Source organism: Phocaeicola oris (genome assembly GCF_021295095.1).
Lineage (GTDB): Bacteria > Bacteroidota > Bacteroidia > Bacteroidales > Bacteroidaceae > Phocaeicola > Phocaeicola oris.
In genome coordinates this window covers 1-57,671 of record NZ_JAJLQX010000010.1, presented here as the reverse complement: position 1 = coordinate 57,671, position 57,671 = coordinate 1, and the positions used below count along the sequence as shown (strand labels likewise).

General features: G+C 40.4%; 48 protein-coding genes, 2 tRNA genes and 4 pseudogenes (1 of these 54 running past the window's edge). 34 read left to right on the top strand and 20 right to left on the bottom strand.

The window, feature by feature from the left end:
* Window positions 1-1,146, bottom strand: partial view of a TonB-dependent receptor plug domain-containing protein gene (locus LO761_RS06705; RefSeq protein ID WP_272817513.1) — the beginning only. The gene continues 2,160 nt to the left of window position 1, outside the view; only the first 1,146 of its 3,306 coding nucleotides appear in the window; the start codon lies at window positions 1,144-1,146; the stop codon falls past the left edge of the window.
* Between the two features lie 247 nt (window positions 1,147-1,393).
* Between LO761_RS06705 and LO761_RS06700 the strand changes: the two genes are divergently transcribed.
* Window positions 1,394-1,465: transfer RNA gene (locus LO761_RS06700), tRNA-Arg, on the top strand.
* Window positions 1,466-1,496: 31 nt separating this feature from the next.
* Here LO761_RS06700 and LO761_RS06695 read toward each other — a convergent pair.
* Window positions 1,497-2,681 (bottom strand): esterase, encoded by a 1,185-nt coding sequence (locus LO761_RS06695; protein WP_272817512.1) that lies wholly within the window; start codon window positions 2,679-2,681, stop codon window positions 1,497-1,499.
* Between the two features lie 13 nt (window positions 2,682-2,694).
* Window positions 2,695-3,528 (bottom strand): glycerophosphodiester phosphodiesterase, encoded by an 834-nt coding sequence (locus tag LO761_RS06690; protein ID WP_272817511.1) that lies wholly within the window; start codon window positions 3,526-3,528, stop codon window positions 2,695-2,697.
* A 168-nt stretch (window positions 3,529-3,696) separates the two neighbouring features.
* Here LO761_RS06690 and LO761_RS06685 point away from each other — a divergent pair, with 168 nt between their 5' ends.
* The 8 genes from LO761_RS06685 to LO761_RS06650 all read left to right on the top strand — a co-directional run bounded on the left by LO761_RS06685 (window position 3,697) and on the right by LO761_RS06650 (window position 11,618).
* The gene (locus tag LO761_RS06685) at window positions 3,697-4,785 is read left to right on the top strand and encodes an acyltransferase family protein (RefSeq protein WP_272817510.1); all 1,089 of its coding nucleotides are present in this window, start codon (window positions 3,697-3,699) and stop codon (window positions 4,783-4,785) included.
* A gap of 25 nt (window positions 4,786-4,810) precedes the next feature.
* A complete protein-coding gene (locus LO761_RS06680; RefSeq protein ID WP_272817509.1) occupies window positions 4,811-5,950 on the top strand; it encodes an acyltransferase family protein in 1,140 nt (379 codons plus the stop codon).
* A 582-nt stretch (window positions 5,951-6,532) separates the two neighbouring features.
* Complete coding sequence (locus tag LO761_RS06675; protein ID WP_272817508.1) at window positions 6,533-7,021, top strand: Lrp/AsnC family transcriptional regulator; 489 nt, start codon at window positions 6,533-6,535, stop codon at window positions 7,019-7,021.
* Complete coding sequence (locus tag LO761_RS06670) at window positions 7,005-7,319, top strand: DUF4491 family protein (protein ID WP_272817507.1); 315 nt, start codon at window positions 7,005-7,007, stop codon at window positions 7,317-7,319. The genes LO761_RS06675 and LO761_RS06670 overlap by 17 nt, the downstream gene beginning before the upstream one ends.
* Window positions 7,320-7,366: 47 nt before the next feature.
* Window positions 7,367-9,124 (top strand): gamma-glutamyl-gamma-aminobutyrate hydrolase family protein, encoded by a 1,758-nt coding sequence (locus tag LO761_RS06665; RefSeq protein ID WP_272817506.1) that lies wholly within the window; start codon window positions 7,367-7,369, stop codon window positions 9,122-9,124.
* 26 nt (window positions 9,125-9,150) lie between these two features.
* Window positions 9,151-10,164 carry a M20 family metallopeptidase gene (locus LO761_RS06660; protein ID WP_272817505.1) on the top strand — a complete coding sequence of 338 codons (1,014 nt, stop codon included), beginning with the start codon at window positions 9,151-9,153 and terminating at the stop codon, window positions 10,162-10,164.
* Between the two features lie 2 nt (window positions 10,165-10,166).
* Window positions 10,167-10,601 carry a SufE family protein gene (locus tag LO761_RS06655; RefSeq protein WP_272817504.1) on the top strand — a complete coding sequence of 145 codons (435 nt, stop codon included), beginning with the start codon at window positions 10,167-10,169 and terminating at the stop codon, window positions 10,599-10,601.
* Between the two features lie 3 nt (window positions 10,602-10,604).
* Complete coding sequence (locus LO761_RS06650) at window positions 10,605-11,618, top strand: aldo/keto reductase (protein ID WP_272817503.1); 1,014 nt, start codon at window positions 10,605-10,607, stop codon at window positions 11,616-11,618.
* Here the strand turns inward: LO761_RS06650 and LO761_RS06645 are convergent.
* The 5 genes from LO761_RS06645 to LO761_RS06625 form a co-directional block, all read right to left on the bottom strand.
* The gene (locus LO761_RS06645; protein WP_272817502.1) at window positions 11,605-12,852 is read right to left on the bottom strand and encodes a GntP family permease; all 1,248 of its coding nucleotides are present in this window, start codon (window positions 12,850-12,852) and stop codon (window positions 11,605-11,607) included. The genes LO761_RS06650 and LO761_RS06645 overlap by 14 nt on opposite strands.
* A 393-nt stretch (window positions 12,853-13,245) precedes the next feature.
* Window positions 13,246-15,057: a translational GTPase TypA gene (gene typA / locus LO761_RS06640; RefSeq protein WP_272817501.1), complete on the bottom strand. Its 1,812-nt coding sequence runs from the start codon at window positions 15,055-15,057 to the stop codon at window positions 13,246-13,248.
* A 98-nt stretch (window positions 15,058-15,155) separates the two neighbouring features.
* Window positions 15,156-16,079, bottom strand: a complete 924-nt coding sequence (locus LO761_RS06635) for a bifunctional riboflavin kinase/FAD synthetase (protein ID WP_272817500.1) — start codon at window positions 16,077-16,079, stop codon at window positions 15,156-15,158.
* The gene (locus tag LO761_RS06630; RefSeq protein ID WP_272817499.1) at window positions 16,079-16,693 is read right to left on the bottom strand and encodes an HAD family hydrolase; all 615 of its coding nucleotides are present in this window, start codon (window positions 16,691-16,693) and stop codon (window positions 16,079-16,081) included. The genes LO761_RS06635 and LO761_RS06630 overlap by 1 nt, the downstream gene beginning before the upstream one ends.
* Window positions 16,678-19,314, bottom strand: coding sequence for a calcium-translocating P-type ATPase, PMCA-type (locus LO761_RS06625; RefSeq protein ID WP_272817498.1), 2,637 nt, complete (start codon window positions 19,312-19,314; stop codon window positions 16,678-16,680). The genes LO761_RS06630 and LO761_RS06625 overlap by 16 nt, the downstream gene beginning before the upstream one ends.
* A gap of 372 nt (window positions 19,315-19,686) precedes the next feature.
* Here LO761_RS06625 and LO761_RS06620 point away from each other — a divergent pair.
* From LO761_RS06620 to LO761_RS06550, 15 genes and pseudogenes are all read left to right on the top strand, one after another.
* Window positions 19,687-20,639, top strand: a pseudogene (locus tag LO761_RS06620) (IS30 family transposase).
* Window positions 20,640-20,806: 167 nt separating this feature from the next.
* A tRNA-Ile gene (locus LO761_RS06615) sits at window positions 20,807-20,880 on the top strand.
* A gap of 306 nt (window positions 20,881-21,186) precedes the next feature.
* The gene (locus tag LO761_RS06610; protein ID WP_272817497.1) at window positions 21,187-22,287 is read left to right on the top strand and encodes an AAA family ATPase; all 1,101 of its coding nucleotides are present in this window, start codon (window positions 21,187-21,189) and stop codon (window positions 22,285-22,287) included.
* Entirely contained in the window at window positions 22,284-23,099 is an 816-nt protein-coding gene (locus LO761_RS06605; protein ID WP_272817496.1) for a hypothetical protein, read from the top strand. The genes LO761_RS06610 and LO761_RS06605 overlap by 4 nt, the downstream gene beginning before the upstream one ends.
* A 7-nt stretch (window positions 23,100-23,106) precedes the next feature.
* Complete coding sequence (locus LO761_RS06600) at window positions 23,107-24,642, top strand: type I restriction-modification system subunit M (protein ID WP_272817495.1); 1,536 nt, start codon at window positions 23,107-23,109, stop codon at window positions 24,640-24,642.
* Window positions 24,643-24,646: 4 nt separating this feature from the next.
* Window positions 24,647-26,188, top strand: coding sequence for a type I restriction-modification system subunit M (locus tag LO761_RS06595; protein ID WP_272817494.1), 1,542 nt, complete (start codon window positions 24,647-24,649; stop codon window positions 26,186-26,188).
* Window positions 26,181-27,344 (top strand): restriction endonuclease subunit S, encoded by a 1,164-nt coding sequence (locus LO761_RS06590; RefSeq protein ID WP_272817493.1) that lies wholly within the window; start codon window positions 26,181-26,183, stop codon window positions 27,342-27,344. Before LO761_RS06595 ends, LO761_RS06590 begins: the two co-directional genes overlap by 8 nt.
* Before the next feature lie 22 nt (window positions 27,345-27,366).
* Complete coding sequence (locus LO761_RS06585) at window positions 27,367-28,452, top strand: hypothetical protein (RefSeq protein ID WP_272817492.1); 1,086 nt, start codon at window positions 27,367-27,369, stop codon at window positions 28,450-28,452.
* 46 nt (window positions 28,453-28,498) lie between these two features.
* Window positions 28,499-29,485, top strand: coding sequence for a site-specific tyrosine recombinase/integron integrase (xerA, locus tag LO761_RS06580; RefSeq protein ID WP_272817491.1), 987 nt, complete (start codon window positions 28,499-28,501; stop codon window positions 29,483-29,485).
* A gap of 1 nt (window position 29,486) precedes the next feature.
* The gene (locus LO761_RS06575; protein ID WP_272817490.1) at window positions 29,487-30,578 is read left to right on the top strand and encodes a restriction endonuclease subunit S; all 1,092 of its coding nucleotides are present in this window, start codon (window positions 29,487-29,489) and stop codon (window positions 30,576-30,578) included.
* Window positions 30,578-30,904, top strand: coding sequence for a hypothetical protein (locus LO761_RS06570; RefSeq protein ID WP_272817489.1), 327 nt, complete (start codon window positions 30,578-30,580; stop codon window positions 30,902-30,904). The genes LO761_RS06575 and LO761_RS06570 overlap by 1 nt, the downstream gene beginning before the upstream one ends.
* 3 nt (window positions 30,905-30,907) lie before the next feature.
* Entirely contained in the window at window positions 30,908-33,835 is a 2,928-nt protein-coding gene (locus tag LO761_RS06565) for a type I restriction endonuclease subunit R (protein ID WP_272817488.1), read from the top strand.
* Window positions 33,836-33,850: 15 nt separating this feature from the next.
* Window positions 33,851-34,678 carry a hypothetical protein gene (locus LO761_RS06560; RefSeq protein WP_272817487.1) on the top strand — a complete coding sequence of 276 codons (828 nt, stop codon included), beginning with the start codon at window positions 33,851-33,853 and terminating at the stop codon, window positions 34,676-34,678.
* A gap of 138 nt (window positions 34,679-34,816) precedes the next feature.
* A complete protein-coding gene (locus LO761_RS06555; protein WP_272817486.1) occupies window positions 34,817-35,365 on the top strand; it encodes a hypothetical protein in 549 nt (182 codons plus the stop codon).
* Complete coding sequence (locus LO761_RS06550; RefSeq protein ID WP_272817485.1) at window positions 35,352-37,736, top strand: phospholipase D-like domain-containing protein; 2,385 nt, start codon at window positions 35,352-35,354, stop codon at window positions 37,734-37,736. Before LO761_RS06555 ends, LO761_RS06550 begins: the two co-directional genes overlap by 14 nt.
* 292 nt (window positions 37,737-38,028) lie before the next feature.
* Here LO761_RS06550 and LO761_RS06545 read toward each other — a convergent pair whose 3' ends face one another.
* The 8 genes from LO761_RS06545 to LO761_RS06510 all read right to left on the bottom strand — a co-directional run bounded on the left by LO761_RS06545 (window position 38,029) and on the right by LO761_RS06510 (window position 45,002).
* A complete protein-coding gene (locus LO761_RS06545) occupies window positions 38,029-38,736 on the bottom strand; it encodes a hypothetical protein (protein ID WP_272817484.1) in 708 nt (235 codons plus the stop codon).
* 2 nt (window positions 38,737-38,738) lie between these two features.
* Window positions 38,739-39,155, bottom strand: coding sequence for a hypothetical protein (locus LO761_RS06540; protein ID WP_272817483.1), 417 nt, complete (start codon window positions 39,153-39,155; stop codon window positions 38,739-38,741).
* Window positions 39,156-39,260: 105 nt separating this feature from the next.
* Window positions 39,261-39,815, bottom strand: coding sequence for a relaxase/mobilization nuclease domain-containing protein (locus tag LO761_RS06535; RefSeq protein WP_272817482.1), 555 nt, complete (start codon window positions 39,813-39,815; stop codon window positions 39,261-39,263).
* A gap of 3 nt (window positions 39,816-39,818) precedes the next feature.
* The gene (locus LO761_RS06530; RefSeq protein WP_272817481.1) at window positions 39,819-40,187 is read right to left on the bottom strand and encodes a MobC family plasmid mobilization relaxosome protein; all 369 of its coding nucleotides are present in this window, start codon (window positions 40,185-40,187) and stop codon (window positions 39,819-39,821) included.
* 343 nt (window positions 40,188-40,530) lie between these two features.
* A complete protein-coding gene (locus tag LO761_RS06525; protein WP_272817480.1) occupies window positions 40,531-41,733 on the bottom strand; it encodes a primase-helicase family protein in 1,203 nt (400 codons plus the stop codon).
* A gap of 3 nt (window positions 41,734-41,736) precedes the next feature.
* On the bottom strand, window positions 41,737-42,057 hold the full coding sequence (locus LO761_RS06520) for a DUF3853 family protein (protein WP_272817479.1): 321 nt from the start codon (window positions 42,055-42,057) through the stop codon (window positions 41,737-41,739).
* Between the two features lie 174 nt (window positions 42,058-42,231).
* Complete coding sequence (locus LO761_RS06515; protein WP_272817478.1) at window positions 42,232-43,491, bottom strand: DUF6043 family protein; 1,260 nt, start codon at window positions 43,489-43,491, stop codon at window positions 42,232-42,234.
* Window positions 43,492-43,502: 11 nt separating this feature from the next.
* Complete coding sequence (locus tag LO761_RS06510) at window positions 43,503-45,002, bottom strand: tyrosine-type recombinase/integrase (RefSeq protein ID WP_272817477.1); 1,500 nt, start codon at window positions 45,000-45,002, stop codon at window positions 43,503-43,505.
* Window positions 45,003-46,141: 1,139 nt separating this feature from the next.
* Between LO761_RS06510 and LO761_RS06505 the strand changes: the two genes are divergently transcribed.
* The 8 genes from LO761_RS06505 (at window position 46,142) to LO761_RS06470 (ending at window position 52,898) form a co-directional block, all read left to right on the top strand.
* Window positions 46,142-46,459 carry a hypothetical protein gene (locus LO761_RS06505; protein WP_272817476.1) on the top strand — a complete coding sequence of 106 codons (318 nt, stop codon included), beginning with the start codon at window positions 46,142-46,144 and terminating at the stop codon, window positions 46,457-46,459.
* An 8-nt stretch (window positions 46,460-46,467) separates the two neighbouring features.
* Window positions 46,468-47,334, top strand: coding sequence for a hypothetical protein (locus tag LO761_RS06500; RefSeq protein ID WP_272817475.1), 867 nt, complete (start codon window positions 46,468-46,470; stop codon window positions 47,332-47,334).
* Between the two features lie 20 nt (window positions 47,335-47,354).
* A complete protein-coding gene (locus LO761_RS06495) occupies window positions 47,355-48,932 on the top strand; it encodes a hypothetical protein (RefSeq protein WP_272817474.1) in 1,578 nt (525 codons plus the stop codon).
* Between the two features lie 76 nt (window positions 48,933-49,008).
* Entirely contained in the window at window positions 49,009-49,512 is a 504-nt protein-coding gene (locus LO761_RS06490; protein ID WP_272817473.1) for a hypothetical protein, read from the top strand.
* A gap of 20 nt (window positions 49,513-49,532) precedes the next feature.
* On the top strand, window positions 49,533-50,300 hold the full coding sequence (locus LO761_RS06485) for a metallophosphoesterase (RefSeq protein ID WP_272817472.1): 768 nt from the start codon (window positions 49,533-49,535) through the stop codon (window positions 50,298-50,300).
* Between the two features lie 12 nt (window positions 50,301-50,312).
* Entirely contained in the window at window positions 50,313-51,059 is a 747-nt protein-coding gene (locus tag LO761_RS06480; protein WP_272817471.1) for a metallophosphoesterase, read from the top strand.
* Window positions 51,060-51,279: 220 nt separating this feature from the next.
* Entirely contained in the window at window positions 51,280-51,630 is a 351-nt protein-coding gene (locus tag LO761_RS06475) for a helix-turn-helix domain-containing protein (RefSeq protein WP_272817470.1), read from the top strand.
* Complete coding sequence (locus LO761_RS06470; protein WP_272817469.1) at window positions 51,624-52,898, top strand: type II toxin-antitoxin system HipA family toxin; 1,275 nt, start codon at window positions 51,624-51,626, stop codon at window positions 52,896-52,898. Before LO761_RS06475 ends, LO761_RS06470 begins: the two co-directional genes overlap by 7 nt.
* Window positions 52,899-53,352: 454 nt before the next feature.
* Here the strand turns inward: LO761_RS06470 and LO761_RS12600 are convergent.
* Both LO761_RS12600 and LO761_RS06455 read right to left on the bottom strand, forming a co-directional pair.
* A pseudogene (locus LO761_RS12600) lies at window positions 53,353-54,329 on the bottom strand (transposase).
* Between the two features lie 300 nt (window positions 54,330-54,629).
* Window positions 54,630-55,763, bottom strand: a complete 1,134-nt coding sequence (locus LO761_RS06455) for a 6-bladed beta-propeller (RefSeq protein WP_272817466.1) — start codon at window positions 55,761-55,763, stop codon at window positions 54,630-54,632.
* A gap of 169 nt (window positions 55,764-55,932) precedes the next feature.
* Between LO761_RS06455 and LO761_RS12545 the strand changes: the two are divergent.
* A pseudogene (locus LO761_RS12545) lies at window positions 55,933-56,255 on the top strand (IS982 family transposase); the annotation flags it as partial.
* Between the two features lie 635 nt (window positions 56,256-56,890).
* On the opposite strand, the gene LO761_RS06445 reads toward LO761_RS12545, so the two are convergent.
* Together LO761_RS06445 and LO761_RS06440 are read right to left on the bottom strand one after the other, a co-directional pair.
* Window positions 56,891-57,157, bottom strand: coding sequence for a hypothetical protein (locus tag LO761_RS06445; RefSeq protein ID WP_272817464.1), 267 nt, complete (start codon window positions 57,155-57,157; stop codon window positions 56,891-56,893).
* Entirely contained in the window at window positions 57,130-57,288 is a 159-nt protein-coding gene (locus LO761_RS06440) for a hypothetical protein (RefSeq protein ID WP_272817463.1), read from the bottom strand. The genes LO761_RS06445 and LO761_RS06440 overlap by 28 nt, the downstream gene beginning before the upstream one ends.
* Before the next feature lie 127 nt (window positions 57,289-57,415).
* On the opposite strand from LO761_RS06440, the pseudogene LO761_RS06435 reads away from it, so the two are divergent.
* A pseudogene (locus LO761_RS06435) lies at window positions 57,416-57,671 on the top strand (IS982 family transposase); the annotation flags it as partial.

Sequence of the window (57,671 nt, the reverse complement as noted above, 5' to 3'; positions counted from 1 at the left end):
GTTACCGTTCGGAGAATACCAAACTTCATTGATGGTTTTATTAAAACGAACAGCTAATTTATGTCTATCAGTGATATTCCAATCAATACGAGCCAAATACTTCGTGTTTGTATTACCTCCCGGATAGTTATCCCATGCACCTGGATCATAACCATAATCATTAATCAATTTATCTTTAACCTGCTGAAGAATAGCAACCTTGTCTGAAGAAGGACGATACTGAATTACATCTTGTGGCTCATCATTCTTCTCGAAGTTAGCAAAGAAGAATAACTTATTCTTAATAATAGGGCCACCTAAAGTGAAACCATAAGTCTTCTGAGACTCTTCTGTACGTTTACCATCATCTCCATTCAAGCTTATGCCATTAATCTTGTTACCACGAAGATTCTGATCATAATAATAGCCATAAACTGTACCTTTAAATGTATTCGTACCGGATTTAGTAACAGCATTGATACCACCACCTACGAAGTTAGATTGACGAACGTCATAAGGAGCAACAACAATCTGCATTTCCTCAATAGCATCAATAGAAATAGGAGTACCACCTCCAGGAAGGGCAGAACTCAAACCAAAGTTATTGTTAAAGTTAGCACCATCAACAGTGAAATTTGTAGAACGTCCGTCACCACCGGCAAAGCTCATTCCGTTCGAATAAGGAGAAAGCTTTGCCAAATCAGAAATACTACGATTAACAGTAGGCATATTAATAATGTCGTTGTTCGAGACATTGGTAGACGCACCTGTCTTCACATTATTGAACTTAGAAGTCGTACCAATAACCACAACCTCATCCAACACTTCTGAAGATTCTTTTAATGTAGTATTCAAATTGAAAATCTCACCAAGTGATAAGTTAACGTCAGGATAGTTTACCGTTTGATAACCAATAAAGGAAATCTCAACAGTGTAAGGGCCGCCCGTACGCATACCTTGGATAGTGTAGAGTCCATCCATATTGGTAACAGTTCCATAATGTGTACCAGAAGGCGTATGTGTAGCCTGAACCGTTGCGCCAATAATGGCTTCTCCATTTGCATCAACAACTTTACCGCTCAGTGTAGAGGTAGTAATCTGTGCGTTGACACTTGCAGCAATCATCATTAAAACGATTGCCAAGAAAGATCGCATTCTTTTTAACATAGGTCTCAATAATTAATTAAAATTTAGAATTTTCTATTCATAAGACATCACAAATGTAATAAAATCTAAAGAGATATTTGTTACTTTAATGTAAAAAAGAGTCGGAAAGAAGAAAATTCTTCTTGTCCGACTCATTGTTAGCACTTCTTCTATTGTAAAATTCTCAAATAAAAGAAAAGATTAATATTCTTGCGAACATATCCATAAAAAGAACTACCTTTGCGAAGTAAATATTTTATTCACTAACGGCCTCGTAGTTCAACGGATAGAATAGAAGTTTCCTAAACTTTAGATAGCAGTTCGATTCTGCTCGGGGCTACTACCACATCTCCGTAGTTTTCAATTTATACCTATTTAAATAATAGCGGTGTAAACATGGACAAATATATTCTCCAGTTTCTCCAAATATGTCCTCCATCCGATTCATAATAAGTATACTTATATCCGTTAGCATCAAGCAACTTACGATAATCGACATTATTTTGATATAAGAAGTCTTTATTGCCTATGCCAATCCAATATAACGCAGGTTTCTTAGCGAATTGTATTTTCAATTTGCCTTCCATATCCTCATAAACCGGAGAAGCTGCATCTTTACGCGGATTAATCGCTGCTGAGAACAAACCAACATAATTAAACATATCCGGATAATATTTAGAGATATGAAGCGAATGGAATCCACCCATAGAAAGTCCGGCAATTGCCCTGTTTGCTTTATTGTTAATAACACGATAATGCTTCTCTATATACTTGATAATATCTGGGAATGATTCCTCAAAAGAGCCTTGCATAAATACTTTACTTGACTCTGATTTATCAGCAGGAGCAAATCCCGGAGCACCTTCTTGGTCGGCATTGCCGTTCGGCATCACAACTATCATTGGTTTTACCTTCCCTTGAGCTATCAAGTTATCAAGTATCTGAGATGTACGTCCTAATGTCATCCATGCTTCCTCGTCTCCACCAGCGCCATGAAGCAAATAAAATACAGGATACTTCTTTCCGCTATCCTCATAACCGGCAGGAGTGTAAACAGTCATACGACGCTTCATTTTCAACGTTGGACTATCGTACCAAACTTTAGACACCGTCCCATGAGGCACTTCATTTACCTCGTATAAATCTCCTTTTCCTCCTCTGATAAAGAAGATATTACTCAGTGTTGCTACGTCTCGATTCACATTTATATTGGCAGGATCCAAAACTTTCAAATTGTCCACAATAAAAGCGTAACTATAAAGCTCTGAATTTAATGGCTGTGGAGTAGTATATTCCCAGATGCCATTTTCTTTTTCTGTCAAATCTGCAATACCAGAAGTTTCAGCTTCTCCCCTTGGAGTTTGAACAATACGCGGAGGAAGAAAATCTCCGGTAACCTGAACACGGATAGCTTTCGGTGCTTTTAAGCGAAAAGTAACTGTATTGTCTGCATGAATTTCCGGGGAAACAACCGGTGCTCTGTCCCATAATGCTTGCTGAGCAAAGGAGACCATACTCATAAACAATGTAACTACACAAAATAATGTTCTTTTCATAATTAGTAATATATTAGTATTTAACTTTTACCTCAGGCATTCTAACCTTCAGCATATTCTTTACTTGCTGTGGAATATCGGTACAAAGCAAATCTGCGCCTAACGCAATACCCAATATGGTGTCTTCAACTTTTGTCCCGGGCCATAGACTAACTGTTAAACCTTCCTTATGAGCTTTAACAACCGCATCGCGTGATGTTCCTCCTAAAGTAACACCCATACGCTTTATTCCTAACGTTTTACAAACCTCTATAGTCTGATCGCAACATGGATTACCCGATATATACAACAAAGCCATATCTGGGTGATGCTGACGCATATATCTTAACGGACGATAATCAAAAGAAGTCATAGAAAAATCAGCATCTTCCGGCATCTTTGCTTTAATGGCCTTATAAACTTTCTCGCAATACTCAGGGATCCTATCATCCGGATAGAGATTTGTTTCACTGGTTTTCATTTCAAACTCAACATATAAGTTGGGCTTATCTTTCAAAAAATCTAATAACTCATCAAGGAACAATAGTTTATGCCCCTTTTTAGTTACCACTTTTTTCAACTCTGCCGTTTCCATCTCCTCAATGATACCTTCGGAAGTTGTCATTCTCTGCAATGAATTATCATGAGAGATGATAAGATTTCCATCTTTGGTCATGCGAACATCTGTTTCAAATCCATTAATTCCGGCTGTATATGTTGCTTGAAACGCAGACAAGGTATTTTCGTCTTGTTCCGCACGACCGGCACGATGGGCAAAGACACGAGTAACATGCTCTTGAGCCAAAACTAATCCGGAAGAGCATAAAGCAAAAGCAAAAAAGATAAATCTAAGGTATGACTTTTTCATGTTATTTATTATACTGCTAGCCTTTCTTGATTCTTTTTCAAGGCTAAAAATATGAAAAATCATCTACATAAACTAATTTTTGTTCTTTTTCTTTTTAATTTATTTATATCAGAATATATACTTAATAAAAAAGATTGTATCTTTGAAAAAATATGTAAATCAAAACAAATGGAAAACACCGTCAGACAAATGCCTAAAGGTCGTTTAGCTTCCCTCGACATTCTCCGAGGATTTGATCTTTTCATGTTAGTTTGCTTTGAGCCAATTTTTTCTGCTTGGGCAAGGGCCTATGACAATCCAACATTAGAACCTATTTTATACCAGTTCAGTCATGAACCATGGGAAGGATTCCGCTGTTGGGATATGGTAATGCCACTCTTCCTCTTTATGGCCGGAGCATCCATGCCTTTCTCTCTGGCAAAATTTGCGAATAATCACAAAGCCCTTTGGAAAAAAGTCTTCCGTCGTTTCATTATATTATTTATATTAGGTATGATTTGTCAGGGAAATCTTCTGGGATTTGATCCAAACGATATACACATATATGTCAACACATTACAATCTATAGCTGCCGGCTATCTGATTACGGCATTTATTCTAGCCTATTGCAAAGGAATGAGAAAGCAGATTATTGCTACAGCTGCTCTTCTAATTATATATTGGATTCCGATGACATTCTGTGGAGATTGGACTCCTACGGGAAACTTTGCATATAAAGTTGATCAGGCTATGATGGGACGCTTCTGCGGCGATCCGAATTATACATGGATATGGAGTAGCTTAACATTCGGAGTGACAGTCATGCTGGGCGCGTTTGCCGGACAGATTATGAAAAAAGCAAAAGAAGAAAAATTAAGAGCAGCCCGTACTTTGTTTATAGTAGGAGTCGGGTTAATTGTAGCTGCCTTATTATGGAGCTTACAAATGCCTATCATCAAGCATATCTGGACTTGTAGTATGTGCCTGTTTGCAGGAGGAATCAGTTTTTTGTTAATGGCTTTATTCTATTTTGTCATTGACTATCTGGGTATTCGCAAAGGCTTAAATTGGTTAAAGTTTTATGGCATGAATTCCATTGTTGCCTATTTCGTAGGAGAGAAAATTAACTTCCGATCCGCATTCGAATCTCTCGGCTATGGCATGCGACAATACTTGGGTGACACTTATTATCCCGTCTGGATTACCTTTGGAAATTATATGATTATATTCCTAATTCTTTGGTTTATGTATCGCCAACGTATTTTCATTAAAATCTGAATTAATAATAAATGAATAATATAATATGAATTCTTCGAAAGAAAAAAAAATCGCCGCAGCTCAATTGCCAAAGCGATTGCAATCACTGGATGCCTTACGAGGCTTTGATATGTTTTTCATCATGGGAGGCGCCGCCCTCATCGCTTCATTAGCTAATATATGGCCAACCTCTTTCTTTCAGGCTTTAGCCGATCAGATGGAACATGTTGAATGGCATGGATTTCATCATCATGACACTATCTTCCCTCTGTTTCTCTTCATAGCCGGAATTTCATTTCCTTTTTCTTACGCCAAACAACAACTGCAAGGGAAAAGCAGAAAAGACATCTATAAAAAGATTATCAAAAGAGGCATCATATTAATCATTTTAGGTATTATATACAATGGCATACTAAGCACGTTTGATTTCGCTCATGCACGATATGCCAGCGTTTTAGCCCGAATCGGATTGGGTTGGATGTTCGCTGCCCTGATTTATATCAATTCGAAGACAAAAGCTCGCATTGGAATAGTTGCCATTATCCTGATAGGCTATTATTTAGTCAGCCTGATAGCTTCCCCCGATGCGCCGGCCGGAGCAGACAGCTTCTCACACGACGGTTGCTTGGAAGGCTACTTAGACAGGATGATTCTTCCCAGTTGCCCACTTGAAGGAGGCATGCTCGACCCCGAAGGAGTACTTAGTACTATTCCTGCTATTGCTACTGCTCTTTTAGGTATGTTGACCGGAGAATGGGTTCGTCGAAAAGATGTAACAGATAATAAGAAAGTACTTTATATGGTCGCTGCCGGAATCATCATGTTGATCGTCGGTCTTGCATGGAGCACAATATTCCCTATTAATAAAAAGTTATGGACCAGTACCTTTGTCCTTGTTGTCGGCGCGTATTCCATCCTAATGTTCGCCTTATTCTATTATATCATAGATGTACGCAATTTACGCAAATGGAGTTTTCCTTTCATCGTTATCGGAATGAATCCTATTACTATATATTTGGCGCAGCAATTCATCAACTTCCAATACACTTCGAATCAGCTAACCAACGGACTCGTCCGACAGTTCTCAGAGATACTCCAACCTACCTTGAAAGATATATGCTATATTACTGTATGTTGGCTCTTCTTATACTTTTTATATAGAAAACGCATCTTCTTAAAAGTATAACACTAACTATTAATGTAAAAAATCATATCGAGCCTAACGAGAAGGCAAAACATCCTTGCGGCATATTTAAACGATGTTTTCTTCTTTTCGTTAGGTTCTTTAAATTTATCATCAAGAGACTAAGAAAAGTGATTCATATAAGTTGTTCAATTCATACAGATGATTCTTATGTTTCACCTATGTGAAACAAGTGTATCACATCTGTGAAACAAGTGAATCACTTATGTGAAACAAGTGAATCACTTATGTGAAACGATTAAATCACTTATATAAAACAAATAATTTTTCTGATGAATATAGAAACTCAACCATATTCTCTTTCCCCATTTGTATGCACGGGAATAGTAACTGTCCATGATCGGTTTCTAAAAAGACTGTGTGCTCTTCTAAAAAGAAGTAATCTATACTTGTAGGAAATACCATTGAAGATATAAATCAATACATCTCATTTTAAGTTTCTTCCTCTCGAACTGGAGTATTTCGATATCCTTTTTTGAGCAGAAAAATACAATTTTTCTTCTTTTTGATAGAATAATTAAAAAAAAGGTCTATATTTGCTTACAAAATGAATTTTATCAAATTATGGAAAAGATTGACAACCTTGACCGAAAGATCTTGGAAATTATTACTTTAAACGCACGCATCCCTTTTAAGGACGTAGCTGCGGAATGTGGTGTATCACGAGCTGCCATCCATCAACGCGTTCAACGCTTGATTGATTTGGGTGTCATTGTTGGTTCCGGTTATATCGTTAATCCAAAGAGTTTAGGATATCGCACATGCACTTATGTAGGCATCAAACTTGAAAGAGGATCCATGTATAAAGAAGTCGTAAAACAATTAATGAAGATTCCAGAAATCGTTGAATGCCACTTCACAACAGGTCCCTATACAATGCTTACTAAATTATATTCTCACGATAATGAACACCTTATGGATCTTTTAAACTCTAAGATTCAAGAAATACCCGGTGTTACATCTACAGAGACTCTAATTTCTCTTGATCAGAGTATAAAGCGTGAGATTCCCATCTCGAATGAAGATGCCGACGTGAATGGAAACGCTAAATAATATTCATTTCGACGGTCTTATTATAGGGATTTGCACTTTTCTAATGATTGGGATTTTTCACCCTATCGTGGTAAAGAGCGAGTATTATTTTGGAGTAAAATGCTGGTGGGTCTTCCTGCTTTTGGGAATTGTTGGCATTATTTCATGCCTGCTTATTAAAGATATTTTGCTATCCACACTTATTGGCGTATTTTCTTTTTCCTGTTTTTGGAGTATACTCGAAGTATTTGAACAAAGGAAACGAGTTTTGAGAGGCTGGTTTCCAATGAATCCAAAACGTAAAGACGATTATAAGTAAAATACAAATTTTCTGCGTATCTTTGTTTTATCTATAAAAAAGAGCGTATGAAATCAAATCCTTTTGATATTTCCGCAGTATACGAAGAATTGCTTCAACACTTTCCCAACTACAAGCAAGCTCCGATAATCGGATTGACAGGGAACTTTCACGACAGTGAGTGTACACTTGCGGAAGCATACTACACGTCCATTATAAAAGCGGGAGGTATTCCGTTTATATTGCCGCCCACCGATGATACAAATGTAATTCTCAATGTCTTAAACACTATTGACGGTTTAATTCTGACCGGTGGAGGAGATATTAATCCACTCTGTTTGAATGAAGAGCCAATTCCGGAATTGCATAATATTAATGCTCGCAGGGATAAACAAGAACTTCTCCTCACAAAGCTGGCGTCCGATCGACAAATCCCGATTTTAGGAATCTGCCGTGGTATTCAAATCCTCAACTTTGCAATGGATGGGACACTTTATCAGGATATTTACTCTCAAAGAGAAAAACAGACCATCAAACATAACCAAGATTTAGACCGCCCCTACGCTTCCCATACGGTAACAATCAAAAAAGATACCTTATTATATAATATAATAGGTAAAGAAAATATTCCTGTTAATTCATTCCATCACCAGGCAGTAAGAAAAACAGCTGTCGGATTCAAGGTTTCTGCCATAGCATCGGATGGTGTTATTGAAGCAATCGAATCCGCTGAATGTAAGCCTATGCTTGGTGTACAGTGGCATCCGGAATGCTTTATTAGCAACGGAGACACCTCAATGATGCCTATCTTTGAGTGGCTCATTAAAGAAGCAAGTTTCTTTAAAAAGGCTAAAAGCCTGCATAACAAGTTCATTACATTAGACACCCATTGCGATACTCCCATGGCTTTCGACCGGCACATTGATTTTGGAAGTCGCGACAAACGAATATTGGTCGACCTTCATAAGATGACAGAAGGGATGTTGGATGCTACTATTATGGTAGCTTACTTAAAACAACTTGGACTATCTGATGAAGATTTAGAAGCTGCTACTGCAAAAGCCGACCGTATTTTAAGTGAAATTGAGGCCATGATAAAGAAGCATAATACGTCCGTCAGTATCGCTTATAAACCTGAAGACATTCAAAAGTTGAAGGACAAAGGCAAAAAAGCTATCTTCATAGGTATCGAAAACGGTTATGCCATAGGAAAAGATATGACTAATGTAGAACGATTTCGTCAACGCGGAGTGGTCTATATGACACTCTGTCACAACGGAAATAATCAGATTTGCGGATCGGCAATAGATAATGACTTGAATATGGGAGTTACTCCCTTTGGCGAACAAGTCATTAAAGAAATGAATCGTGTCGGTATGATGGTGGACATCTCACACACAGGACGTCACACTTTCTATAACGCATTAGATATCAGTAGCAAACCTATTGTTGCATCTCATTCTTCTGCTCGAGCCATCTGCAATCACCCTCGTAATTTGGATGATGAGCAATTGATTGCTTTAGCCAGAAAAGGTGGTGTCGCCCAAGTTACTTTATATAATAGATTCTTACGAACCAACGGACAAGCTACTGTTATGGATGCAATTCACCATTTAAATCACATGGTCAGCGTCATGGGCATCGAACATGTTGGAATTGGAACGGATTTTGACGGTGATGGTGGCGTAACTGGTTGTGCTAATGCGTCAGAACTAATCAACTTTACTAAAATGTTATTAAAAGAACAGTACTCCGATGTTGACATTCAACAGATTTGGGGAGGAAACTTCCTACGAGTAATGAACGAAGTACAAGGAAATAATTAACTTTGTACCGAAATAAATAAAAGAATATGAAAATAAAATTATACTTTTTTTTACCAATGCTGATTCTCTCTCTAATCGGCGCAGTCTCATGCGCTAACAGCAGGAACAATAAAATAGAAGAAACGGAAGAAACGACAAAGAAAGAGATTCCTGTTCCGGCTTTTAACGCAGACAGTGCTTATACATATATAAAGAAACAAACAGACTTCGGACCACGCGTGCCAAACACAGCGGCTCATAGAAACTGCAGTGAGTATCTTATCGGCCAAATGAACAAATTTGGAGCTAAGGTAATTACTCAGAATGCTGATTTAGTAGCCTGGGATGGAAAAGTCTTGAAATCAACCAATATCATTGGCAGTTACAATCCTGAAAATCAAAAGCGTATATTATTATGTGCTCATTGGGACAGTCGCCCTTATGCTGACAATGATCCGGATAAAAAAAACCATCGCACCCCCATTGATGGAGCAAACGATGGCGCAAGTGGTGTTGGTGTACTCATGGAAATCGCTCGTCAGATTCAATTAAAGCAACCGCCATTAGGTATTGACATCATATTTTTTGATTCGGAAGACTATGGAACACCTCAATTTGAAAAAACAAACGGAAATATAGAAGATACGTGGTGTCTGGGAGCTCAGTATTGGGGACGTCGTCCGCATGTAGACGGATATCATGCCCGTTTTGGTATTTTACTTGACATGGTAGGAGGTAAAAATTCCACATTCTACTACGAGGGATTCTCCAGAGAAACTGCTTCTTCACCTATGAAAAAGATATGGAAAGAAGCGCATAAAGCAGGCTTTGGAAATTATTTCATAAAACAAGACGGCGGATACGTTACCGATGATCATAATTATGTCTATCAATATGCACACATCCCATGTGTGGATATCATTAATTATGACCCAACTTGCCAACAATCTTCGTTTGGACCGACTTGGCATACGGTGAACGATACTTTTGAAAATATCGACATAAACACGCTAAAGGCGGTAGGACAAACTGTTATGAATGTTATTTATAAGGAGCAATAAGCATGAAAACGATTGATGAATTACAAGATGAAGTGATTGATGAATTCAGCGGATTGGATGATTGGATGGACAAATACCAATTGTTGATTGATATGGGCAGTGAACAAAAAGAGCTAAATCCAAAGTATAAAACTGAACAGAATCTGATTAATGGTTGCCAAAGTCGGGTTTGGCTGCAAGCTGATTATACGGATGGCAAAATTCTCTTTCAAGCAGAAAGTGACGCTCTGATAGTAAAAGGCATCATTGCGTTATTGATTCGAGTTCTTTCCAACCATACTCCAGATGAGATTTTGAATACTAATCTGTATTTCATTGATAAAATAGGACTGAGTCAACACTTATCTCCCACCCGCAGCAACGGATTGGCTGCCATGATTAAACAAATACGACTTTATGCTCTCGCTTTCAAAACAAAAGAAGAAACAAAAATATAAGATATGATTAATCCAAAATATACACCTGCTACCGACCGTTATAACAATGGTATGAAGTATCGCCGATGCGGAAAGAGTGGCATTATGCTGCCGGAAATCTCGTTGGGACTTTGGCACAACTTTGGCGATGTAAATCCGTTCTCTAATTCATTGGCAATGGCACATTATGCGTTCGATCATGGTATTACACACTTTGATTTAGCAAATAATTACGGTCCTTCATACGGATCTGCTGAGGAAACTTTCGGATTAATCATGAGAAAATCGTTCCGCCCTTATCGCGATGAGCTGTTCATTTCTACCAAAGCCGGATATGACATGTGGCCTGGACCTTACGGCGATTGGGGATCACGCAAATACCTGACAGCAAGTTTAGATCAGAGCCTGAAACGAATGAATCTGGATTATGTAGACATTTTTTATAGCCACCGTTTTGATCCGAAGACTCCGCTTGAAGAAACGCTTCAGACATTGGCAGATATCGTTCGACAAGGGAAAGCACTTTATGTCGGGATATCTAACTATCCTCAAGATGCAGCAGAATTTGCTTATCGCTATCTGGAAGAACACGACGTACATTGTCTACTTTATCAAGGACGATACAATATATTCGATCAGACTCCTGAGAAAAAAGAGATTCTAAAGCAGGCAAAAGAACATGGTACGGGTTTTATCGCTTTCTCTCCATTAGCCGAAGGGTTGTTAACAAACAGATATCTGAATGGTATTCCGACAGACTCCCGCATTGCTCACGGAGGACATTTGAAAAAAGAAAGTCTCACTCCAAACAGATTGCAGCAAATCAAAACTTTAAATGACATGGCGACACAACGTAACCAAACGTTAGCTGAAATGTCTCTCGCTTGGATATTAAAAGATGAGATGGTGACAAGCGTCATCGTTGGAGCTAGTTCGATAGGACAATTGGCCGATAACCTGAAAGCAATTAATAAAACAGACTTTACTCCCGAAGAACTGAAGAAAATAGATGCTATAGCGTTATCTAAACAATCATAAGATAAGCTATCGTTGAGCTTGTTGCCAAAACAATTCCTATCATCGTTTCATAGGGTATCAACCACAACCGTTCTTTAAAGTTCAATTCACACACTCCACCTGTTGCATTAAAAAATGAACCATGCGGCAGGTGGTCTAAAACCGTTGCTCCGGCATTAATCATTGCCGCGCCCCATACGCCTGAAATACCAACAGACAGAATAGTGTCGGAAAAAGAAGCGGAGGCTATCGTCGCTCCTGCTGTAGTAGAAGCGGTGGCGGCAGACATCAATGCTCCGGATATGGGAGCAATAATTGCTTCGTTTAAATTCATTCCGGAAAGAGCGGAAAGAATCCAATCTTTTAAAGATGAAGACTTTATTACTCCTGCTATCGTTCCCGTACCTATTAATAATATTGCTATTCCTGACATCTTTTGCAATCCGAACTCCGTACTCTCTAATAAACGGTTGGTCTGTCCCATGGCTACCATTCCTGCTATACCTCCGATAGGGAGAGCTATCAACGGGTCGATAGTTATTCCGAAAATCGGACGTAGTGCCAATAATATAATTGTTACTACGGGGGCAACCAGACTACGTCTTAACGAAGGTAGATTCTGCTCTTCCTTAACCGTAACAGCCTGATTATAAATCGGTCCATACTTAGGAATCAGCTTAACTGCAACAAAAAGAGTAAACAATAGCCCAACGATAGCCGGAATAATATTAGCCACCATTACCAATGACAACTCCGCGCCAAAGTTCTCAGCAGCAATAATTGTATTCGGATTAGGAGAAATGACATTTCCACATTTACCACCACCTATCATGGCGAGCAGAAGTAAAGGCGTCGGAATACGTAACTTGTTTCCGATAGTCAACGCAATAGGCGCGACCGTAATTACGGCAACATCAATAAACACACCAACTCCACATAGCAACATAGTAGTAATAGCAAGTGAAGTTAGTACAAACTTCTCACCCATAAAACGTACTATCGCATTCGAAATAGTCGTAGCTGCACCCGATTTGATCAGTGCACCGGACAATACACCGGCTGTCAAAATTCGGATAATAGCCGGAGTAACATCTTTCACACCATCAGTCATCACCTTCACAGAATCTACTAACGAAAATCCGCCTATCAAAGCCCCAATCATAGCTCCAATAATCAAGCTATATACGGGTGACAGTTTTTTGATAATCAGAAAAATAGCTAATATTAATCCAAGAATTGCTCCGAGTGCTGACATATATTCCGTTCTTTCAAATTTTGTGAGTCCGAAGTTAATGTATCCATTAAAAAATTACAAGCAATATAAGAAAAAGTTAGGCATCTATGAATCAATAAGTCAGAATTTGGCAACTCATACGTATCAGTTGAGTGAATTATCTTATCTCTTTTGAAAAGTAAAAGTTTGTCAGAAGAAGAAATACGGCAATAAAGGCTAAACTCTTTTATCATGCCAATATATAAGAAAACCAAAGAATCTATTTCTACGTACTTGCATCCAAATATATCAACAAACATTTCTATTTTCATCGATGGATTCGGGTATTTTTATCTTTTTCAAAATTCCAAAAGACAACAAAAAAAGTGCTGAAGCTCTCCCCCAGCACTTAATACATAGAAATCTTTTCTTAATTTAAGATGCTTCCGACTTATTACGTCTCTTACGTTCTGTCTCATCCAAAATAATCTTTCGCATTCGCATCGCCTTTGGTGTAACCTCTAAATACTCATCTTCCTTGATATATTCCAAAGCCTCTTCCAAAGAAAATACCACCGGAGGAATGATTCGTGCCTTATCATCAGCACCGGAAGCACGCATATTAGTCAACTTCTTTGCTTTCGTAACATTGACAACCAAATCATTCTCATGGACATGCTCTCCAACAACCTCACCGGCATAAACTTCTTCCTGAGGATTGATAAAAAACCGACCTCTATCCTGTAGTTTATCAAGCGCATAAGCGAAAGCCGTTCCACTTTCCATCGCAATCATAGAACCGTTAGTACGACGAATAATATCGCCTTTATACGGCTGGTAATCCTTAAAACGATGAGCCATAATTGCCTCGCCCTGTGAAGCTGTCAGCACATTGGTTCTCAAACCAATAATACCGCGTGACGGAATATCGAACTCTATGTTTACACGGTCACCCTGAGTCTCCATAGAAGTCATATCCCCTTTACGGCGGGTAACCATATCAATCATCTTACTGGCATATTCCTCAGGCACACTGATAGTCAGCTCCTCTATCGGCTCACTTTTTACACCATCAATCTCTTTAATGATAACCTGTGGCTGACCAACTTGTAACTCGTATCCCTCACGACGCATAGTCTCAATCAAAACAGACAGATGAAGAACACCACGACCTGAAACGATCCACTTTCCATCCTCACCTTCGGCTTTACGCACACGCAAAGCCAAATTCTTATCCAACTCACGTATCAAACGCTCCTGAACATGACGAGAAGTAACGTACTTCCCATCTCGGCCAAAGAATGGTGAATCATTGATTGTAAATAACATACTCATAGTAGGCTCATCAATAGCAATGGGCGGAAGAGCTTCCGGATTTTCAACATCGCAAATAGTCTCTCCTATCTCGAAATTCTCCAAACCGACGATAGCACAAATATCACCAGAATCAACTTCATCTACTTTCTTACGGGCCATGCCTTCGAAAGTATCAAGCTCTTTAATACGCTGCTTAATGAAACTGCCATCGCGCTTAGCCAGCATAACATCCATACCCTGACGGACGGATCCTCGATTAACGCGACCAACCGCAATACGACCGGTATAGGAAGAATAATCTAAAGAAGTGATTAACATCTGACAAGCACCTTCCAATTGCTTAGGAGCAGGAATATATTCAATAATGCCATCAAGCAATGCATTAATATTTTCCGCAGCCTTTTGCCAATCAGTACTCATCCACCCGTTCTTAGCAGAACCATAATAAACCGGATATTCCAACTGGTCTTCAGTGGCATTCAAATTACACATCAAGTCAAATACCATTTCGTTGACTTCCTCAGGACGACAATTCGGCTTATCAACTTTATTAATAACGACAATCGGCTTTAAACCGATAGACAAAGCCTTTTGAAGAACAAAACGAGTTTGCGGCATCGGGCCTTCAAAGGCATCAACCAACAAAATACAACCGTCGGCCATATTAAGAACTCGCTCTACTTCTCCGCCAAAATCAGAGTGTCCCGGAGTATCAATAATATTAATCTTCACTCCTTTATAACGTATGGAAACGTTCTTTGAGAGGATAGTTATACCTCTTTCTCGCTCCAGGTCATTACTGTCCAACACCTGGCCACTGTTATCCTCTCCTTCACGGAACAAGTGCCCCGCAAGCATCATCTTGTCTACCAACGTTGTTTTACCATGATCAACGTGGGCGATGATAGCAATGTTTCTAATATCTTGCATATAAACCTAAAATTTCGGTGCAAAGGTACGACTTTTAAACGAAAGATTTTCTATGTATTAGTACTTTTTTGAAAAACTAAAAACAGAAATATATATGATTACACGTCCAACAAATGAGAGACAACTTCTCTATCTTTCTTCATTTGTTCCACTAATCCGGATATATCAGGGTACTTCCGCTCCTCGCGTAAATATTTCACCAACTCAACACGAAGAGGCTGACGATATATCTCACCTGAAAAGTCGAGTATGTTTACCTCAATGCTGCGGTCCTTGCCATTCTGTATAGTCGGACGATTTCCAATATTCAGCATTCCCTTATACTTCCGATCGTTCAAATAAACGTACGATGCATAAACACCATCACCCGGAATCAGTTTATCCGAATTGTTCAATTGGATATTAGCAGTAGGGAATCCCATTCCACGACCGATCTGACGCCCCTCAACTACCGTTCCAGTCAGAAAATAATTATACCCAAGATGCTCATTAGCCTGAGTAATCTTCCCTTCTTTCAACAACTTACGAATAACAGACGAGCTGATTGCCGTTCCTTCCGAGTCAAATTCCTTGGCACATACCACTTCCATTTTCAGTTCTTGTCCATAACGATAGTAATCCTCAAAGCCTTCACTTCGGTTATGCCCAAACCGATGGTCATATCCGATGACTAAAGCTGATATATGATACTTTTCATGAAGCAACTTCATAAAGTCGAATGCAGAAAGCAATGAAAGCTCTTTAGAAAATTGCATCCAAATGCAATGTTGTACTCCGGTGACAGCCAGTAAATCATACTTCTCTTCAGGAGTTGTGAGCAATTCCGGTTGATAATCACTTTGCAATACTTTTCGTGGATGAACCTCAAAGGTAATGACCGATGAATCTAATTGACGTTCTTTTGCCAGATTCCGCACCTGATCCAAAAGAAAACAATGCCCACGATGAACACCATCAAAAAAGCCGATGGTCCCTACACTCTCCGATAAACAAATACCCGAATTCCCGGTAACTATATCCATTACTCAAAATATTTCCTCAAATCATCTTCAATTCGATACTGAACAGCATTCAAACCAACTTGCCTTGCGCCATCGCAGTTAAGTTCTATATCATCGATAAACAGAGACTCCTCCGGTTTTATTCCGGCATCTTTCATCATTTCCTGATAAATTTCCGGAGAAGGCTTATCAAGATGCATTTGAAACGAAAGATAAACCTTCTTAAAGAAATCATTCCATGCGTGATCCTTATAATTGAACAGACAATCCTGAGCATATTCCCAATGCAGCTCATTGGTATTACTCAACAAATAAAGATTATACTTCTCTTTCAGTTCAAGAAGAAGGTCTAACTTATATGAAGGAATTCCCACCAGCATTGCATTCCACATATAATCAATATCCTTATCAAAGAGTGAAGAACTAAAATGCTTCCGTAACTTTCTCCGAAAATATTTAGTTGACAATTCCCCTACTTCATACTGAAAAAAGATTTTATCCTGCTTAATGGTACTTAACTTCTCTTCGATATCGAAGAAACCTGCAGCACGAAACGCATTAACAGTCCGACTAAAGTCTAAGTCAACAATCACACCACCAAAATCAAAAATCAAGTTTTTTATCTTTGTATCCATTCCTTTTGCCTCCTTACTTTAAGCCGTCTCAAAAATCGTAAAAATTCTCCAATCCACATAACAAATGACGTAATACCTATTATATACAGCCATTCTGTGAATCTCAACGGTACGGTTCGGAATATCTCACCTCCAAACTGAACTATAATAATCTGTCCCAAAAGTATAATTCCGGCTACGCTCAGCATTCCAATAGCATGACCGGCATCTTTAAAGACGGAATGGTTTGTTCCGAACACGCCAGCATTAAATAAATTCCAAAACTGAAGCATAACAAACACCGTAAAGAATATAGTTAATCCTCTAAGTTCCATTTCAGGCGGTAGCATCTTTATACCATAAATCATCACTATCAATATAATAAGAAAGCTACATCCCACTCCGATTATGTTATTGCGCATAGAAGGCGTTATAATGAATTCCTGAGCCTTACGTGGCTGCTCATTCATTACATCCTGTGTCGGCGGAATAGATGACAAAGCCAACGCAGCAAAAGTATCCATAATCAGATTCACCCAAAGCATTTGCGTAACAGTCAGCGGAAGTTCGGTTCCTAAAAACGCGCCTATCAACACACTGGCCAGAGCAACCAAATTAATCGTCAGCTGGAATACAATAAACCGCTGGATATTTTTATACAAAGAACGTCCCCACATGACTGCCGTAGCAATACTATTGAACGAATCATCAAGTAACGTAATATCACTGGCTTCCTTCGCGACAGAAGTTCCTGCCCCCATAGATAACCCCACTTGGGCATGATGCAATGCCGGCGCGTCATTTGTTCCATCCCCCGTAACAGCAACCACTTCACCTCGTTTCTGTAATAGTTGAACGAGTCGTTGCTTATCCATCGGACGGGCACGACTCATCACCTTAATGTCTTTAACGCGTTCAAACGCTTCCTCATCAGTCAATGCGCCAAACTCAACTCCTGTAATCAGATTCCGATCCGTATCTCTCTCTGTCCATAATCCTATCTGACGAGCAATTTCCCTCGCAGTCCCGGGAGTATCACCGGTTACAATCTTTACATCTATACCCGCCGACCTGCATTTCTGTACAGCAGGTGGCACATCCAAACGCACCGGATCGCTGATGGCAAAGATTCCCAAGAAGTTTAAATTACCTTGATGAATCAAATTCTCACATTTAAGTGACGAATCAGAAGAGAATTTTTTATAGGCGATAGCTATAGTACGCATCGCTTTCGCCTGATATTCGGATAATAATTGCTCGAAATGTTCCTTTTCATCGGAAGAAACGTTCGACATTCCCAACAGAATCTCCGGAGCGCCTTTTACATAAAGAATATAACCATCCTTAACCAGCGAATAAACCAACGTCGCCATATATTTCCGTTCGGTAGAGAAAGTTATCTGATCGATTACCTTTACATTCTCCCGTACACGAAGATAATCTATATCCTGATTCTTCAACCATAAGAGTAAAGCTACTTCCGTGGGATTACCCACACCAACTCCCTGTTCGTCAAGAAAAGCTGTAGAATTAGCACTGATGCTTTCGCTAATCAGTTCTTTATCTGTATTCTTCAATTCGGCATCGTACACCTGCATCTGATTCTGTGTCAGCGTACCTGTCTTATCTGTGCAGATAACAGTAATAGCACCCATCGTTTCACAGGCATGCATTTTACGTACCAAATTGTTTGTTTTCAACATTCTGCGCATATTAAGTGCCAAACTCAGAGTAACACTCATCGGAAGTCCTTCAGGAACCGCTACCACAATAAGCGTAACACCCATCATAAAGTATTTCAATACAATTTGGGCAATATACAGTCCTTCCTGCCATTCATCAATAGTCCGGCCACTAATATAAATATATAAATCTCTTGCGGTAAAGATGACAAAAGTTAGAACAGCTACCGTAAAGCCTATTCGACCGATAAAATCAGCCAACTTCTTCAATTGTACATTCAACGGAGTCTGTTCCGTATCCTCATTGGCTGCCTGTCGCGCCACTTTCCCAATCTCCGTAGCATCACCCACAGCAGTAACTTCCATCATACCATGACCATCCAAGACCATCGTTCCGCGATACACACAGTTACTCGGATATGTGGCATCTTTCTGAAAAAAAGCCTCATCAACCGTTTTTGAAACCATCAACTCACCGGTAAGACTCGATTCATTTACTTGTAACGACACAGATTCCTGCAAGATACCATCAGCGGGGATTTCTTCTCCTGTATTCAGCATAACGATGTCACCCACAACAATCTCCTTTTTAGGAATCTCATGAATTTTACCATTACGCATTACCGTAACAGGAGTCTCCTCGTTTACTTCGTTCAGGAGGTCAAATTTCTTATTCGCATCGTATTCGAAATAAAAACTTATGCCGGTTGCTAAAAAGATTGCGAAAAATATTCCGATAGTCTCTACATATTCATCTTCAATAATCGAAATTACTAATGATAAAGCGGCAGCAACTAAAAGAATTTGAATAACCGGGTCTTTGAACTTTTCCAAATACAGTTTCCACATCGAAGGTCGCTTAGGAGGAGTCAACAAATTGGCACCATGCCTGTTACGACTTTTCAGGACTTGCTCGTCGGATAGCCCTGTTAATATTTTATGGTTTTGAAAATTCTTCATACTTTTCTCAAACATCTCACAAAAGTACAAATTTATATCCTTGTCCACATTACAATACGATGAATTTATTCTTTTTACAGGTAACATCACAGTTCCATATCGAACACTATTCTCATCTGCAATGCACATAAACATATATCGTGATTTTTTATAATCATCAGCTCTATCCATAATCATCATATAGATCAGACAACAAAGTGATACGTATGAATCGATCAACTCATGCGGATGACTTGCCCAACTCATGCGCATGAACTTGTCAACTCATCAGCATCACTTTTCACGTTCATACGCAACACCGAAAGCACTTATCCTCACAAACTAAAAAAGGAGACCGCCGTCTCCCAAGGATTAATTACTTTTGTATTGCTTATGTACAAGCACTTAACCCGTGAGCAAAGGTATGGAATTTACCTGGGACTCCAAAAGGAAATGACACAAAAGACAATTGCTCAGCTTATCGGTGTCAGTGAATCAACAGTTAGCCGCAAGTTGCGTCGTAATAAGACCAAGAACTGCAAATATGTGTGGGACAAGGCGGACGACATGTCTTCCTTCCGCATTCATCGCAGTCCGGGGAACAGATCTTTGTCTGCCATACTAAGGTGGCGTATCGAGGAGTATATCAAGAACGAGCAATGGTCTCCCAAACAGGTTTCTGGGTATCCGAAAAGAGAAGAGAGCATAAAAGTTTCCCATGAGACCATCTATAAGCTCATCCGTCAGGATGCCAGCGGGGAGCCGGCATCCAACTGCAGGCACAAAATGAAATATCATCGTAAGAGTACTGTAAGGCATCAGCCCAAGAGTATCAATATCCGCAACAGGGTCAACATACATGAACGTCCGGCAGAAGCCGATGGAAAGGGATTCGGAGACTGGGAGATGGATCTTATCGTTGACAAGGACAGTAACGCCATCTTGACGATGATAGAAAGGAGCACAAACTTCCTTATTATGGAGAAACTCAAACAAGGGGAAAAAGCTATGCCGTTGGCAAAGACCGTCCGGAGACTGCTTATACCCTATAAAGGGGAATTGCTCAAGACTATCACAACGGACAACGGGAGTGAATTTGCCGAGTACGAATGGATTGCAAAGCATCTCAAACTGAAGATTTATTTCACCGATTCTTTTTCGTCATGGCAGAAGGGGCTGTTGAAAACACGAATAAACTTATCAGGCAATACATTCCTAAAGGGACTGATATTAGTGCTGTCACCGACAAAAGAATCAAATGCATACAAGCAAAAAGAAACAGAAGGCCAATAGAAAAATTAAAATTCTCTACACCATTCAAGGAGTTTTTCAAATATTATGCGTAATATTGCACTTGCTGGTTGACTCTTTAGTGAATAAGAAATAAAAGGAGAAACTTAACTTTTTTGGACTTTCATTTGCAGAAACAGAAAGAGTTGCTTAAATTTGCACCGCTTTTAATAGGAATGACTTTAAATTGCCCTTTAGACTCGGAGTATTCTAAAAGAGTATTGGACTTGTAGCTCAGTTGGTTAGAGCAACAGACTCATAATCTGGAGGTCCCAGGTTCAAGCCCTGGCTGGTCCACACTGAAAATCAAGCACTTACGAGTTTCTCGCAAGTGCTTTTTTCATGTCTGCGTAAACAATGCGTAAACAAACGGCTTTAGTTGGCGATTTTGACTCAAAAAATCTTATCGAGTTTCATAGAGTATTTTATCCATTTGTTATCATATAGGAAACCTTTATTTCTGCACAGGAATTGGGCCTCGATAGGTCAAAACAGGTGCAAAACCACCAAAAACATCACTTAAATGTTATATTTCCGTAAAAAAATTACGGGAATTAAAAACTTTATTGTATATTTGCCCCAGAAATCTAAAAGAATAAGGTTATGCTCATTAAATTTGCCGTAAAAAACTTCCGCGGTTTTGCCGAAAGAATAGAATGGGACTTATCACATCCCAGCAATTACTCTTTCAACACATACGCTGTTAAAGATGGAGTAATTAAGAATGGTATTATCTATGGACCAAATGGTTCAGGTAAGACTAACTTCAGTGTAGCACTATTCGATATAGTTAATCATCTTACACAGAAATCTAAGAAACCTGACTACTATCAGAACTTTGTCTATGGAGGTGATTCTAATTTGAACGTAGATTTTGAGTATACGTTTAAATTTGACGATCAAGCAATTGAATACAAATATTCCAAGAATGTATTTGGAGCGCTTGTAAAGGAAGCACTGATTGTTGATGGTGTGCCCGTATTCAAGCGGAGGATAGATACACTTGAACTCGATGAGAAACAATTCCCGATAAATCCAGATGCAAAGCGGAACCTGCAGATGAATGCCAACAGTATTTCTATAGTGAACTACTTGCTGACATCTTATCCTCTTGCCAAAGACCACTATTTGATTCGGATGCGCAACTTTGTCGATTCTATGTTATGGTTCAGATGCCTGAAGGTTAATGAATACATGGGATTTGACAACATGGTAACTATTCTTGACGAGTATATTATCAAAAACAGATTAGTTAAAGACTTTGCTGATTTCCTGCGGAAAATTAGTGGGCAAAAGTTTGAGTTTGTTCAGTCAAGGACAACGGACAAGATCCTGTTCTGCAAGATAGGGAATGGGGTTATTGCTTTTGACTTGATAGCTTCAACGGGTACACAGTCGTTGAAGTTGCTATATTTCTGGCTAAAAAAGATGAACGAAGCATCCTTTGTCTTTATCGATGAATTCGATGCATTCTACCATTTCAAGTTGGCATTTGAGGTATGTAAGCAATTGTTCAATCTTAATTGTCAGGTCTTCACGTCATCTCACAATACCTATTTGATGACGAACGATTTGTTGCGCCCAGATTGCAACTTCATTTTGCAGAACAACAAGATTAAGCCATTGCACGCTTGCACAGAGAAGGAACTGCGATTCGGGCATAATATTGAGAAACTATTCCGCGCTGGTGCATTTGAAGTATGATACTGTTTGTATTTGAAGGCAAGGACGATAAGACTTATTTCGAGTCTATCAAACAGCTTTTCTTCCCAGAGAAGCTCGATACCTTCGTGTGCACGTACAATAGTAATATATACTCACTCTATACCAAGCTCATGGAGCACGATTCTCTCAATGGAGCATTTGAAGTAGATACCGTATCTGTGCTTAAGGAGATTCTCCTTGAGAAAGGTGACGAAACGTTGAAAGACATTAGAGAGGACGTGGTGGCTGAAATATACCTATTTTTCGACTACGATTTCCAAGAAAAGGCCCGGACTCTTGAAGAGAACAACAAGAGGCTATCAGAAATGCTGGACTTCTTTACTGATGAAACAGCGAATGGTAAGTTGTATATCAATTATCCGATGGTTGAGTCGCTCCGCTACACAAAAGAGTTACCGGACAGCGACTATTGGACATACACCGTGACACGTCAACAATGCCAGGAAGTAAGATTCAAACACCAAGTTCATGAATTCTCTTTCAATGGAGGAAATTTGGAATATATCATTCTCACCATCAAACCAGCTGACGACGAAACGAAAATACAAGAGAAGATTGACAATGCAAAGACGAACTGGAAACATCTTGTTGTTATGAATGTCAGTAAGGCACATTTCATCTGTAACGACAAAAATGAAGTTCCTGATGAATCCGATAGTCAGCTGGCAGTCTTTAGCAATCAACTTTCCAAATATGTCGAAACGGATGAATGTAAGGTTGCTATACTTAATGCATTCCCCATATTCCTGTTCGACTACTTTGGAAGAAAGATAATATGGGAAAGAAAATAGAAATGACATGGCTAAGAAAATAAGAATAAATGCATCAAACAACAGTGAAATTCCTAAGACTCCGCAGGAACTGAAATTGGAAGGTGTACAAAACTTATACAACTTCCTATTTGAGGCGTGCAATATCATACGCGGGCCTGTGAGTCAGGACAACTTCAAGGATTATATAACGCCAATACTTTATTATAAGCGCATCAGCGATGTGTATGATGAAGAAACCTTGGATGCCCTTCAGGAAAGTGGTGGCGATGAAGAATACGCCTCGCTTCCAGAGCAGCACCGCTTTGTTATCCCTGATGGTTGTCACTGGCAGGATGTACGTGAACGTACAGAGAATCTTGGTGCTGCCATCGTTGGTGCCATGCGTGGTATAGAGTTGGCCAACCCTGACACGCTCTATGGTGTACTCAGTATGTTCAGTGCTCAGAAGTGGACGGACAAGAAGAATCTTTCCGATGGGAAAATACGTGACCTCATCGAACACCTGAGCACTCGCAAGCTGGGCAACAAAAACTATCCCACCGACCTAATGGGTGATGCATACGAGATATTGTTGAAGAAATTTGCTGATGATTCAAAGGCAAAGGCTGGTGAATTCTATACTCCTCGTTCCGTGGTACAGTTACTTGTCCATATTCTCGACCCGCAGCCAGGTGAAAGTGTTTATGACCCTGCTTGTGGTAGTGGCGGTATGCTTATAGAAGCCGTGCATCACATGAATCACAGCAGCCTCTGCTGTGGAAACATCTTCGGACAGGAGAAGAACGTGGTCAACTCGGCCATTGCCAAGATGAACCTCTTCCTGCATGGTGCCAGTGATTTCAACATCATGCAAGGTGACACGCTGCGCAACCCAAAGATTCTGCAAGGTGGCGAGGTGGCTAAGTTTGATTGCGTGATTGCCAATCCTCCGTTCTCACTGGAGAAATGGGGCTCAGTAGAATGGTCTTCTGATAAGTATGGTCGTAACATCTGGGGAACGCCCAGCGACTCGTGTGGCGACTATGCTTGGATTCAGCACATGATAGTATCGATGGCTCCTGGAAAGGGTCGCATGGCTGTGGTAATGCCACAAGGTGTACTCTTCCGAGGTAATGAAGAAGGCCGCATCCGTGAAAAACTGGTGAAGAGCGACATGGTGGAAGCTGTTGTTACCCTTGGTGATAAACTCTTTTATGGGACAGGTCTTTCGCCGTGCTTCCTGATTATTCGCAAGATGAAATCTGCCGCTCATAGTGCACGAGTGCTGATGATAGACGGCACAAAGATTCTGACGCAAAAGCGTGCCCAAAACATCCTGGAGCAGAAGGACGTTGACCGGCTGTATGAGTTGTATATCAACTACGAGAATGTAGAAGACTTCTCGCAAGTGGTCACGCTCGAAGAAATTGCAGCCAAAGGCTACGACCTTTCGCCGAACAAATATGTGCAGTACCATCGCGAAGCGATTAAGCCTTATGCAGAGGTGCTTGCTGCGTTCAAGGCTGCTTACGAGGAAGTGAAGTTTCGTGAGGCGGAATTCAGAAACATCATAAACGCATAGAAAGATGGAAGAGCATAAAAATACACAATACCGTCGACCAGACGAGACCATCTCATTGGACGAACTGAAATCGTTCCTCTGGGGTGCTGCCACCCGTCTTCGTGGACAGATAGACGCTGTCGGCTATAAGGAATATATCTTCCCGCTGCTATTCTTCAAACGCATCAGTGATGTCTATGACGAGCAGTTCGAGGGCTTTGTGGCAGAAGGTGGAGAGGAATATGCAGGTATGCAAGCTGAGGAACTGGCTATCCGCATTCCTGATGGTGCACATTGGCGTGATGTGCGCGAGGTAACAGAGAATGTTGGTCAACGTTTGGTAGAAGCTTTTATCGCCATTGAGCAGGTCAATCCGGGTGAAGAAGCAGATGGTCGTGTCATTGGTGGTCTGGATGGCATTTTTGGGCCAAAGGATGGATGGACGAACAAAAACAAGATGCCCGACCATATCATCACATCTCTCATTGAAGACTTCTCTCGCTATAACCTGGGCTTGTCTTCCTGCCCTGCTGATGAGATGGGTCAGGCATACGAATACCTTGTGGGTAAGTTTGCCGACGATGCAGGAAACACAGCACAGGAGTTCTATACAAATCGCACGGTGGTAACGCTGATGGCTGAGATTCTCCAGCCAAAACCCGACGAAAGCATCTACGACCCCACTTGTGGATCAGGAGGAATGCTTGTGAAGTGCCTTGACTTCCTACGCCAGAAGGGGCAGCCTTGGCAAGGAGTAAAGGTGTTCGGGCAGGAGATCAATGCTCTGACCGCTTCCATTGCTCGCATGAACCTCTACTTGAATGGTGTGGAGGATTTCAGCATTGTTCGTGAAGACACACTGGCTCATCCTGCTTTTGTTGATGGTAGCCATTTGCGAAAGTTTGATATCGTGTTGGCAAATCCGCCATATGCCATAAAACAATGGAATCGCGAAGCTTTTATGAATGATAAATGGGGACGTAATTTCCTTGGGACACCACCTCAAAGTAAAGCGGATTATGCATTCATTCAGCACATCATTGCTTCTATGGCTACTAAAACAGGACGTTGTTCTATTTTATTGCCTCATGGTATCCTTTTCCGCAAAGAGGAGAGAGATATGCGTGAAAATCTGGTTAAGATGGATACGTTAGAAGCTGTAATTGCACTTGGCCATAACTTGTTTTACAATTCAGCAATGATATCATGTGTTCTCGTGTGCCAGGTAAACAAGCCCGTTGAGAGGAAAGGCAAGGTTATTTTTATTGATGCTGAAAATGATGTCACTAGGAAAAATGCGTTTAGCTATCTAGATGAATCGCAAATTCAGAAAATCTTAAATGCATATAATGGCTTTGTTGACATAGATGGTTTTGCAAAGGTGGTTACCAACGAAGAAATTATTGAGGCAAATTCTGTCCTTAGTATTTCGTATTATGTTGAAGGGATTAACGATGAAGGCTTTGACATTGATGATTCTATTCAAAATTGGAAATGCAGCAGCGAATCACTAAACAATGAATTTGAATTATTGGTTAACATGATAACTGACAGAGAGCATGTATAAATTAAAAGATTTTGCACAAGATATTTCTGTCGCCATTAAGGATGCTCAGTCTAGTCCTTTTGACAGATTCGTAGGTTTGGAGCATTATGACTCTGGCGAACCTGTTATAACTCGTTATACTGATAAAAGTCTTTTATCTTCATCAGTTAAGGAATTCCGAAAGAATGACATCCTTATTGCTAGACGTAATGTATACCTAAAAAGAGCTGGTATTGCCTTTTTTGATGGCCTTACATCAGGAGATTCTATTGTACTTCGTATTTATGATGATTGCGAGTATCGAACAGGAATTTCAAAACAGGATGCAATAAGAATCATACCGTTTATCCTAAATAGCAATGTATTCTGGGCATATGCTAACAAACACGCAGATGGAATGAATTCAAAGCGTATTTCTAAAGAAATGCTTTATGACTACGAGTTTGATTTACCTCCTATGGCAGAGCAAAAAGTTCTTGCAGATAAACTTTGGGCGGCATATCGCCTGAAAGAATCATATAAGAAGCTTCTTACCGCTACTGAAGAAATGGTGAAATCGCAATTTATCGAGATGTTTGGGAATCCATTATCATCAGTTCAAAGATACCCGCTCAAGAAACTTGGCGATTGTTGCGAGTTGAATCCAAGAAGACCAAGCTTGGGGCTAGAAGATACAGATAATGTTTCATTTGTACCAATGCCTTCAGTTAGTGAAAATGGCTATCTTCAGGATGTTACAGATGAAGAATACGGAAAAGTCAAGAAGGGCTTTACGTATTTTGAGAATGGCGATGTCTTGTTTGCGAAGATAACTCCTTGCATGGAAAATGGTAAAGGAGCTATTGCAGAAGGACTTACGAATAACATTGGCATGGGTTCTACAGAGTTCCATGTTCTTAGACCTATAGAAAACGTATCTAGTCCATATTGGTTATTGGCTTTAACAAGATTACCGATTTTTAGAGAAAGAGCCAGCAAGAATATGACTGGAACCGGAGGACAAAAACGAGTGCCAGCAAATTATCTTGAGAACTTCATGGTAGGTCTTCCTCCAATTGAAGAACAAAATAGGTTTGAAAACATCTACAATCAGGCCGATAAATCAGGATTTGAACTTCGTAAATCAATAGAGGCAATAGACAAAGTCATCAAAAGCTTAATCAACGAAAATCTATAGGTTTACAAAATAGTATTAGTATATGAGTATAGTGCATTTCTTTAATACTTTATTTAGGAAAAATAAATCTTCAAATAATAATGATGATGGATTTGACTGGGAGGTTTATGAAAAGGCCATTGCAGATGATCCATTGCATCCAGTTCTTGAATGTAGAAAATTGCTGGAAGAATTCTCTGAACACAACATCATTGGACTATATGATAGTATTGATGCTTTTCTCTTCCAAGACATCCATTTCGAGAAGGTAATTTCTAACATACCGAAGTGGGTGTGCGATGAAGGCATTAATCCCGAAGGATGTTCCTCAAAAGTTGTTTACGAGAAATTGAGAACAAAGGCGACTCATCCTGTATTTAATAAATTTATCTATTATTATGATTTGTGGAGCCTTGTTACTGCTATTCAAGATAGAATATCGGCTGTAATGCTATATATGCAAGAATTATACAAATTGGTGCCTTGCAAGATGAATTATAAGCCTGAGCAATACACATCAGGTTCTAGACAAGGAGGGGAACGCGAGACGCAAGCTCATGTACTACTGAATAGCATATTTGTGTCTTACGCCTCCATATTTGACTTACTTTCCAAAATAGCAGTTGAGCAATTTATGTTTGACCAATACGACTTTACTAATTATAAGGATATGCATTGTAAAAAAGAAAAGGCGATGTATAAGCCGAATATAAAGAATATCGATCCATCTCTTAAGCAAAATGGGTTGTTGTTTACAGATCCAGAGGTAGTAAGGAAGTTTGAGACATTCAGGAATGAGTATGTTCATAATGGTCCTTGGGATTTAAGGTGTTGTATTTATTATACTGCCGTAAATGGTGAGCCAGCAGATGTGATAATCTACAGTCCAGATATGGTTGATGGTCATTTTGTAACATCTGGTTCACGCAATAAGTTCTATTCGCAGAATAACAGGATCAATGAACAACTTCCAGATATGATAAAGGAGGCAACACAGATTCTGATGCAAACTGTTGATCAGATCTCGGTTCTTTATCAGCAGAAGACCGTCCGTAAAGTAGATCCAAAGCTAACAGAGGAATATCTTAAGGCTATAAAGGATTATTATAAGAGTTTGATAAACAATTAAATTAATACAAGGTCACGTTAATTAAATAAACAAAGCATATAAAAGTATGATTGACAATTTAATTAATGAAATAGAACAGGCTATGCTCAATGTTCTTGATAACGAGCAGTTAAGCCAGTTGCGAAAGGTACTCGATTACACTTTCCGCAATATTTCCGTGACTAAGAAAGAATCTGTACATACAGAAAGTAATAATCAGACTCTTATTGACAATTTCATAGCTGCCAAGAAAGTTGAAGGTTGCTCAGACAAATCAATCTCTTATTACAAGAGCACTATCATCAATGCTCTCGTGAAGATAGAGAAAGAAGTCGTTCACATTACCACAGATGACCTTCGTGGATATTTGAACCAGTATCAAGAGGAAAGTGGTGCAAGCAAGGTTACGGTTGATAACATCCGCCGTATCTTATCCAGTTTTTTTTCATGGCTGGAAGAAGAAAATTACATTGTCAAGAGTCCTGTTCGCAGAATACATAAAGTAAAAGTTGGTAAGACCGTCAAGGAAACCTATACTGATGAAGCTCTGGAGCAAATGCGCGACCATTGCTCCAGTGTGCGTGATCTTGCTTTGATTGACTTACTTGTTTCCACGGGTATGAGGGTCGGTGAACTAGTCCGACTTAACCGAAATGATATAGATTATCAAAACAGGGAGTGCATTGTTACCGGCAAGGGCGATAAACAACGAAAAGTGTACTTTGATGCCCGTACCAAGATACATCTTCAGAAATATGTGAATAGCCGCACCGACACAAACGAAGCTCTCTTTGTGTCGCTGTTGGCTCCAAATGAACGGCTCCAAATTAGTGGTGTCGAAATACGTCTTCGACGACTCGGGCGAGAATTGAACATACCAAAGGTTCATCCTCACAAGTTCCGTCGCACCCTCGCTACTATGGCAATAGATAAAGGAATGCCCATCGAGCAAGTTCAACATCTTCTTGGCCATCAAAGTCTCGATACAACATTGCAATATGCAATGGTGAATCAGAATAATGTTAAGTTGTCTCACCATAAATTCATTGGATAGTATGTCGCAATTTATCGAGATGTTTGGAGGTGGTAATTGGCCACAAAAAACTTTGGGCGAAGTAGGTTCTTTCACTCGCGGAGGAGGATTTCAGAAATCTGATTTTGTAGAACATGGCATTCCTTGTATTCATTACGGGCAGATACATACAAAATTGGGACCTTTTATAACTTCACACATCACTGAAATATCTTCTGATTTAGAATCTAAAACGAGATTTGCATCAAAGGGCGATTTAGTTATAGCAATCACAAGTGAAGATATAGAAGGGTCATGTAAGAGTACTGCCTGGTTAGGTGACTATCCAGTTGCAGTAGGAGGCCATGCGGCCATATATAAACATAGTATGAATCCGCTATACATGTCTTTCTTTTTTAAATCCATATTATTCAATCACACAAAAATTGAGTATGTACACGGTACAAAAGTCTTTGAAATAAAACCAAATGACATAGCTAAAATATTGGTTCCGTGTCCTCCAATGAGTTTACAAAATCAATTTTCTGCAATTGCTGAACAGGCCGATAAATCAGGATTTGACGGGCTCAAATCGCAATTTATCGAGATGTTCAAAGATAAAGGCTATCCATTAACTATGATAAAATCTTTTGCGGATGTATCTACTGGAGGTACACCATCAAAAGCTCATCCTGAGTATTGGAATGGAGATAAGCCATGGGTATCAGCAGAAGATATGAAAAGCAAGTATGTATATGATACTTGCGAAAAAGTTACAGATGTAGGATATGCAACATGCAAGATTATACCTGTGGATACACTTATGTTTGTTTGCCGTGGTAGTATTGGAGTGATGGCTATCAATAAGATAGAATGTGCAACCAATCAATCTATATGTAGAGCGACGTGCCACGATAATGTATGTAACGTAGAGTTTCTTTATCATGCTTTGATGTATCAAAGAGATAATATAAAGAAAATGGGTACAGGCACTTCCTTCAAATCATTAAATCAGACAGCATTTTCAGAGTTAGAAATTGAGTTGCCTCCATACGATGAGCAGATGAAGTTTGTAACCATTGCTAAACAGGCCGATAAATCAGGATCTTTAAATCAATATAGAATTGCAAGCTAATGGATTGGATTATCAATATAATAAAAGATGTTATAGGATGGCTTATTCCGAGAATACAAATTAGGTTCGAAATTAATATTTTCGACAGGCATCTTGTTGTAAAGAATATAAGCAAAAAGATGGCATGTAATGTGCAAATAACTGGAAACGAAGACACTTTCTGGGTGTTTGGATTCCATAAAAGCATGGATTTTGAACCAGGTAGAGAGGTTAAGATACCATTTACATTAGTCAGAGGTCATAACCCTCATGGAACTGTAACGATAACATATTCAAATAAAAAAAACAAAAAACAAAAGGAAATCAAATTTCCAGTAACAGTATAAGATATGGCATACTTTAATGAAGAAAATACCGTTGAGCAGATGCTCATCAACGCCGCAGGCAAGTGTGGTTGGATTTACGTGGAGCCGCAGGAAGTTCCTCGTCTGCCTGACGAGGTGCTTGTCACAGAATGGTTGTTGACAGCCCTAAAGAAGTTCAATGATATTAAAAATGACCAGGCAGCACAGGTTATCTATCGACTCCGTGCAGCTTGTAGCATTGGCAACAATCAAGAAGAACTGATTAATGCCAATGACCGTTTCCGCCAATTGCTGTTTGAAGAGAACTCCTATCCTTTCGGCAAGGATGGAGAGAATATCAACATCCGCTTCTTTAGCGATAAACCGTCAGAGAACCGCTGTGTAGTCACCAATCAATGGGAATTTCCTCGCAAAAGCAAGGAAGGCGGCAAGCGTCTTGACTTGGTGTATATCATCAATGGAATACCCATGGTAATAGGTGAAGCCAAGACACCCGTCAAATCTTCTGTGACATGGGCTGATGGTGCAACTGATATTCTTCACTATCAAAAGAGCATCCCAGAAATGTTTGTGCCAAATATCCTCACTTTTGCCAGTGAAGGACGAGAGTTGCAATATGCGGGCGTTGGTTGTCCAGTGGATAAATGGGGACCTTGGTTTGCCGACGAAGAGCGTCGACATGGTACGCTTGAAGATGTGGAGCACAACTACATTTCACTGATTACTCCAGAACGGCTGCTTGACATCTATCGCTATTATACGGTATTTACGGGTACTTCTGGTGGCAGAAAGATAAAGATTGTATGCCGCTACCAACAATATCTTGGTGGTGAAGCTATTGTGCAACGAGTGTTGGGTACATATCGGACTGGAAAGGGTCCGAGGAAGGGACTCGTCTGGCACTTCCAAGGCTCTGGAAAATCGTGGCTGATGGTGTTCGCTGCCCAGAAATTACGTCGCCAGAATGACTTGAAGGCTCCGACGGTGGTCATTGTGGATGACCGAATTGATTTGGAAGACCAGATTACAGGTGACTTTACCCGTGCAGAGATTCCAAACGTGGATGGTATTTCTTCAAAAGAAGAACTGGAAACGAAGATTCACCAGCGCAAGATCCTTATCACAACCATCTTCAAGTTTGGTGACCTGAACGATGGTGAAGTCATTGATGACCGCGACAATATCATCCTGCTCATGGACGAGGCACACCGCACGCAAGAAGGCGACCTCGGTAAGAAGATGCGAACAGCACTGCCGAATGCATTCTTCTTCGGTTTGACTGGTACACCTATCAACCGCAATGATCACAACACCTTTGCTTGTTTCGGCAGTGAAGAGGATGAATATGGCTATATTTCTAAGTATACTTTCCAGAACTCCGTAGATGATGGGGCCACGCTGGAACTGAACTTCAAGACGGTTCCTGTTGAAATGCATCTTGACGAGGCTAAACTTCAGGAAGAGTTTGATGCGCTAACCGACCAGATTAGCGAGGAAGACAAGCAGGAACTTGTTCGACGCACAAGTGTAGAGGCATTCTTTACGGCAGAGAAGCGTATCAATGATGTTTGTAAGTACATTGTGAATCATTTCCGTGAGTATGTGGAGCCAACGGGTATGAAGGCGCAGGTTGTAGTTTATAATCGTGACTGCTGTGTGAAGTACAAGAAGGCTTTGGATGCCTTACTTGGCACTGATGACCAGACAACCATTGTGATGCATACTTCAGGGGATAAAGCTGATGAATATAAGGCATATAAGCGGACACTTGACGAGGAGAAGAAGTTGCTTGACCAGTTCCGCGATCCGCTATCACCCTTGAAGTTCGTCATCGTGACCAGCAAACTGCTGACAGGCTTTGATGCGCCCATCCTTCAGTGTATGTATCTTGACAAACCGATGAAGAATCATACACTACTACAAGCCATTTGCCGTACTAATCGTACCTATAACGAGAACAAAAAGTGCGGACTGATTGTTGACTTCGTCGGTGTGTTTGAGGATGTGGCTAAGAGCCTTGCATTCGACGAGGAAAGCGTGAAGATCATCATCAAGAACATGGACGAGATAAAAGCGCTTATCCCGACATTCATGCAAGAATGTATTCAGTTCTTCCCTGGTATTGACCGCACCATTGGTGGATGGGAAGGATTGACGGCTGCCCAGCAATGTTTAAAGGAAGAAGGCGTAAAGACTAATTTTGCACGCCATTTTGCGCGTTTGGCAAAAGCCTGGGAAATTATTTCGCCTGATGAGTTCCTCGCTCCGTATTCAAATGATTACACTTGGCTGGCGCAGGTATATCAGAGTGTACGCCCTGTAAGTGGTGGAAACCTGATATGGACTTTGCTTGGAGCTAAGACCATAGAGATAATCCATAACAATATTGACACCATTGACATTGGCACTCCACTTGAAGACCTCGTTGTAGATGCAGACATCATCGACTCGGTTTTGGAAGACGAAAAGAAGCGTGAGAAGAAGATAGTCGAGGTAGAGAAGATGCTTAAGATTCGACTTGGCGAGCATAAAGGCGACCCAAAGTTCAAGAAATTTGCAGACAAGCTGGATGAATTGCGTGAGCGAATGGAACACAATCTGATTTCAAGCATTGATTTCCTAAAGCAACTATTGCAGATGGCTCGTGAATTACTGGAAGCAGAAAAGGAGATTGAGCAGCCGATGGACAAGCGAGCTCAGGCAAGAGCTGCGCTAACAGATCTCTTCCAGAGTATCAAGTCGGAGGAAACGCCTATCATTGTTGAACAAGTGGTGAACGACATCGACAATGAAGTGGTCAATATCATTCGCCAGTTCAACGATGCTTTCCAAAGCGTTACTGCCAGACGTGAGATAAAGAAGAAACTGCGTTCTATCCTTTGGATTAAATATCAGATTAAAGACAATGACGTTTTCGAGAAGGCATATAGCTATATAGAAATGTATTATTAAAAACAATCATACGACATGTCACAGTACAAGCAATCTGAAATAACGAATATATATTGGGCGTCGAATGAAGGCTTCAAAGGAGGTCGAGATCCGTTGGGAATTCAGAATAGTTCTATTGCAACCTATAGCAAATTACTTCCTGGTCTCACCAATCTGACAAGACACATTCGTTATTACAGTATTTACTGTTGGTTATTAAGCGAGTACGATGAATTAGAGAAAAAAGGACAGAACTTTATACACCAATACAATTTTATTCGTCGGGCAGAATTAGCAATAGCATTAATCATGAAGGATCAAGGAATTGGTGCTATAGTTGGTGCTTTGTTTGTTTCACAAGGTCGGTACAAACTTGTCGAAGAGAGTGTCTATAATTTGGCAGATGGTGCAGACTACGAATCGAAAGATAAATATTGGACATTTAAAACTGGAGCATTTGGTCAGTATTATTTAGGTTCACTTATATACTATGAACTGGTAAAGATAGAGGAAGGACGTTTTTATCTTCGTAATAAAGGTAAAGAATTAGCTGTAGCTCTGCAAAATAGTGTCGACAAGGACTTGAGGGATTTATTGTTAGAATGCATTCAAGATGGTAATATAAGCGAAGAAGAAATAAACGAATTACAGCCGTTAGCTATTCATAAAACAGAGAGGGAGTCTGAAGAATGGAAATATCTAAATCACCTACTCACAAAAGATGATGACAATAATTCTTATCGTAAAGACACCATATATCTATTACTACGAGATATTGAAAACGGAAAAGATGTAGATAATTTTGTAAAGAACCGATTCCTTTATGTTTCAGAAGATAAAAAGATAGCTACTTCATTTGGTTGATATTTCTATTATTTATGCGAATGCTTGCATTACAGCATAGACACCATATTCTGTCTAATTCTCAGCAAGGTTCATGAACTACACAATCCGACGATGCAAGTTCTGTCACAAAATATAGTAGAGTTAATAACGTCAAACTTGGGTGAAGAGAATGAGTATAAAACAATTGATGAATGGAGGAAGAAGGTTATCAACAATATAGATTATCTCTATGATGAATTGAGGAATGCTGTTAAACGTCAGGATTTTATTCTTGCGACAACCCATGCAATTTCACTGCTGTTAAAGCTTTACACAGAATTTGAGAATTGTAAAAAAGACATTCTCGAATTTGAAAATAATAATGATTTAAAACGCCAGCGTGGCATATTCAGCGAAGGACTGAAATCATATGTAGCTCGCTATTTGTCTTTTCCGATTTCATTCTACCTGGATTCTTTAATAGCACAAATTATGCAGGAGCATACGGTGGTTGCTATAGCGAAGATGGGAAAAAACAATTCAGATTTAAGGAAATTTATATTTGAAGATGGACGAATCGTCTTGGTTGAGCAACGCTATCCCGTTGAGACCTCACCGCGTATTAATTCCCTTTTTAATTATCTGCAGGACATGAGTTATATCGATTCTAGTAACAAGTTAACCGACATTGCTCATGAATTCATTGAGAACTATGGAAAAGAATGAGCATGCTATATTATTAGATATTCCCAGTGGAGGTAAGAATGGCAGATACCATTCTGCTATTTTAACTACGTATGCTATTGACTTAATACATTTTGACAATCAGTTATTGAATATGCTTCATCGTAAACAGATATGTAGTATAAATGTGTTTGTTGATTGCCATCAAATGGAGAAGTCTATAGAATACATTAACCCTATCTACATGAAGAGTATAGGTAGGGAATATAGTGTAACGACCATGAATGCTATTGGGGCTTTTCATCCCAAAATCAATTTCTTTGTTGGAGACGAATCTGTGCTGGTAGTATTTGGGACAGGTAATCTAACGGTTACTGGTCATGGAAAGAATCATGAAGCATTCACAGGGTTTATGATTGATGAGGCAAACGACTCTCACCGTCCACTCATAGAAGAATGTTGGCAATATCTTACACACTTTGCAAAACAATGTGGTGATTTTGAACGCAATAGAATTCTGCATGAAGTTCCCGACAATTGTATTTTTTTAGATTCCTCTTTCACAATTGTACCTCATAAGATGTGGAAGGTACAGGAAGGGTTAAATGCAGCTCTGCTATACAACGAACCTTCATCAAGCATCCAACAACAAATATCGAACTTAGTCCCATTAAGTGATGTACAAAATATAACAGTTCTTAGTCCATTCTTTGATGAAGATGGAGAGTCATTAACCACGTTGTCCCAACTTTGCCCTAATGCTATGATAAACGTTCTTATTCACAAGGATTGTACTTTACCACCTTGTAGAATTCAACAAAGCAAGAAAATAGAATTCTTTGACTTCAATGAGACGAAAAGAGGTAAATCAGTTTTCAAAACATATGACAGACAACTTCATGCAAAGATAATACACTTCAAGACCTTTGGCACTGAATATTGTGTCATTGGAAGTGCGAATGCCACGAAATCAGGTCTTGGAACATTGACTAAAAGAGGCATAAACGACGAGTTCTGTGTTTTATATAAATCTGATGAGAAAGATTTTCTTGCTTTACTTGGTTTGAAAACCAGAAAAAAACTTGATGTGCCAGTTTGGAAACTAAGTCGTTCTGAAAACAATACAGCTGAAGCGAAAAGCAAGTTCAGGTTGTTATCTATACAATATGAATCGGGTAAACTATCTATAATCTGTAAAGAAAGACTTCCAAAGGACTCCCTGCTTGCTATTAGCAATGGATTAGATGTATTTTCCTTTAAACCAAATCACGTAAAAGATTGTAGATATGAAGTAGAGGTCAATTTAGATAAAATGCAATCAATATGCTATCTAATAAATACTGATGGGGACCGAACTTCAAATAAGATCTTTATCAATAGAACGGATTCCCTTGCTACAACAAATCCCTCCAAAATGAGTCGCAGCCTTAACAGAGTTATTTCTCGTATAGAAAATGATGGTTATGATGGAATGGAGGTCGCTGAAATGCTTTCAGACGTGATGCTGGATTTAGTTATTGATACAGAAGAAAAAGTTTATCCAGAAATAAAAGCTTCTTCAGAAAAGAAAACCAATTCTGAAAAATTCTTACCAGAGTTAAAATACAACCCAGAATATGACAATGATGATGCAAAAAGTAAGAGAACAATACAAATCGACCGAACTTCCAAACTGATAGAATGTATTGAAGAAAGTATTAGAAAGAAAATCCGTTCAATAGACGATGCCATAATTGATGAAGAGGAGGAAGGTTCTGCAGAGACAAGCAATGACAGAGAAATGGAAGAACGCGAGGATATATTGATAAACCAGAAGCATATTAAAGACTACGGCGAATTATCGACTTCTGTATTGACAAAATATCAGAAAATGATAAGTAAACGTTTTGAGCAAGTAAATGCCAAAGGCGAAAATGTGGTTACTAAGGATGACTTGAATTTCTTTTCGTTGTCAATATTCGCTGCAATGGAGATATGCTATCTTAACAGATCTCGTTATCTATTTGACGATATGGACTCCATGACTAAAAGTTATTATCAGAAGCTTTTCTATGATAGTCTCGACAGAAGCATCAGTATAGTGGGGCTTGAGTCACTAGAATATTTTGTTAAGTTTTGCGTTGCAATGAAAGGACCGGTAGAAAAAGATGAAAGTTATAAAAAGGTCGCTATTCGAACTATGAAATATTCCATTCTGTTTGGAACACTATTTTTAAAATATTCCAATCAGGAAGATAAAAGGGTAAAAGGTAAACGTGTCTTGAAAGCTGTTAGTAGTTTGATTGCATTATTTGGGATGCCTTCTATTGAGTTTCTATCAAGAGAGCTGGAACCTTTATCCGAAAGATATGACTATGCATTCCGCATGAGGCATCTAGAGAACTTTATCGCAACTTTAGACGCAAGTCAATAAAGACATAAATATTTTTTTATGACGAGGTGCGCGTCTGAAATCGTGCGGGTTACATTATGCTCGCGAAATATATTTCATTAGCAAAATCACTCAGTTGGTTCTTTTCGACTTTCGTGCTTTTCGGACATCGGTATCACGCTCGCTGAAAGAGAAAAAAGTCAAACGTGTTTTTAGTCTTATCTTGAAAAAATACGATGAGTAGAAAAATTATTTAAAAGGTTTGCAATTGTCCGCAACAATTCTAATAAATCGAATTCCGTCGGACAATTGCGAGGAGCGAACCAGAGAAGGGTCACTTCTTTGGCTTTTCTTTTGGTAGGTTGTTTTCAAAATGCTCATGTGCATAGCTGTACCCTTTAGACTGAACCATGTCATCAAAGCTGGTGATGGTAACGAACAAGTCTGGCTGAAGCTCTCGGATTATCTCTCTAGTCATCTGATGCTGGGCCGCGATGGTTTGCAAATCTTCATTATATGCTTTCAGACGTTTCACATTGACAACCTCATAGATGGTGAACATAAGCGTCAAAATGATACTTATCCAAGCATAGACATTACGATACCATTTGTTGCTTGGTTCATAGAACACAATATGGATGCACTCTTTTATTTTGTGCCAACGGTGTATAAGTTGATCCTTCAAAGAGTTTGGCACATGATTATTATCATCCGGAATGGCACAAGTCTTCTTGTGAATTGCCTGAAGCATCTCCCTGTTGGAAAGTTCCCCTTTATCGTGTAATTCCTTGATATAGGCATCTTCTTGTTCTTGGCTATAGATCCCCAAACCTTTATAGAGGAGGATGACCTTCTCATGGAATTCTTCTTCTGTTTTGAAATGCAGCCCTTTGACCTGAATGTTCACTTTGGGTACAACCGGTTCGCATGGTTCTTTCTGTAAAGCTCCGATTGAAGCAGTCAGTTCATCAAGTTTGGTGCATATGTCATCGAGTGACATCACGGGTTCGTCCTTTAATGGAGTAGGTTTATTCTTTGCCATAGTTATCTCTTACGTTTACGTGGTGTATAATATTTATTCTTGTTCTTCTCCTTGTCATCGTCATCATCGTCCTTCGAACTGGAACCTCCGCCACCACCGGATGATGGAACTACATGTGGTTGTAACAGCACTTCTGCGATGGCTGCGCCAATACCGCTGCCAGACGATGTGCCACCCTCCTGACCACTTGCCTGAGTGAAGTTAAAGGCATCCTCGGTGCTATCGGAAGGTGTGCTTTGGCGGTCTTGACTGTTTTGCCCGTATTGCTGAGTAATATGGGTAATGTACTCCGTGTCGTAGTGTGGGTAGAACTCGGGACGGTCGCTTGGGTCATCATTGATTTGATAGATGTTCACCATGTTCTTATCGATTCTACCGAATGATAGCGAGCGGTCAATCTTGCTGCCTGAGAAAGTCACTTGGTATTCGTTGTCGGTGAAGGTCACCCCACGTACGCTGCCATCGCTGTTGCGGACGAAATCTAGCGAAATGCCTTTTTCTGACAAAGCCTTTCGGAGCTGCTGTCAAGTGATGCAGTCCTTCAAGGCGGCGGTGATGGTGTCATAGAGGTGGTACTTGATGGCATCCTTTCCCGTAAGGCGGTCGCGTCGGACGTTCTTCTTGCCCTTGCCAAAAGTTAGTCCATACTTTCTGGTCAAAGCCTTGGTGATGGCTGCCGACTTGGAAAAGCTGCAGTCACCTTTGATGATATTACCATCATTATCGACTCGGTTATAGACGATATGCACATGAGGGTGCGGCTGGTCTTGATGGCGGAATATGACGAACTGCGTGTTCACGATGCCCATCCTTCGCATATAATCTTGGGCAATCTTTGCCATCAGCTCATTATCTACTTTGTCTTTGTCCTCAGGAGAGAAACTGAGCGATATATGCCCAACGAAATCTTTCACACCATAGTGGGTCTTTGCCTGTACTTTGAAACTGGCAGTGATGGCGGTATTGGATGCAAGGCTAACGCCATAGGATGCCACAACCACCGCATCCTTTTTCTCGATGTCGTTGGCATAGTTGACCAAGCCACCAAAGTTATTTCCTGGATGTATCTTTGCTATCATAGTTTATCTTTCACTTATTATTCGTATTAGTACTTCATTGATTTCATTTGCCAGGTGCTGCACACGATCTTCCATTTGGGAGAAATGTTGGATGTGTGCCTCATGTGCAAGCTGATTCAAATTATTCGCCATGCCAGCCAATGAGCGAAGCAGAGAAACTTCCTCTTTGGATATGGGTTCTTTGACATAACCGTTGACAGCCAACTCGTAAACTAACGTGGAGAGAGATATGCCTGTACGCCTTCGCTTGTTCAACAGTTTCTTGTAACTTTGTTCATCGAAATATACTTTGACAGGAAAGAGCCGTTGCTCATCTTCTGGTTTCTTCGGGCGACCGCCTTTGCTGGGGCACTTAGGGGTTGGGGTATTCATATTTGCGAAGTGTTTAAGTGAGACATCTGGTATTTCCGGCTTTTTGAGCTGTGGTTTAGTGGGACACAAAACCTATACTTACTCCTCCAACCCCATAATAATAGCCAGTGGTTAGTGACCAATGGAGTGAGGTCGGAGATGTTATGCATCGTTGTTTTTTTCGTCCCACTTGCTGAGGACGAGGTTATGGAAATCTGCAGATAAGCCATTATTATAACTATTTTTTGCCAGTCAAAAGAAAAATAATTGATGCTTAGGTTTGTTGAATGTTTGTTGAGGTTTTATGTGTTTACAAAGCATTGATGTATTATCTTTTATGCTCCATGCTCAACAATTCATCAAATCAACAGCGCAATCGCTCCAGATAATCCCGCTGAACGGTGTAATACCTGCCAGTTCGTTGAACGGCCATGTAGTTTGTGACGTCGTTGTAGTCGATGTTATAGGTAGTATAGCGATAAGCATTGTCTGCTGGTTTCAACTTCCAACGTTCCTTCAGCACCTTCAGGATTTGCCACTTCTCAATCTTCACATGAGTATTGATAAGTAGTGTATGGATGTCATTCGGACAGAACGAGAGTTGTGTCAGATTGTTCCGCTCCATCACGTCCAGACAGAGTTCCACCATATCCAGTTCGGCACGAGGACGATTGTGGCAGATGATGTGGTCAAGAGCTTCCGTATGGATGAGCTTCGGATTGAACCACATACGGCTTTCTTTGGTCGTTGTCAGGCTTCGCCCATGCCGCAGATGAAACAGAAACTGCGGAATCTCTTCTTCGATGTGACGAAGGAAGTTCGGATCATCATTCTCCAGTGGCTCAACCTTACGCACCCAATAACGGATTTCCTCTGGATCAATGATGACAGGAAAGGACTCATTGTTGGAGCAAAGCACGAACTTAGCAAAGAACTCCACTTCCGACCTGTCCTTACCTTTCGCCTCCACTTTGTAAGTACGTGCAGTACTCAAATTCTTCAGTCGCTCGGAATCCTCACGGCGACTGAGCAACACCTCATCGACAAGGATGAGAAGCTTGCCAGCCCAGTCCGCATTAAACTGGCTTCGGAAATCCTCGTTGGTATTGAAGGTTACGTTGTCCTGAAACACCATTTTTAGAAAGTTGAGGAATGTAGTCTTGCCAGTATTCCGTTCCGTGGAAACCAATAAGAGAATGGGCAGCTTCTGCGTGGGTCTCATGTATAGAAGTTGAAGGTAATCCATTCCCAAGTCATATTGCTCACCGAAGATATGTTCAATCAACGATTTGATGTGAGGGAACTGCCCAGCCTCTATCTTGTGCGTGAGTTTCTCATACAAGTTGTAGAAGTTTCCAATTTCTCTGTTGTAGAAGCAATGGTCGGGAACCGTACAGAAGCCATCGTATCTTGGTATCTCTGCAATGAAGTTCTTGCTATAGTCCTGCCTAAGGGCTTCGATACTCCAAGGGATGCGCCGCTTTACCGTATCTCCGTTGATGAGTGGCTGGTCCACTATCTTATAATAGGTAGTGCCAACACGAATAAACTCGTCTTTCTTTTCCATAGATTAGACTTGCTTTTCTTTGTTGATTTCCGCTTCCTTTGCCAGTTGAAGTGCCAGGTCGGCATCCACGATAATCTTTCGCCCGATCTGCGTGATGGCTGCATCGATGATGCCGCTGCGCTTGATGCGGTTGGCGGTTGGTACGCTGCATCCGAACACCTGGGCGATGCCCTCGATGCCGTAGTAGGTGCGTTTCTGAACAATGGGCGTTGCATCGTTTGCCTTTGCCTCAATACTGCTGCCAATCAGAAAGGCCAGCTCTTCGCCCGTCATCATGGCGATAGGCTTCTGGAGCAGTTGTTTGATATCGAAAATCTTTTCCATAACTTTTTGTGAGTTTAATTGTTAAACAATTGAGGCATTTAGAGCCTCGTTTACATTCTCTGAAATCGATTTCGACGGCAAAGGTATGGCATAATAAAAAGGGCGTCGGTCGGTCTTATTTGCATGAAATAAAACCGACCGACTTTTAACAGAAGGTAAGAAAAAAGAGCCTTTTCAGTCCGTTTCTGCAAAGATGCGAATCCACTTGTTGATGATGCGTTTGGCCCGTTTGCAACTGTTGCTGTAAGGGCTCAAATAGCCAGAATCGTTCTTCAACTCACCATACCGCTTCTGAGGGATGTCATGTCCGATATGTCGCCCCATGAAATGCTCCATGGCACGATGGAAGGTCATATAGGGGATGGCATCCTTAACCTTGCCTGTCTGAACCAAGGCAAGGAGCAGATAAGCCAGGCAGATGTCATCCTCATTCTCATCAAGAAACAGGCGTATCTTTTTCTTTTGGGCGGCAATGTCACCTATAAGGATTTCGTCCAAAGTTCGGATTGACTTTTTCTTTCCTCTTTTCCCTTTTGTCTTGTGCAGCAGGAACAAGACATCCTTCCAGATTTCGGGATTGCAGTCCTCCACGGCATTCTCCCAGGATGCCTTGGTCTCTGCTCCTAATTCCATGCTTTGGTAAACGAGGGAGTGGACACAGTTACGAATCAATATCAGCCCACTCTCATCAACCTCTTCTTTCGTCAAGATACCATTGAGGAGTTGCATCATGCGAGGGAGTCCGTGGTCGAAAACCACGAAGTAATACATACAATAGGCAAGCGTATCGCCTTTCTCAATGACCTTGTCGTAAAGGTTTGCCAGAAAGCTAGGGATGAACACGGAATGAGCCAGCATAAAGATGTTGGCAAAGAAAGACAAGGCCTGATAGAGTTGCTTGCGTTCCAGTTTGCTGAATAGTATGCAGCCTTTGGAGTTTCGTGTCAGCCTATCCACCTGACTGATGAAATAGGACTTCATGTATTGCGGCAAGCGATTCCATATCTCTATGGGTGTGCCGGATTTGACCATCAACAGCCCTCTTTGCTGAGACGTATAGATGTCCACCATACCCGTCTTCAAGTTGATGCCTAACCACAGTTGGCGATTGACTATGCACTGGGCTATCTTCTCGGTGTATTTGCCAGCCCATTGTGTATCAGACATCAAAGCAGATGTCCTGGTTGGCGATTGTGCCAGCAAACCGCCGAACCAGTCGTAGAAGGACTGAGCCTCTGGCGGGACACAATCCTTCATCAGGGCATACATATTATATAATAAGGTAAGGTCACCATCTGCTACGTTGTCTATGCCACTTATGAACTGAGCGTAGACTTCCTTGTTCTGGCTTTTCCATGTGCGGATGAACAGATCCGTTTTCTCTTTTCTCAGCGAGAAATCAGAGAACAACTTTGAGAAATTCAATCTAAACATGGCATGGATATTTATTGGTTAGACTGCTTCAGGTTGCTCAGTATCTGGGCCAAATCGGATTCCGAAAGTTCAGCCAGTTCTTTTGTCAGCCTATCACGCTTGGAATCTTTTGCTTCCAAATCCAACAGATTGGAGTTATATTCCATCTGCTTTTCCAACGGATAGGCATCAAGATAGATATGCGTGATGGCATGGTCACCATTGGAATGGCCCATAGCCTCAGAGATGTAGTCAATTTCTACACCGGCATTATGTAGATTAGTGCCGAAGGAATGGCGGCACCAGGTGTTTGTGGGTTTAATGGACTTGTCCCAATGCAGAACTTCATGACAGACTTTATCCATTCTGTCGCGCACATTCTTATTCTCCTGCTGTGTCCTCTTCCTTCGATTTTCTTCATCTTCTGCACCACCCAGAATCTGCGGAAATACATATCCGCCACGGGTGGGTGGTGCGGCAATTTCATCAAGGATATGCTGCAGGGGCTGGATGATAGGGATGGTTACCTCAGCACCATCAATACTTGTATTTTCGGTTTTCTTGCGGTTGAAACGGAATGCCTTACCTTCATTTTGAAAGTAATAGTCATCGTATTTCAAGCGGGCCGCATCTACCATGTTGAAGCCATTGCAGAGATACTGAACCAAGAACAAGCCTAACGAGAAGTGAACCGATGCTTTATATGACTCAGGCCAATAATCAGGATATTCTTTGGAGATAAAAAGATTGTAGAGTTCCGTCATCTGATTGACACGAAGGTAGCATTTACGCCTCTTTGCACTAGCCAGGATGCTGACTAGTTTCTTCTCCTTCTTGTTTGAGAACGGATAGGGAACATCTTTGAGGAATCCTTGACGAACACTTTCATTCCATGCAACACGGAAAGCACGGAGATAGATACCAATTGTCGTGTCACAAATCTTCCCGATTAACTTGCCATTCTTGCCTACTACTCCATTCTTCATGCCGTCTTTCCACTTCTGGATTTCTGCGACATTAATGTCGAATCCCTTAATGGCATCATCACCCATGATGGCGCGGAAAGAATGCAAAGCACTCTCATAATTCTGGCCGGTCGTAAAACGGGCACCGTTGTCATTGGTCTTCAGGTCATGGATGACTTGCTCCCAAATACTCATGAATGAGCGATTGTCTTTCTCCTGGATGTTCGGATTACCAGTGGTTACTGCAAGGCGTACCATTTCAAAGGTGAACATGCCGCCCTTGTTGAGTTCTGCGAGTAAGTCCTTGTACTTGGGCACGATTGTCTCACGCCACATACGCTGCTCACGATAGTTGTCAGATGAACTCTTGGTGGCGTTGCAGATGTCGGAGAACTGTTTTTCCGTGTATGAGCTTCCGACGACATGATAGAAGAACTTGCGGTCGATAGTAAAACGCATAGCCAGAGGAAACTCTTTTACGTTACGTCGCTGTGTGCGACGATCGAGAACCAAGGATGCGTTGCAGTTACGCTCCTTGATGACGGGAAGTGATTTTGTCTGTTTCATTGTCAAAATAGCTTTTAGAATTAAACATGTTTAGCACTCTCTTGCAGCTATTTTGACATACAGGTATATACAAAACAACTGCGTTTGACCATTGCCGAAGCAATAATCAAATGCAGCTGTGCAATCTCGGTCTCTTCTGTCGCTGTCGGGTAACCGGGCTTATGCTAATCGGTCTCAACCCCTGAAGAGCCTCTTATGTGGAGTTGGATAGAGTATCTTCCGACTAATACTCCCTCCGCACGATGATTCATCGGAATGGTTTTTACCAGCCACGAACTGGTGAGCAGACTCACTTTCCTGCTAAAAACAAGAAGAGCATCACTTGGGGATCATGGCCCACTCAAAATGCTAAAGCACTGCAAAGATATGAAGATTCTGTGAGTCTCACAAGAATTTATAAGATATTAACACCTAAGAACGGGATAAACAATAAATTTGCATGCAATTTGTTGATAAGAAAAACAAAAATCAACGAGTTGGCCTTTCCTGGCAATCTTTTTTATACACTCTGTGTATAAGCAAAATGGGCTCGAAAAATAGTCTCGAAAAGTTTTGGCTAATCGTTCGAAAACATGTACCTTTGCGGCTAATTTTATAGGTTAGCCTATAGTTCCCGTAGGGGCAGGGCAAGCTAACTGTAGCCTTGTTGGTTGGGAACGTCCATTTGGTATGAGCCGTATGGCGAATACGTTAGAGGCGAACTCCTGAGAGACGTGAAAGCAGAAGTTAAGCGATGCGAGTAATGTCGTTAGTGTAGGGATGGAACCCAGGAATGAAAAAACAGACTTACCACCTGTCTTCTCCCATTCCCGTTTACTGGATTGGCAAGAATACTTTCTTGCGTTAGTTATCAAGTCTTCGGAAGATGCTCCGAAGCAAAGAGTAAAGTAAACCCAGACAATACGTCTGGAAGGAATGTTAAACCATTAATGCGTTTTCACGCAGAGAGGAGATTTTATGCACACCATTAAAACATCAGAACAGTAAGAGCGCGCTCGCAGTGACTTTTACGCATGTATAGTGACTCGAGTACAGTCGCTCTATTATCCTTTCCTTATCTTTTCGGCTGAAAAGGTGAGGCTTAATGGCGTATTGCCATAAGTTTAAATAATCAAAATACAATTTTAAGCAAAAAGACAATGATAACGAAAGACGAATTCGTGAACTCTCTGAACAAACTGAAAGAGCAAAGTGACATAGACCATAAAATCAATTATCACATGGAGCAGGCATTTCCAGGCAGCTATGCACCTATATATCATAATGTATTGTGGGAATTGAGCGTGCACCTCCTTGAACTATCTGTAAAGGATGATGAAAAATACGTTTCATGGTGGATATTTGAGGCAGACTTCGGCAAGAGAGATATTGTAAACTCCCTAAGAGTGAATGACAAGCCTGTTGATGTAAGCACTCCAGAAAAACTATACGATTTCCTAGTTGAACCCTTTAAATGAAAAGAACAATGAAGATTGACATAAAGAAAAAAGGAAATGAACTTTATCAAGAGGCTTTAATCTGGATGGGCTATCGGTATGCTATTGGTCTTACTGAAGGAAGCAAGGCCATTCAGGAATATAAACAGTTCAGAGATATCGAATACGACACTCCTGAATTTCATGCATTAGCCGCAGAGATTTCCAATTATCTGCGCCGAAAGAAGATAAAAGACGTTGTTGACCTTCGGAACCGTCTTGTAGAAAATGACTTACAATGGTACTCTGCCCATTATGCCTTGGGAAGACATAGCTATGCTTCGGTGCACTGTCACGACATCGCACAATATGGGCGAGAGGTGCTGGATAACAACAGAAAAGAGTTTATGGCCTTTGACATTCGTAGGGAAATATCAGAGCACCTGAAATGGAGCCTGAATTTTCATCAGCCGATTGGTTCAGAGGACCGACTTAACCCGATAGAAATGCTCATGAACTTTCTAAAAGAACATTCCGTTACGAGTGCTAATGAAATAGCCCGTTATAAATGGATTGAGGTTTCTGAGGAACAGGATGGAACTATTTCATTCCACACAAAGTTCGCCGAGGATGAAACTGGGGGCACAAGCTACTTGTCTTTCTCTTCTACCATAGACGATCTTTTGGGATGGAATGATTTGGCCTCTTACTTCGATCCTAAATGCCATAAGCATTGCAAGGTGAGATATAATAACGAGGAGAAAATAATAGAGTATTTTGACTCCTGGCATCGATGCTCATATCAAGAAGGAGTATTCCCATATCAAAAAGTAAGAATCGCTATTGAGACTTATGAAAAGAATCCTTCTCGATATTGCTATATTTGTGAAGAGTATGTTGTAGAAGATGATATTTGAATAAACAAACAAGAAACAATATGGATTACAAAATAATACAACCCATCATAAGCAGAGTTCTCCAAAGTGGTCACGACGGAGAATTCTATGTGGATGAGAAGTCGTTTGCCTTGGTAAAGGAAATACAGAAGGTACTCTCCATCTTTGAGCCTATCGAAGATGACGAGGCTCGCATGATTTGGCTGGAAATACCTCGTGGTACTGCTGAAGAATGGAAAGATTTCGAAGATATGCACGATCAATATGTAGAATACGACATTGTAAGTTACAGAAAAGCATTGGTTGAGGAGTATCCATACGAGAAACAATGGTTCTTCCTCGTTACTTCAACCTATCGTGAGAACACTTTCCTGAAAATATCTGACAGGGTTCATGAGTATGTGATATTCACCAACAGGAATCTTGATGGCAAAGAATATGCTCACGATATGAGTTGGTTCTTGGAGCCACTTCTCCATCTCGTCAAACAACGAGTAGCAGAAATAACAAAGAATCCAGAGGCATACAATCAGCATATTGATGAAGATCTACCTTATCGGCAACGCTTTGGAACAATAAAGAGTCGGTTTCTCAACAAGATAATTCCAGAGGGAAAGCTGGTGGTGAAAGACCAAGAATATTGCATCCGAGTTATGAAGGAACTGATTCGAAGAGAAAAGGTGTACGCATCGGTCAAGAAAGGAGAAGAAATCGATTGGAAAAAGGAGGGAGTGCCTGCTCCTTTCGACACAATGTCTATCCGTCGTTTCTGTAAGTACTATCGCATTGCAGATACAATCTTCTGGAAAGATTCCCACTATGAGCGTGCAAAAGAAGCCGTCAATATCGAAGACGATGTAGAATACTATCAGGATCATGGCCTACATAATGCGCTGAAGGAATATAGCCTGGAAAGTGAAGAAGACTTTAAAAGCTTTGCATGTGACCATTATGGCGAACTTGGCCTGTCAAGGACTAACGTTCGGGCCTCCCAATACTATGCTGGCGGCAAGTGGATTGTCACTCTGGGAGTGAGCTATTCGTCTTATGTGGACAAAGCTCTGGAGATTGCGATGGCTCTTTATGAATCGGGAGCTCCGTTCGTGTTCCATGATGCGGAGAACGTCCTTCACATTCTCGAAGAAACCGGAATGGTTCGTATCTCGGCATTCACTTTCCACGACTATCTGAAGGGTGATGACGATGAAGGTGTCATCAGTGTGCCTTATATAGAAGACTGCGATAAGGAGGGAGAGCTGACTCGCCAGCAGTATGATGATATCGTACGCTATGCAAAATGGGAACCAAACGACAAAGTAGCACTAGATAAGCGCATTCCGCTGCACGACCCAGTCTATCATCTGATACGTGATGAGGCAAACGAGCCTATTACGCTTAGCGAAATCCGGAAGCAGATAGAGAAGAAATATGATTGCTATCTTGGGGTTGCACAAAAGAGTGGATATTCAGGCTATTATCATGTAGGAGCCTTGAGGAACAGACAAATGTCAGCTGGGATTGAGGACATCCATTATCCCACTTTCAACGAGGCGATGAAGGCACTTATACTAAGCATAAAAGTTATAGAACAAGATACAAACGAAAATAGTACAGAGTAATATGGGAGTAGATATAAGTTTTCACATAGAGGTGCGTCACAGAAACGAGTGGCGGCCTCTTATATGGCAAATGCCAATGGAATTGAAGTCATACAAAGACGAAAAAGACGAAGGCAAGGAGTGGTTCGCCAACAACTGTTGCTACTGGTGTCGGTATTACCATTTCCGTGACTTTCTGGATGATTATGGGAATGTGGGGTTGCCTAACGATGTGAGTCCCCAAATGAAGACAGAACTATCTGACTATGAGATGGGACAGGGCTATTTTATGTTGTCAGATCTTAGTAATTTCTGTGAGCAGCAAGAGAAGGACTTGCTTGTAAGAATTCTTCAATCACGTGACTATCAGATCACCAAACAACTGAACCGAATAGAGAGGTTTTTGAAGCAAGAGCCTACAACAAAGGATGAATCTGATGGGATTGGTTATGAAGGAATGAGCATCAAGGAAATCTATGAGGACTTCCAGGATGAGTATTGGTATTACCAAAGCCTTCATCTCTCCGTGAGAGGATTCCTGAAAGGAGCCAAGGCTTCTGTGAACGACAAGGATGTCAGGGTTTTATATGGAGTATGGTAAACATTCTAAGAACAAGAGCAATGAGAATACAATACATGAGTGACCTGCATATGGAGTTCGCAGCGAACAGCAGGTACATCAAACATAATGAGTTTCCAGTTACAGGCGATGTCCTTGTGTTGGCAGGTGATACGTTCTACCTGAACAATACGGTTGCTCCACTTAGTAAATTCTGGAAGTGGGCATCAGCCAACTACCGTCAGGTGCTGTTAGTTCCAGGTAACCATGAGTATTACCAGTTTTGCGATGTAATGGAGCGGGGCTTGCAATGGAAATGGATGCTCAAAGACAATGTAGGCATCTATCAGAATCAGGTGATTCGGATTGACGACACCGACTTCATCCTGAGTACGTTGTGGTCGAACATTCCTGCACAGGATAAGTATTTCGTGTGGAAGGGGCTGAATGACTTTCGTCAGACCAAATACAAAGGGAAGCTCATTCAAGTGAACGAGTATAACCAACTGCACCAGTTCTGTTTGGACTTCGTCAGGAAAAGCGTGGCGGAGAGTACGGCAGAGAAAATAGTTGTGGTTACCCACCACTTGCCTACACGGCAGGTGGTGGCACCACAACATTTGGACTCGCTCATCAACAGTGCCTTCGCTACGGAACTGGGTGACTTCATTACCAACAGCCGTATCGATGTATGGATATATGGCCACTCCCATACCAATATAGATGCTACCATTGGCAAGACTAGAATAGTCAGCAACCAATTGGGGTATGTCTTCAATGATGAGCATCTTTCGAACGGATTTGATGCAGGAAAGTATGTTGAACTATAAAAAGTTAAGAACATGAAACAAAAAGATAACAAACCGATATTGTTGATTATACCAGACATACATGGGCGTTTGTTCTGGATATCAGCCACAAGGAAGTATCCTGACTTGCCAGTGATTTTTCTTGGAGACTATCTGGACCCATATACATATTATGAGGACATCCTTCCAAGTGAGGCTCTCGTGAATTTCAAGGAAATCCTTGATTTTAAGAAATCCAATATGGACAAGGTAACACTTCTATTGGGTAATCACGACATCCATTACTTCGACAAAGACATGAACAGCAGTCGCAAAGACAAAGAACGTTATGAAGAGATTCATCAAATCTTTATTGAGAATTTATCATTGTTCAAACTGGCGATGACGGTAAGGACAGAAGCGAAAGATTTCCTCTTCACTCATGCTGGTGTAGATATCGGTTGGCTAAGGCATAGGATGCCAGAAGTCAACCCGAATGATGTGAATAGCATCTGCTCATCTCTCAATGACAAATTGATAACAGAAGAGAGTCTTTACGATTTTGTTTTCAATGGTCTGATGGATGTTTCCGCTTCACGTTGGGGCTATGCACGATACCCCTCACCCGTATGGACAGATGAAACGGACCACCAGTACATGAGAGAGCGATTGCCCAATGTCTATCAAGTCTTTGGGCATACCCAACAAGAATCGGACCCAATCATCACAGAACAATATGCTTGCTTGGATTGTCGCAGGGCATTCCTTCTAACAAGCATGGGCAATATTATAGAAGCATAAATCTATAGGTCTGTTCTTACAAGAGAAATACACAAGGAATAACATTACTCGCGCAAATATTTTTGCGTGAGTTTTGAATTCTTGAAGCCGCACTTTAGGTTTCAATATAAGAGGCTAAAGCATAAAAAACACTTTATAAAGAAAAAAGTTTCATAATAATAGCTTATTATTAAACTATTATTTGTATCTTTGTGGCGTAAAAGTTTATTATTGAACTATTATGGATGATATTTATATGCTTGCAGATGCCCTAATCCTTAATAGGATAGGTAATCACTTGAAGACTGTCAGACTGAAACAGAATATCACCCAGCAGAGTCTTGCAGATGCTGCTGGAGTGTCTCTTTCTTCACTGAAGAAAATTGAGAAGGGGAAAATAGGCTCGTTTGATTCGTTGCTGAGAGTATTGCGGACATTAGGGAAACTTGATGTGCTTCAGCCTTTGGTGGATGAAGAACAGCTGAGCCCGAGTGAATACTACGAACTTGTCCAATCTAATGCAGCCAAGCACAAACGCCAACGTGCAGTTGGACGACTTAATAATACAAATAAGGAGGAATCAGAATGGTAGATGTTGCGAAAGTCAGTATGTTCGGCATACCCGTCGGCATCTTTAATTGGGATGACAGGTATGGAGTTGCCAGATTTGAATATGACCAAAGTTTTATTGGCCTTGGTTTGGAACCATCACCGTTGATGATGCCAGTTCGGGAAGGACTGGTCTATTCCTTTGCCAATTTGGGAAGGGACACCTTTCAGGGCTTGCCTGGCATGTTGGCGGATTCTCTGCCCGACACTTACGGACGTGCACTGTTCGACAGATGGTTGTCTCTGACAGGCCGCACAAGTGGCAACCCTATTGAATCGCTCTGTTTCTTAGGAAAACGATGCATGGGGGCGTTGGAGTTTGAGCCGGCTATTGAAGTTTCCTATAACCAAGAAGCCAAGTTTGAGATTGATAAATTGGTTGAGGTAGCCAAAGAAGCGCTTTCGGAAAAATCTTCTTTTGCAACAAATTTGGAAGACGACAAGAAAGCTGCCATTGCTGAAATACTGCGCCTTGGCACCTCTGCCGGTGGCCAACGGGCTAAAGCCATCATTGCTTATAATAAAGAAACAGGTGAAGTACGTTCTGGCCAAGTGGAAGCTCCCGCTGGATTCGACTACTACCTCATCAAACTCGATGGAGTATCTGCCAAGGCTGGATTCAGAGAGACGGAGAACTATGGACGACTGGAATATTCTTTCTACAAGTTAGCCAAGACCTGTGGCATAGAGATGTCAGAATGCTCACTCATTGAGGAAAACGGACGTGCCCATTTCCTTACAAAGCGGTTCGATCGAAAAGAAGGGAAGAAGGTACACATGCAGACACTTTGCGGAATTGCACATTTTGACTATCGACTCCATCGAGCCTATTCATACGAACAAGCCTTCAACGTGATGCGGACATTACGATTGTCTTACCTGGAAGCAAGACAAATGTTCCGTCGAATGGTGTTCAACGTAGTTATTCGCAATCAAGATGATCATACCAAGAATATCTCTTTCTTGATGGGAGAAGACGGGAAGTGGCATCTCTCGCCTGCTTATGATATGGGCTATGCCTACAATCCCAACGGCGGTTGGACCGCCACACATCAGATGTCAATCAATGAGAAGTTCGACAATATTACCCGAGATGACTTGCTGACATTTGCTTCCAAGAACAACATCAAAGATGCAGCATCTGTTATCGATGATGTTTGTGAAGCTGCTTCGCATTGGGAGGGTATAGCGAAAGATTGCGGTGTTCCATCGTCTATGATAGATGCTATTATTCCCAATATGATTGGCTGATAAAAGATTTGTTATTTGATAGGCCACAATATAGAATTGTTGCGTAAACAAGAAAAGAATAGTCGGAAGCCTTCTGAAGACCTTACCATGTATAGTCAGAAGGCCTTGCCGTATTTTGCTGAAAAAAACAAAAACGTTATCGGAATAGAAATAACGGATTCTCTATTGAATTGATAAACAGAATGTTCAAAAGGCATTTCTGCGTAAACATTGCGTAAACAAACTATTTCAGTCAGGGGTATTTTGTGAGTTTCAATGAAAATTGCAAAATCGCAATCTGTTGATTATCAGCACTTTTACAAATCGTAGGCTATCACAAAATATCATTTTTTAGGACTCATAATCTGGAGGTCCCAGGTTCAAACCCTGGCTGGTCCACATTGAAAATCAAGGAGTTGCAGCAATACAGCTCCTTTTTATTTGTCCGCTGGTGACCTTCAACCCAAATTGGTCATTAGGATTTCTCGGTGTCGTATGGCCGTAAGAATTCCTTTATCTTTTCCCATATAGATAGAAATGATTTCCTCGTTTTTAGCGACCTGGCCAGATAAAGGATATGCTTATCTTTCGTCTTGCCCAGATACGCAGGTGTTGATATGAGTTCATAGCGTATGATCTTAAGGAACTGCTTCTTGTCGGAATTAATCATAGCATGCCTAAAAAGCGAAAGGAAATTGTATGCCATAATGATGAAATTCCCGCAAGCCTCCGTACCCCAGAAGTTGTCCATAACAAAATCGTCTATGGAGAAGTCGCACTTTACCCCTGGCTTCCAGATAGTCAAGTATGTCCTTTGCAAAGAAACCGCTGTCCATACGGACTAATCCCACCCGCTTGTTTTGAAGCCTTGAGAACGTGTCGTCAAGGAAGGCAAGGTAGTTGGTGCTTGCGGAGGTGTTGCCCGGTCGCAGCCAATAGTTTTCACATCCGAAACGAAGGCAAGAAGAGGATGGCGCGACAGACGGCCCGGTCGCTTGGGGTTGTATCCTTTGGCAGCCCCTCCTGAAAGCCCTCTCGGACTATGATCGTAGAATCAAAGTCCAGGGTGTAATTGTCAAACAACAGTTCCGAGAAGAACCAACTGAACAGTTCACCAAACACACGTTGGTTGACGCCCTGTGAGAATTTGCAGAAATAACGCTGATAAGCACGATGATCTGCTCCACGCTCCCAGCCCAACAGTTTGCAGAGTGCCTGATCATAACGTACCACGTCAAGGTGGCCAAAGCAGTTCGTGCCACACCATACACCGGCGAACAACCCCAAAATGAGTTGTGCAGGTTTGTAACCTCTGTTGGAATCTTGAACAGGGATGCCACTTTGCGCAAGATGCTCTTCAAAACGGCATTTCACAAGCATCTTGAAGAACAAGGAAAGTCCACCGAAGGGAGTGATTTCCTTATTCACGAACTTTATATCATAGTCTCGTATCATAATATATGGCATTTTGTCGTGGTAAAGTTAGCAAGTAACTATGAATCAAAGATATATGAAATCATTTTTCTAATGGCGGTCATTAGAAAAAGATGATAACAATGCTCTAATGACCGATTTGGGTTAAAATTCAATTGTTGAGTCCATATATCCTTATAATTTTATTAGTATCTAGCAAATATATTCAATTGGTTGATTATCATTATTATATTTTAGATAACCTTTTTACTGAACATAACTGTATAGATGATATATATAAGTTATTCGTAACTTAAAAAGTTTTACCGGACAGGATTATTACAGTTTACATTTTACTATGACCAATACAGGGTTATCATCAAGTTTCATATTGTATTGTTTTTTAAATTCCTCCGGACAGTCTGCTAGTTCTGCAAGACCAATTAATAAACCGGGGTAAACACAACTAAATGGTTGGAAATCGGGACCTCCCAAATCATTCGTTATGTTGAAATCTTGAAGACAGAAAAAATCATTCGTATCTTTATTCCAGACAAAACAAGTCATCTTATCTTTTATACAGAAACATCTTCCTTTTGCTATCAAATAATGTGGTGTATCATATATCCTACTTAAGCGTATTGCATGCCCTTGTTTTAGCACTTCATCAAAAGATAACGAAGAATTAATTTTATGTACTCCTAAATTAATATGCCCATATGCATGTATATTTCCTTCCTGATCAAAATAATACAAAGAATCGTTAAATGCTTCTTTATAAGCATGTGGGTGTTCTGTAGAGAAATCATGTAACACATAATGATTATATGATTTTCCTTTGCTTGATTCTCTAACTTTAAAAGTTTTACGACATGAAATGGAATCTCCCACTGCATTGACAATAAGCCATGAATAAGCATTATTTGTGTTATTAAATTGATCGTCTGTAATATAGCAGCCAATTTTATCTTCACTTATATACATTAATTTATAAGCTTGTTTTGGCAAATTAACATATCCTAAATAAGTTCCGTCTTTTTTAAAACGATGTAGCTTGTTCCCAAAATCGGCAACATAAACTAATTTCCCATCCGTTGTGTAATCCAGGAATTGTCCTATTTCAGTTGCTCCCTGTCCAATCTTTCCTATTTTATTTTGAAATTTACCTTCTGAGGAAAATACGTGAATACAGCCTTGCTGAGCATCGTAAATATAAAACGAATTTTGTATATATTTGCAAGAACCTTGAACTCCAATATCACCTAAAAGCAAATCTTTATTCGTTTCTAAGGGGATGTACCTCACAGAATCAGCCAAATCACTTAATTTTAATTCTTTATATGTATCTACTAATGAATTTGGTGTCATAAGTTTAACGAAAGTTTTTTTTGATTTCTCATTACTACTCTTTGTTTGTTTACTTTCACAAGAGACAAGTAATATCATTATTAAAATAAATAAAACTTTATGCATAATACTGTTCTTTAGTTTATATTAAAGCAAAAGTCTCTATATTCAAAGGGATTTGATTCAAAATTAACGTGAGTTCGATGAATTATAAGTACTTGTAATTTTGGTGATTAGCGAAAATTGTTATATTTTTATAGTGCAGAAATACAAATAAATACTAACAAAAATCGCTATGATCACCGAGAACAAAGTTACTGAAATCTTTTGTATGGCAGACGATTTCTGTAAGTTTTTTGACGCTATGATGGCAAAATATACCATAAAACCGGTTCACAAGAGGAAATATCATCGCTCTTCCACGATGTCAAAGGCAGAAATTATGCTGATAATGATTCTCTTTCATGATTCCGGCTATCGCTGTCTGAAGCATTTCTATCTTGAGAAGGTATGCCTTCATCTTCGCCACCTGTTTCCTGAGGTTGTCTCGTACAACCGTTTCGTAGAACTTCAAAGAGAGGTAGGTGCCCATACCTCTTGCCTTATTCATCAAAAGAATTTTTCGTTTCACAGATGTGATACACTTGTTTCACCTATGTGAAACAAGTAGATTATACGTATGAGTTGAGTGATTCATACGGTTCTTTTTTACTAATCTCTTTATGACAATTTTAAAGAACCTGATAAAAAGAGAAAAACATCGTTTTAAACATACTATAAGGTCGTATCCATCTTTGTAGATTTCTACATAGGCATCCTGTTATTTCATCGAATTCACGTTAAATTAGCAAGGGTATAAAAAAGGGGGCTGAGCGTATCACCGCGACCAGCCCCCTGATATTTAAAGATTATAAAGATTTTATTGTATAAGTTTTTTCAGTTTATCCTATCCTTTTTATCTGCAGTCCGCCCAGCTGACCGAGCTGTATTTCAAACTCCGCCTTGGTGAGTTTGCGTTGACGCGATAAAACCGGACGTACTCAATCTTTTTAGCCATAGTTTTTAATGTTTAAAGGGTTAGTACTATTGATAAAACGCAATGTCAGGCGACATATTGCCCGATTGACTCGTTTGAGGGCTTTGTCAGCCTGACAAAGCGTGCTTTTTACTCGTCTGGAGACTTTGTCAGCCTGACAATGCCTACTTTTTACTCGTTTGGACGGTTTGTCGGCTGACAAGGCCTGTTTTTTATATTATTGGGCTGTCCAAGCCTTGTAAACGCAGCTGCGGTAGATAATGGTATTAATTTCTATCAAAGTGGGTTCAATACGTAAAGCTACCGCGCCCTCATTAACAGACGTCATAGTATTATTGGCCGTACTGCACAAATACCAACTTCCATTATTAATAATCAGCTCACCGGACTTCCAATCGGGTTCTACCTCGCCGGCTGCCGGCAGAAAGAAATAATCATCGGCATTGGCCACACGCTTTACACATTTATATAATAAGAAGTCCAAAAACTGCTATTAAACAGATTGACAGCCTTCGTCATGTAAGGGAATTTCACATTCTGTCCATCCATCACGTAGAACACATCGTAATCCTGTGCCCAGTCCGCGCTATGTGACAAAGGTATATAAATATCCACCTTTCGAGGAAAGTCAAAGTATTTAACGTGAGTTCGATGAATTATAACTGTCTATAAAATTGGTGATTAGCGAAAATTGTTATATTTTTATAGTGCTGAAATACAAAAAATACTAACAACAATCGCTATGATCACCGAAAGCAAAGTTATAGAAATATTTTGTATGGCAGATGATTTCTGCAAGTTTTTTGATACAATGATGGCAAAATATACTCTTCCACCTACCACAAAGCGTAAGTATCACCGTGATTCCACCATGTCCAAGGCAGAAATCATGCTAATCTTGATACTTTTTCATGATTCAGGCTACCGTTGTCTGAAGCATTTCTATCAAGAAAAGGTCTGCAAGTATATGCGCCACTTCTTTCCAAAGGTTGTCTCTT

Bases quoted from the DNA above. Each gene is read 5' to 3' on its own strand.
- LO761_RS06650 (WP_272817503.1), top strand. From the start codon at position 10,605: ATGATTAATCCAAAATATACACCTGCTACCGACCGTTATAACAATGGT.
- LO761_RS06535 (WP_272817482.1), bottom strand. From the start codon at position 39,815: ATGATAGCAAAGATACATCCAGGAAATAACTTTGGTGGCTTGGTCAAC.
- LO761_RS06495 (WP_272817474.1), top strand. From the start codon at position 47,355: ATGGATTACAAAATAATACAACCCATCATAAGCAGAGTTCTCCAAAGT.
- LO761_RS06625 (WP_272817498.1), bottom strand. From the start codon at position 19,314: ATGAAGAATTTTCAAAACCATAAAATATTAACAGGGCTATCCGACGAG.
- LO761_RS06660 (WP_272817505.1), top strand. From the start codon at position 9,151: ATGAAAATAAAATTATACTTTTTTTTACCAATGCTGATTCTCTCTCTA.
- LO761_RS06585 (WP_272817492.1), top strand. From the start codon at position 27,367: ATGAGTATAGTGCATTTCTTTAATACTTTATTTAGGAAAAATAAATCT.
- LO761_RS06655 (WP_272817504.1), top strand. From the start codon at position 10,167: ATGAAAACGATTGATGAATTACAAGATGAAGTGATTGATGAATTCAGC.
- LO761_RS06645 (WP_272817502.1), bottom strand. From the start codon at position 12,852: ATGTCAGCACTCGGAGCAATTCTTGGATTAATATTAGCTATTTTTCTG.
- LO761_RS06595 (WP_272817494.1), top strand. From the start codon at position 24,647: ATGGAAGAGCATAAAAATACACAATACCGTCGACCAGACGAGACCATC.
- LO761_RS06530 (WP_272817481.1), bottom strand. From the start codon at position 40,187: ATGAATACCCCAACCCCTAAGTGCCCCAGCAAAGGCGGTCGCCCGAAG.
- LO761_RS06570 (WP_272817489.1), top strand. From the start codon at position 30,578: ATGGATTGGATTATCAATATAATAAAAGATGTTATAGGATGGCTTATT.
- LO761_RS06635 (WP_272817500.1), bottom strand. From the start codon at position 16,079: ATGGATATAGTTACCGGGAATTCGGGTATTTGTTTATCGGAGAGTGTA.
- LO761_RS06610 (WP_272817497.1), top strand. From the start codon at position 21,187: ATGCTCATTAAATTTGCCGTAAAAAACTTCCGCGGTTTTGCCGAAAGA.
- typA (WP_272817501.1), bottom strand. From the start codon at position 15,057: ATGCAAGATATTAGAAACATTGCTATCATCGCCCACGTTGATCATGGT.
- LO761_RS06520 (WP_272817479.1), bottom strand. From the start codon at position 42,057: ATGGAAAAGATTTTCGATATCAAACAACTGCTCCAGAAGCCTATCGCC.
- LO761_RS06500 (WP_272817475.1), top strand. From the start codon at position 46,468: ATGAAGATTGACATAAAGAAAAAAGGAAATGAACTTTATCAAGAGGCT.
- LO761_RS06690 (WP_272817511.1), bottom strand. From the start codon at position 3,528: ATGAAAAAGTCATACCTTAGATTTATCTTTTTTGCTTTTGCTTTATGC.
- LO761_RS06525 (WP_272817480.1), bottom strand. From the start codon at position 41,733: ATGGAAAAGAAAGACGAGTTTATTCGTGTTGGCACTACCTATTATAAG.
- LO761_RS06680 (WP_272817509.1), top strand. From the start codon at position 4,811: ATGAATTCTTCGAAAGAAAAAAAAATCGCCGCAGCTCAATTGCCAAAG.
- LO761_RS06505 (WP_272817476.1), top strand. From the start codon at position 46,142: ATGATAACGAAAGACGAATTCGTGAACTCTCTGAACAAACTGAAAGAG.
- xerA (WP_272817491.1), top strand. From the start codon at position 28,499: ATGATTGACAATTTAATTAATGAAATAGAACAGGCTATGCTCAATGTT.
- LO761_RS06565 (WP_272817488.1), top strand. From the start codon at position 30,908: ATGGCATACTTTAATGAAGAAAATACCGTTGAGCAGATGCTCATCAAC.
- LO761_RS06455 (WP_272817466.1), bottom strand. From the start codon at position 55,763: ATGCATAAAGTTTTATTTATTTTAATAATGATATTACTTGTCTCTTGT.
- LO761_RS06675 (WP_272817508.1), top strand. From the start codon at position 6,533: ATGGAAAAGATTGACAACCTTGACCGAAAGATCTTGGAAATTATTACT.
- LO761_RS06575 (WP_272817490.1), top strand. From the start codon at position 29,487: ATGTCGCAATTTATCGAGATGTTTGGAGGTGGTAATTGGCCACAAAAA.
- LO761_RS06545 (WP_272817484.1), bottom strand. From the start codon at position 38,736: ATGGCAAAGAATAAACCTACTCCATTAAAGGACGAACCCGTGATGTCA.
- LO761_RS06550 (WP_272817485.1), top strand. From the start codon at position 35,352: ATGGAAAAGAATGAGCATGCTATATTATTAGATATTCCCAGTGGAGGT.
- LO761_RS06685 (WP_272817510.1), top strand. From the start codon at position 3,697: ATGGAAAACACCGTCAGACAAATGCCTAAAGGTCGTTTAGCTTCCCTC.
- LO761_RS06630 (WP_272817499.1), bottom strand. From the start codon at position 16,693: ATGGATACAAAGATAAAAAACTTGATTTTTGATTTTGGTGGTGTGATT.
- LO761_RS06560 (WP_272817487.1), top strand. From the start codon at position 33,851: ATGTCACAGTACAAGCAATCTGAAATAACGAATATATATTGGGCGTCG.
- LO761_RS06490 (WP_272817473.1), top strand. From the start codon at position 49,009: ATGGAATTGAAGTCATACAAAGACGAAAAAGACGAAGGCAAGGAGTGG.
- LO761_RS06515 (WP_272817478.1), bottom strand. From the start codon at position 43,491: ATGTTTAGATTGAATTTCTCAAAGTTGTTCTCTGATTTCTCGCTGAGA.
- LO761_RS06475 (WP_272817470.1), top strand. From the start codon at position 51,280: ATGGATGATATTTATATGCTTGCAGATGCCCTAATCCTTAATAGGATA.
- LO761_RS06470 (WP_272817469.1), top strand. From the start codon at position 51,624: ATGGTAGATGTTGCGAAAGTCAGTATGTTCGGCATACCCGTCGGCATC.
- LO761_RS06695 (WP_272817512.1), bottom strand. From the start codon at position 2,681: ATGAAAAGAACATTATTTTGTGTAGTTACATTGTTTATGAGTATGGTC.
- LO761_RS06485 (WP_272817472.1), top strand. From the start codon at position 49,533: ATGAGAATACAATACATGAGTGACCTGCATATGGAGTTCGCAGCGAAC.
- LO761_RS06605 (WP_272817496.1), top strand. From the start codon at position 22,284: ATGATACTGTTTGTATTTGAAGGCAAGGACGATAAGACTTATTTCGAG.
- LO761_RS06590 (WP_272817493.1), top strand. From the start codon at position 26,181: ATGTATAAATTAAAAGATTTTGCACAAGATATTTCTGTCGCCATTAAG.
- LO761_RS06665 (WP_272817506.1), top strand. From the start codon at position 7,367: ATGAAATCAAATCCTTTTGATATTTCCGCAGTATACGAAGAATTGCTT.
- LO761_RS06670 (WP_272817507.1), top strand. From the start codon at position 7,005: ATGGAAACGCTAAATAATATTCATTTCGACGGTCTTATTATAGGGATT.
- LO761_RS06480 (WP_272817471.1), top strand. From the start codon at position 50,313: ATGAAACAAAAAGATAACAAACCGATATTGTTGATTATACCAGACATA.
- LO761_RS06600 (WP_272817495.1), top strand. From the start codon at position 23,107: ATGGCTAAGAAAATAAGAATAAATGCATCAAACAACAGTGAAATTCCT.
- LO761_RS06510 (WP_272817477.1), bottom strand. From the start codon at position 45,002: ATGAAACAGACAAAATCACTTCCCGTCATCAAGGAGCGTAACTGCAAC.